Consider the following 56,303-nt stretch of genomic DNA (forward strand, 5'->3'; position numbering starts at 1 on the left):
GTATAGGTAATAAACTATATTTTTTATATAATAAGCTATGCAATTGGCTTTTCATTCTTCTTCCCCCATTTTATTTTTTCTAAATAAAATAAACAAATCGTAGTAAGGAAAGTTTCAAATAATAGAAGAATCGCTCCATATAATTGAGTTGTCTGACCGGCTTCGACCCTACCAAAAGCAAAAGACTTAGCTCCAATTAAAGGTAATAAATTATCTAAAATAGGAGAAATTGCCTTAAGTATGCCTGATAAAGAAAAAACTAACAATAAAACTATCACAATCAAAGAAGGAATTGATCTTTTTGTTATTTTTACAAGTAATAGAGAGAGTAAATTAAGTGTAATTGTAAAAGCTCCTAGTCTAGTGATAACATCAAGCATTAAACCTATAGACAGAATACTTTGTAACTTACTAACTAACATGAATTTTAGAAGTAATGCATTTAATAAAAACAACGTAAAGGTCGTCATTATTGAAATAACAATTATACTAAATATCTGTGAAAACAACCTTATTTTCCAGTTAGCACAAATTAGTGATGAAAACTCATCCTCACCAAATTGATAATCAGTTGCTAGAATTAATGCTGACAATATAGGCAAAAATAACACGGTTGCTTGATAAGGAGATGATAAAATAGCATCTCTCACCGTTCTATAAGGAGTCTCAATTACATTTTGATCAATATTTACTGAGTTGGCAGCACCAGTGTGTAGTGCATTAATGACTTGAATATTTTGATAGGTAAAAAACAAACTAACTACAACTAAGATAAAAAATCCCATTTTAAATAAAGTTAGATGGCTATATTTATATAAATACCCCTTTATAACTTGACTTAACATTTTATACTACTCCTCTCATGTACAGAGCTAAAATAGGCGTTTTCAAAACTATCATATTGCTTCAATACTTGCTCACGTTTGTCATTTAGAACAACATGACCATTTGAAATACCTACAACTCTATCTACGGTTAATTCAAGTTCGCTCATATAATGGCTAGTTAATAGTACTGTTTTTCCTTGTTTCACAAAGTCTTTGAGAAACTCTCTTAACCAACGGATTCCCTCTGGGTCCAACCCATTAATAGGTTCGTCTAAAATCAAAATATCTGGGTCTGCAAGTATTGCTGTTGCCAAGCCTAATCTTTGCTTCATTCCTAAAGAATAATCTTTGATTTTCTTCTTACCAACATCTTTTAATCCAACAATTTCTAAACATTCAGTACAACGTTGCTTACTTAGTCCACAAGAAAGTGCAATCCATCTTAATTGCTCATAACCAGTTCTACTTGGATAAGGTTGATAACTATCTAAAAAAGTTCCTACTATTGAGATTGGCTCAGCTCCTAACTCACTATATGTTGTTCCTAAAATAGTTGCCTTTCCACTATCAGCTGACTCCAACCCTAATAGTATTTTTATTAGGGTTGATTTCCCAGAACCATTAGGTCCGATCAAACCAGTAATTTCACCTTTATTAGCTTGAAAAGTTATATTTGATAATACAACTTTGTCATCGTATGTTTTATTTAAATTAGTAATATTAATCATTTTGTTTTCCTTTGACGAATAGAACCTTTTGAAATTTCATAAATTAATGCTTTCACCAATAGGCTTATTATCAAACTCCACCCATGCATATGCATTATAAGGGGAAGTTTTAAAATCTGAAACCCAATCTGGAGAATATCTTGTTATAGTGAAGGTACCTTTCACTATAATTGTAGTTTATCAATATCTTTTCGGAAAAAAATCAGAGTTAATAGTTTTACATATTTTTAATAAAAAAATGTTCTGAGATAGTCTTTAAACATCTTATTTTAGATAAGAAACAATCCACAAAAAAATCCCAAGTGCACAATGCAACTTGAGATTTTCTTTCTGTCTGGGCATGCCTGAGTCATTCAGGTCTTTATATTATTTGTCTTTTTGATCTTTGTGATCTTTCTTATTTTTCTTCTTACGTCCGTTGCGGCCAAGTCCTAGACCTGTTACCGATACGGTGAAGCCTGCGATATTGATGGTTTCTTCAATCTTACCTTTGCTTGCTTCTTCCTCATTTGAGAGATTAATTGGCATCTTGTGTTTAGAGCCTTTACCCTCAGCTTGACTTGAAACAGGTGCTTCAAAGTCATCGCCTGGTCCATAAGTGACTGGTCCCTCATGAGATTCCACTTGCTCTTCGACTTGGTCGAGAACTTCTAGATCTTGAACCTCTTCAACAACGATATCGTCTGCCTTGTTTTCTTTAGGTTTACCATTGATATCGCCTGTAAGCGGGATATAAACAACGGTTTCTTCAAGGTTACGTTGACCTACTGTCTTACCTTCAACCTTGTCCTTATCAGCGCTATAGCCTTCTACTTCTGGTGTGATAACTGTTTCAAACTGACCTTTATTTGAAGTCCAGTAGCTTGAACCAAGCTCTTCACCTGTAACCTTATCAATGGTCAAACTACGTGTCCATTGAGCGGTTTGGATGTTATTAGCAGGAAGTTCTGCTTGTCCATCGCTAGATGTGTAGAGAACTGTGAAGGTTACATCTTTAATATAGCTTTCACGTTCTGGCCATTTAGCTCCATCAGGATTTGCTGGGTTGATTGGTGTACCGGCTTCTTGGATGTTATCTGGACCTACTTGAACGGTACCATGACGAAGGGTAACCATGAAGTTTTGGTCAACATGTGAATCACCATCAAAGATAACACCGTTTGTGAAGCCATCTGCAAGGAGGGTATAACCACGGTCACTATAGTACTTGATACGCTCGATTGTTGAGTAATCGATAACTTCGCCTGATTTACCAAGCAAGTCAACCACTTCAAGTTTCTTACGAGTTGTGCCATCAACATAAGTAACTGTAGCTTTCTGAGCATCCTTAAGGTAAGTTACTACTTCCATGATTTCAGGTGTTTCTACAGAAACATCTGTCATTTCAGCTACTTCCATACGGTCTGGTGTAAATCCAACAACCTCTGGAGAAGGAACAGCTGAGAAGCCAGCTTGAGTACTTGACCATGCTTCATAATTGATAGCACCTGTAACAAGGTTAACGTTAGTCAAACGTTTGAAATCAAGAACTTCAACGTAGTCGTCGCTAGCCAAGCCGCCTTCTTCGAAGACATACTGGATTGTACGTGTCACATCGGCACGGTTTTCAAGCATCTCTACGCTATTTGGCCAAACTGGACTATTAACATCGTTTGGATCTACGACTTCACCTGCAACTGGTGCTGGCATATCTGGGTCAATAAGAACCAAACGTTCACGAAGAACAACTTCGAAGACTTGATCAAAGTCAGAATCACCATTGTAAGTGTGGTCAAAGGCTGCCGCATAACCATCGTTGACAAGTTCATAACCTTGTTTGAGCAAGTTTGCAATTTGTTCATCAGTAGAGTAGTCAATCTTCTCACCTGAGCTTCCGACGACGACATCACGAGTCAATTCGGACTTATCAAGCTCATTCATGTAAAGGATAATAGCTTTTTGCTCATCCTTAGCATAAACCACGTTGGTATCTTGACCTGGGTGTTCTGGAGTAATAAAGGCCTTTTCAGAAATGTAACCAAGAACATCTGGAACGACTGTTTCCATAGCCATGGTTGGATCTTCAGGATCGTTGTTGTAGCTTGGAGTAGGTGCATTTTCAATAGGTGTACCATACTCATCTACTGGAATAATCTTACCAAGCTCTGTATAAGTTACTGTATCTTCCACTTCTGGAAGGTCTGGGCGAACTTCAAGACCACCAGCTTGACGTTTATCCGCATAGAAGCCATCTACAACTGGAACTTCTACGACATCATAAGTGAAGCTGTCTTGATCCCAAGTGCTTGTTTGTTCCACTTGGTTAAATTTACCGTGGAAGCTGAAGCTATCTTGAATGTTGATAACTGGATCTTTGTAGCCTGCACCTTGGAAGGTAACCGTTTGTTTCGTATCTTGCGTGATATCATCCAAGATTGGCTCGTAAACCAAGGTTTGGTCCATGCTGAGGTCAATTGGCAATACCAATTCACTTTCAGCTTGGTAGCCAGCAACTTGTGGTGCTGGTGTCTCAATAACTTGCGTAGCATCTTGAGGATCATTAGCATAATGAACTGGCTCTGCATCCGCGATTGGATTACCAAAGGTATCAACAGGGATAATCTTACCAAGCTCTTTATAGGCAACACTATCTGTTGCTTCTGGTTTATCAGGTGTAACAACCTGCATACCAGCAACTGCCTTGTCCGCAAAGTAACCTTCGATAACTGGAACATTGACCTTAGCGAAAGTATAGCTGTCTTGATCCCAAGTGTAAGTATCTTCTGCTTGGTTGTACTTACCAGTGAAGCTGAAGTCAGACTGAATATTAACAGACGGTGTTGCTTCGCCAGCACCTTTGAAGAAGACAGTTTGCAAGGTTGGTTGCGTTACATCTTCAAGGATTGGAGCGTACTCAACAAGAATATCGTCTGTCAAGCTCTCAGGCATGACACTTTGTTGCATTGGACGGTAACCCGGAATGTGAGGAACAAGAGTCTCACTAACCTTGGTTGGGTTATTAGCATCGTTGTTGAAGGTTGGCGTAGGCACGTTTGGAATCAAGCGTCCATTCGCATCAATAGGAATGATCTTACCAAGTGGAACATAGGTAACGGTTTCTTCTATATTATCCTCAGTAACATCTCTACCCTTAACTTCTACTCTATCCGCAAAATAGCCTAAAACAACTGGTGCATAAATATCATAATACTTGGTTTTGTTTGGAGACCACTCTGTCTCATCAACAAGCTCACCTGTAACCTTGTCGAAGGTAAGAGTACGCACCCAATAAGCCTTTTGCACATCAGCATCTGGCAAATCAGCATTGCCATCTGTACTTCTGTAAAAGACTGTGAAGCTTACTTCTTTTTCGTAAGCATACTTAGATGGCCATTTAGGTCCATCTGGATTATTAGGATTGATTGGAGTATCTGGGACTTGCTCATTTTCAGGTCCCACCTTGGCAACATCGTGTTGCAAGAGGACGAACCACTCTTGATCATCAATATCTTTATCATCAAAAATGGCATCTTTAGGGAATTCGTCCTGAATCAAGTCATATCCCATGTTCTTGAAAGTCTTGATACGTGTTGCTGTCCCGTATTCAATCGCTTCACCCAATTCACCGGTCAACTGGTCACTAACCAAGTAAGCACCGGTAGTTTCATCAATATAAGTGATGCTGGCTTTCTTGAAAATTTTACGATACACAACCGGAGTGTCCGCTCCTGGTTTGTTCGGTACTACACTTTTAATATCTGTCATATAATCTTGAACAGCTGGTGTTGCTGTCTCACCCGCCTTTCGTGGATCTTTTTTGTTATTGTTATACTGCTTAGTCAAAGCACCTGGAATATATTCCCCATCTTCTGTCACAGGGATAATGCGTCCCAATTTCCTATAGGTCACATGTTCCGTTACCGTTGGCACATAGGGCGTGACAACGTTAAAACCCGCTTCCTTTTGGTCAGCGAAATAGCCCTGGACAACTGGTACCGATATCTTAGGATAGGTATAACTGTCCTTGTCCCATTCGATTAAACCAGTCTTCCTATCCCTAGTCCCTGTGAAGACATGGTTTTCCATGACTTCAGGATCTGGAGTTTGCGAATCCGCTCCTTGAAAAATAATCTCTTGCTTAGATGGAATCCTCACGGTTTCCGATTGAGCATGATTATCAAAGAGAACTTCGTCAGCTCTGGCAAAATCTAATGGAGAGGGGGCACCGTGGTCAGAGCGACTTTTTGGGTTAGTCAATAATTTAGAAAGATCTATAGTATCAACTAAATCAGAGTGCGCTGATTTATGTGCAATATGCTCTTCGGCAGTTCTTGCTGCTGCTTCAGTCGCATCTTCCCTATAGGCTCTCAAAAATACTCCCCCTTTCTTCTTTTTATGAGAAATAAAATCCTATACTTGCTAAGTTCTCATGGAAATCTTTTCTATTAAGATTTCATTTTCCCTCGGAGAAGCTAACAAGTTCTTATCAAAGATTAAAATTTTTGATATCTCTTATATATACTATAATACGAGAATCGAATTTTTACAAGTAAGGTGTAAGAACTTTAATCATTTTAACCCCTAAGTGAAAAAATAGTGCTTTAATGTGCAATATCTATCAAGTAGTTTATGAAAGTGACATCAAAATGAGATTACCCCGATAACTTAAATGATGAGTCTTTAATGGAGCTTTCTCTCCCTAAAGACACTCTCATAAGAAATAGACTATAAACTATCACAACTACTTCTCATCTTTGAAAGACTAGAACCTTACCTCAGTTGTAAGGGAACAACCTAAGAGAATGGCACAGAGAAGGTCTGTGCCTAGTCCTCGACTATGGAATGCCAATGAATAACTAGCATTACTTTTAGTATAGATTGACTTTTACGCTTCGTCAATAGATTGGAACCATTTAATGAAATTCCCCAGTTTCTCAAGTTTCTCGTATTAAGTTATAAATAACTAATAGCTTTTTTAGCATGATTACTTTTTCATGGAACTACAGATGTAATGATTACTATCAGACTATCATGACTAACTCAAGATGGTTTTAAAATCACTTGTTCAGCCATCATTAAATCCTTAACGAAATCCGAACATGCCATAAAAACCGAGACTACTGTCTCGGTTCATACAGTTTGGAAACGATTAGATTTGTCCTCGGCCTTGAGCGTCAAAGTAAACCCACCATCCTGGACTCACTTCAACCCAACGGTTAACAGCCATCTCACCTGAATTTGGATCATAGTAACGAACAACGCCGTTCACACGAACCAAATGACCTTTGATTTGCTTACCATTGTTATCAAAGAGGAGGTTTTGACCATTGATAGTAACCATGCCTTTGACAGCATTACCATTACCATCGAAGTAATACCAGCTACCATCGATTTCATGGAATTGATTACGGTAAAGCTCACCTGAATTTACATCATAGTAACGAAGGTTGCCATCAACATTAGCCAAAGCACCTTTCACTTGACGACCATTTTGATCAAAGTAGAGGTTTTGACCATTGATATTTTGTGAACCTTTTACGGCTGCACCATCATTATTGAAGTAAGCCCAAACACCTGGTTCGATTTCTGCGAATCGGTTGCGAGCCAATTCACCTGAGTTAGCATCATAGTAACGGATAGTACCATTCTCATTAACAGTACGCCCTTTAACTTGGACACCATTGTTATCGAAGAAGAGTTCTTGACCATTGATGTTTTGGTGACCTGTCACACGTTTACCATTACCATCGTAGTATGCCCAAACGTTATTACCAATTTGTACGAATTGGTTGCGGCCTGATGTATTGTTATTGTTGTTATCTGGTTTTGGATCTTGTTTACCGTTTGCATTCAAGACACCGTTTTGGTCGTAGTAGAATACTTGACCTCTACGGTTTTGACGGTAACCATCACGCAATTGCACCCCATTAGCGAGGAAGAAGTATTGTTTACCATCGATAGTCTTTTCACCGATTGCCATGCGACCTGAGTTATCAAAGTAGTAAACATTTCCGTCGTTATCTTTGATAAAGGCATTCTTAGCACGTTTGCCATCGTTATAACGATAGTAAACACTGCCCCAGCTCTTCTCAAACTTACCACTACCATCACCGTTTTGGTTGTCGTTGTTAGTAGATTGGTTGCTTCCGACTACTTTTGGAAGGCTAACTTTACCACCATTTGTACCGTAGTAACCACTTAGACCATTCTTAAGCACGTACTCTGAACCACGGTCAAGAATGTTAGTACCATTCATGTACTTCGCAGACCACTGTGTGATCTTCTCGTCAGTAGTCATACGTTTACCAGTAGAGATTTGAACACGATCAAAGATTTGTGGGTAAAGACGTTTCAATTCATCAAGGAAGGCACCACCATATTTACCTTGGTAGTCGTTACCAAAAGTACGTGTCTTAGCAGCGTAGAGGCTATGATTGATGATTGCTCCATCTTTAGTTTCACCATAGTTATTAACACGAGTTGCTGTAACCACTTCATCACCTGGAAGGTTATAGATTTGGTCTGGAACCCAGTCAGCAATCGCTGAGATACCTACAGCGTGGAGTGATTTAAGAGCTGCTTTCAAGTCAGCCAATGAACCGTACTTATTGTCCTTACTCATAGCAATATCATAACGGTCTGTAAAAGCATAACCATTTTGGATGACTGAGTCAAGGAAGCTACCATCATCACTTGAAACGTACTGTGGTGCAAATTCAAATGATGTGATACCCCATGATTTGAAGAGGTTTGCATTTTCAGCAATCTTCTTATTAGTGTATTGTGATGAATCTTGGACGAAGTCTTGGAAGTTAGAGAAACCTTCGTAGATAACTTGTGAATCAAGGGCAGCATTTGATTCATAAACCAAACCACTGCTGTTCTTTTCTTTACTTGGTGCTACACGCACGTCTTGACTTTCAGAAGCACCTACTGGTACCCAAACTGCAAGGTAACCATCAACTTGAGGGTTACGGATACCACGGATTTCGTTTGCATTAAATGTCAAATTACCGTTACCATCAGTGTATTTGACAATGCCGTTAGCATCGCTATCATTCAAGTAAGTAGCCACACCATCGTTTGTTGTCAAAAGCAATGGACGATAAGCTTGGTTACGGTGAGCCGCACCCATGTTAATTGTCAAGTTGCTTGTCAAACGAAGGGCAGGTTGGTTTGAAACGATAACTGCCATACCTTGGTTACGTGTTTCTGCTGTACCAGTATCAGAAGCACTATTAGCCCCTGTACCATAACGTACAGATGTCAAGACACCTGCAGCATCCCAACCATTAGTATTACCATAACCGATGTAGTTAACCTTCATATCTTGACCACCGGCTGCATAGCGGATACGGCCTTTCAAGAGGGTTTCAATAGCATCATAATATGGTGATTTTTGGGCCATATATTGACCATCATCTGTGTACATGTCACCATAGTAAACACGTGGCACAGTGTCCTTATGCGTAAGCATCAAGGCGTATGCTGATGGAATATTATATTGTGTGTATTGCTTGTTAGCACTACGCATGTCTCTGTTGTAGATTTCAAAGGCTTTCTTCATTTCATCAAGCGTGAAGGTATTCCCTGTTGATTGAGGGTTGATTTCATTTTTGATGATTTGACCAATGATTGATTGTACCTCTGAATCGTGAGCACGAACAAAGGCGTAGTTAGCCATGCGTTTAGAGTTTTTACCACTTTCAGAACGGTCATTGATACTATTTGAAATAAGTGGTTCAACTCCTGAGCGGTTACCAATTGGACGCAAGAGTGAATATACCAATGCTAAGTGCATAGGGTCATCCATTGGCAATTGGGCACCTTTAGTGTCTTCATTGTAGTATGGGTCATTGTGAGACCACGCTTCCAAGATAGACATGTGTTTAATGGCTTGATCTTGGCTTTGGTCAGAACCATACTTAGCTTTGAAGTAATCTGAAGCAATTTGAAGAAGGTCAGCATTGACATTATCCACGGCATCGACACGAACACCATCGAAGTTTTCATCTTCAGAACCACCAGTAATAGTACCGATGTTCATGATGTAGTGGAGCCAGTTCAACTGCTCAGCTTGAACCGCTGGGTTTGAGTTGTCGATATCATTAGCCAACAAGAACTCGAAACCACCGTTACTTGTATCCTTAGTATACTTAGGATTGTGTTTACCTGTTTGGCTAGTTGGTGTGCGGTTCAAGAGACGATAATCAGAATTAGCATGGCTTGTACGACTATCGTTGTTATAGAGAAGGGCACCACCTTGCAAGTGATCGCTGTTATCAAGATTTTCAGAAGTTGAATTCCAACCTGGTTGGGTCTTCACGAAATTTTTGATAGTTGTACGCAACCAGTCAGTGTTACCTTCACGCGCAATACGTTCTTCAATACGTTTTTGAACTTCAAGCGCTGCTTGGTCCATTTGAGTTTGTGAGCTGAATGACGTATAGGTCTGATTGGTACCGAGACCTTGCTCCTTCATGTAGTTGAGGTAGCTCGCTTGGATAGCCTTGCTTGGCCACCAAACCGTAAGCAATGGACGTTTGTCATTTTCAGTTGAGGCAGTCCACTCTTTACCATCTTTCAAGATTTCTTTTGGACGGTACCATGTGTTGGCAGTAAAGTAACCATCAACAAGTTCGATATCTTTATCAGTTGTACCATAAAAGGCATTCTTATCGCCATTTACAGTAACGTTTGTGTTTGTGCTATCAGCTGATGAACCTGTTCCACCGTTCTTATCGAAGCGGTATTCTTTTTGGTTAGACAATTCACCAGTTTCAGCATTAAAGTATTGGCTTCCGCCGTTACGTTCAAGGACATAGTTCTTACGAATAGTACCGTCATCTTCAACGTAGTATTGTTTACCATCAATTGTTTTGATGTGACTTGGACCATCAGTTACGACATTGTTAGTTGCTGGAAGGTCGTTGTTTACTACTGTGACAGTATTGTTGGCATTATTTGTATTGCCGTTAACTGGGGTAGCACGACGGCCTCCTGTAGGACCACGTCGAGCACCAGTCGCACGACGTTCACGTGTCGCTGCGCGATCAGTAACTGTTGTTGTGTCAGTTGTAGTGTTGTTATTTGTCGTATCAACAGCTGTATCATTGGTTGCTGTTGTATCTGTTGTAGTTGCCGCACGATCAGTACCGACAGTCGCTGCCGTATCAACAGCATTCGCTGCAACTGTATTTGTTGTATCAGTTGTCAAATCGAAAGTTGCTGTTGGAGCTGCTTGGTCAGTTGCGACATCATTTGTCGCTGCAACTGCTGTAGTTGGATCCTGAGCAGCCGTTGTATCGTTAGATACAGTACCCGTATCAACAGTAATATCGGGGATGGCTACAGTAGCATCCGTATGTTCGTCGGCCTGAACGACACCGTCGTTAGTTCCTAAAGAAACCGCTGAGACTGCACCGAGCGACATTCCTGTAACTGCGATGGTTACCCATTGTTTCTTAACTTTGTGCATTTTATAATGTACTTTTTTGTCCATAATAAAAAGACTCCTTTTTCCCATTTATAGCTTCATTCTAAATCATTGAAAGCTTTTTTTCAATAAGATTTGATAAATTTTCATAATTTTTAGAAAAGCCCTTTTGTTGTTTTAATGACATTAGCTTTAAATGAGTGTTTAAAAATATAAAAATGGTCATTTTAGTCATTGAGAAACAGAAAACTGACACTCTATGGCTATTTAGAATGATTATTGATAAGGTACTTCTTTTAATGGGATTACAAGGAAATCTAATGAAAATTCACAAAATCCTTAAGGCACTTCTCTAAAAGCGACAAAAAATACCATCCTTACCAAACCATTAGGTCTGTTAAAATAGGGTCTTTTTTAGACTATCTTCTCATACAAAATCTAAATTCTAACTATCTAAGCTATTCCCTTCTTACTGAGGTTTAAGAGTTTCAAGTTCGGTCACTATAGTGCCACAAAAACCAATCACAGAGCGATAAATCGTCTCAAAAAAATAGCTCAAAATCTTATCTATCCTGCTGAAACGAAGGAAAAAGGAGTATAATGAAGATGAAAAGAAATAATCTATTTAGACACAAATAGAGGGGAAGGTGAGAAAGATGTCAGAACAAAATACAAACTTCAACACGAAACAAGATAAGGTAACGACTGGTCAAGAGGTCACTAAGTCAGACCTCATTAAGAAGAATGCTCCTGACAACAGTCTTGCTTCTGTTCTCCTTGCAGCCGCATTTTATTCAGCTATTGTTTATCTTGCCATGTTTTGTTTAAATCCTTGGGGAATACTTTTGATGATTTTCCAAGCACCTAGCTTGATTTGTTACATAATAGCAACCATCTTAGTATGGAAAGGGCGTAAAAAAGGTAATAAAAACTTCTTAAGCACAAGTATTGGTTTTTATATTGTCTCAATCCTTTTGGCTAATGAGGCTTTTCGATATATACCAATTATGTTAACTATTCTCGTAATAGTGGGGACTGTGATGTATAAACAAGATAATGAGCAAGACAACAAATAAGAGACCATGTTCAAGTGGTCTCTTATTTTTATGTAGTCATTTGTATTTCAAAAGGTCAGTTCCATTTTGAAACTTTCACAACATCTCCAAATCAAAAAACACCTCTTAGCTAGAATGGTTATCTAACATGAAGGTGTTTTTTATTGTGCTTATCTGAGCATTGTAAAGACTTTTACAATCCTGAAATACGAATAATCTTCGTCCTATTCTTCATTTTTCTTACGTTTGGCAAGAAAGGCGAGACCTGTTACAGTTGCCAAAGCACCAAATGCCATTGACAATGATGAGTTTTCCTCACCAGTCTTAGGAAGCGCTTGGCTACCACGTTTGTGCTTAGGATTTTTCACTTCAGAAGTTGATTCTGAGGCACTCAATGAGGCAGACACCGAAGCTGATTCAGATGCGCTTACAGATTCTGAGACAGAGACTGAAGCAGATGTGCTTGCGCTTTGCAACTCGTTCAATGACACAGACTCGCTTGTAGAAATCGAAGTACTTACTGAGGCTGATTGTGATTCACTCAATGAGACACTCAATGATGTTGAAATACTTGTTGAAGTACTTGTGCTTTCAGAGGCACTCAAGAATGCTGATGTAGAAGCTGACTCTGATACTGAAACGCTTGATGAAGCTGATTCTGAATGATTTACAATGTTTGAAATTGATTCAGAGATTGAAGTTGAAACAGAGATAGATTCTGAAGTTGAAATTGATTCTGAGACTGAGATGCTAGCTGAAGTTGATTCAGATACGCTTACTGATTCTGACGCTGAGACTGAAGCGGATGCGCTCGTTAATTCTGACGCTGAGACTGAAGCAGATGTGCTTGCTGATACAGACGCACTTGTTGATGCAGAAACGGAATTAGAGATTGATTGTGACACTGAAACTGAAGCGCTCAATGATGCCGACTCTGATTCGCTGACTGATTCTGACACTGAGGCTGAGACTGAAGCGGATGTGCTTACGGATTCTGATGCAGACACTGAAGCGGATGTGCTCACTGACGCTGAGACAGAAACTGATGTGCTTGCTGACTCATATGCAGAGACTGATGCAGAAACGCTTGATGATTCTGACACAGACACACTTGCACTTTGTGATTCACTCAACGATACAGACTCACTTGCAGAAATCGAAGCACTTACTGAGGCTGATTGTGATTCACTCAATGATGCTGACTCTGATACAGAAACTGATGCACTCGCTGACGCTGACACTGAAGCAGATACGCTTGATGATTCTGACGCTGATACAGAAACTGATGCGCTCGCTGACGCTGACTCAGATGCAGAAACTGATGTGCTTGCTGATTCTGATGCAGATGCTGAAACTGACTCAGATGCACTTGCTGATTCTGATGCAGAGACTGAAGCGGATGCGCTCGCTGACGCTGACGCAGATGCAGATGCACTTGTTGATTCTGACTCTGATACAGAAACTGTTGTGCTCGCTGACTCTGATGCACTTGCTGATTCTGAGGCGCTCGCTGACGCTGAAGCAGATGCTGAAGCAGATTCAGATGCGCTTACTGATTCTGAGACAGAGACTGAAGCGGATGTACTTGCTGATTCTGACGCAGAGACTGATGCAGATACGCTTGATGATTCTGACTCTGATACAGAAACTGATGTGCTCGTTGATTCTGATACAGAGACTGAAGCGGATGCACTCGCTGATTCCGATGCAGATGCCGAAGCGGATGCGCTTGATGAAGCTAACTCAGATACTGAAACGGATGTGCTGACTGACGCTGACTCAGAGGCTGAAGCTGATTCAGATGCGCTTACTGATTCTGAGACAGAGACTGAAACTGATGTGCTTGCTGACGCTGACTCAGAGGCTGAAGCTGACTCAGATGCACTTGCTGATTCTGATGCAGATGCCGATTCAGATGCACTTGTTGATTCTGACGCAGAGACTGAAGCGGATGCTGAAGCAGATTCAGATGCGCTTACTGATTCTGAGACAGAGACTGAAGCGGATGTACTTGCTGATGCTGAAGCAGATACAGAAACTGATATGCTTGCTGATTCTGATGCAGATGCTGAAGCTGACTCAGATTCACTTGTTGATGCAGACTCAGAATTCGAAACTGATTGTGATTCACTGATTGAAGCACTTACAGATGTACTTTCAGAATTAGATACTGATTGTGAGCCTGAAACAGATGCACTCAATGACGCCGATTCACTCAATGATACTGAGTTAGATGTTGAAATTGATTCACTAGCTGAAATGAAGCTTGAAGCCGAGTTCGAAATAGATTCAACAGTTGAAATGATTGCAGAAATTGAAGCACTGAAGGCTTGAGACTGGCTTTCAAATACAGAAGCACTCAAAGAGCTTGATGTACTCAATGATTCTGATTCAGAAGCCGAAACTGACGCACTTGTACTTCGAGATTCACTCAATGATGCTGACTCACTAGCTGAAACTGAATTCGATTCTGATTGCGAAACTGAGTTTGACTCGGATTGTGATGTCGACGTTGACTCGCTCTCTGAAGTCGAAACTGAATTTGATTCCAGCTGTGATGTGCTTACTGATGCACTTTCTGACGCAGAAACTGAATTTGACTCGGATTGTGAAGCTGACGTTGATTCACTTACTGAGGCTGATTCTGAATTTGAGGCAGATTGTGATTCTGATACTGATTCACTTACTGAGGCTGATTCTGAATTTGAGGCAGATTGTGACGCTGATGTTGACTCACTTTCTGAAGTAGAAACTGAGTTCGACTCGGATTGTGACTCACTAATTGATTCTCTGACTGAAGCTGACTCTGAATTAGAAACAGACTGTGATTCTGAAATTGATTCACTTTCTGAAGCGGATTCGGAGTTAGACACTGATTGTGATTCTGAGATTGACTCACTTACCGAAGCTGACTCTGAGTTTGATTCAGACTGTGATGTTGACGTTGATTCACTTTCTGAAGTCGAAACTGAGTTTGACTCGGATTGTGAAGCTGATGTTGATTCACTTTCTGAAGTCGAAACTGAGTTTGATTCGGATTGTGTCATTGATGTTGATTCACTCTCTGACGCTGATTCAGAGTTTGATACAGACTGTGATTCTGAGATAGATTCACTTACTGACGCTGACTCTGAAGTTGAAGCAGACTGTGATTCTGAAATTGAAGCACTTACTGACGCTGAAGTTGAGTTTGACCCTGATTGCGACTCAGAGATTGATTCGCTTACAGACGCGGATTCTGAAGTAGACAATGATTGTGATTCTGAAATCGACTCACTTGCAGATGCAGACTCGGAATTAGACAATGATTGTGATTCGCTTACTGATGCACTTTCTGAAGCGGATTCGGAGTTTGAAACGGATTGTGACTCAGATACTGAAGCACTCTCTGAAGCGGATTCAGAATTTGAGACAGATTGCGATTCTGAAACAGACACACTTACTGAGGCTGAAACTGAATTTGATACAGACTGTGATTCAGAAACTGACGCACTCTCTGAGGCTGATTCAGAATTAGACACTGATTGTGATTCGCTTACTGATGCACTTTCTGAAGCGGATTCGGAGTTTGAAATTGATTGCGATTCGCTTACTGATTCACTCTCTGATACTGACTCTGAGTTTGATACTGATTGCGACTCAGACACAGATGCACTCTCTGAAGCGGATTCGGAATTTGATACAGACTGTGATTCAGAAACTGACTCACTTTCTGAAGCGGATTCGGAATTTGATACAGATTGTGACTCTGAAATTGATTCACTTATTGAGGCTGATTCTGAGTTTGAGACTGATTGTGATGTTGATGTCGACTCGCTCTCTGAAGCTGACTCGGAATTAGACACTAACTGTGATTCTGAGATAGATTCACTTAATGACGCTGAAACTGAGTTTGATTCTGATTGTGACACTGACGTTGATTCACTCTCTGAGGTAGAAACTGAATTCGATTCGGATTGTGAAGCTGATGTTGATTCACTCTCTGAAGTTGAAACTGAATTCGACTCGGATTGTGACATTGATGTTGATTCACTCTCTGAAGTTGAAACTGAGTTTGATTCTGATTGTGACGCTGACGTTGATTCACTTACTGAGGCTGACTCTGAATTAGAAACAGACTGTGATTCTGAAATTGATTCACTCTCTGAAGTTGAAACTGAGTTTGATTCTGATTGTGACGCTGACGTTGATTCACTTTCTGAAGCTGAAACTGAATTCGATTCGGATTGTGAAGCTGACGTTGATTCACTCTCTGAAGTCGAAACTGAGTTTGACTCAGATTGTGACGCTGACGTTGACTCACTCTCTGAGGTAGAAACTGAATTTGATTCCAGCTGTGATGTGCTTACTGATGCACTTTCTGAAGCTGACTCTGAGTTTGAAACTGATTGTGACTCAGATACTGAAGCACTCTCTGAAGCGGATTCAGAATTTGATACAGATTGTGATTCTGAAATTGATTCACTTACTGAGGCTGACTCTGAATTTGAAACCGATTGTGACTCAGATACTGAAGCACTTTCTGAAGCTGACTCTGAGTTGGAAACAGACTGTGATTCAGACACTGACGCACTTACATAGGATGACTCAGAAGTTGATACTGATTGTGATGTCGACGTTGAGGCACTTTCTGAAGCTGAGACTGAATTTGACTCCAACTGTGATGTTGATGTTGACGCACTTACTGAGGCTGAAGTTGAGTTCGACTCAGACTGAGATGTTGAAGTTGAGGCACTTTCTGAAGTAGAAACTGAGTTTGACTCGGATTGTGATGCTGATGTCGACTCACTCTCTGAAGTCGAAACTGAATTCGATTCCAGCTGTGATGTGCTTACTGATGCACTTTCTGAAGCTGAAACTGAATTTGACTCGGATTGTGATGTTGACGTTGAGGCACTTTCTGAAACTGAGACTGAGTTTGACTCGGATTGTGATGCTGATGTTGATTCACTCTCTGAAGTCGAAACTGAGTTTGACTCAGATTGCGATGTTGATGTTGATTCGCTCTCAGAGGTAGAAACTGAGTTTGACTCGGATTGTGATGTCGACATTGACTCGCTCTCTGAAGTCGAAACTGAATTCGACTCGGATTGTGACGCTGATGTTGACTCACTTTCTGACGATGACTCGGAAGTTGAGGCAGATTGTGATTCTGAAATTGATTCACTTTCTGACGATGACTCGGAAGTTGAAACAGACTGTGATTCCGAAACTGATTCACTTACTGACGCTGATTCTGAATTTGAAACAGACTGTGATTCTGAAATTGATTCACTTTCTGACGATGACTCGGAAGTTGAAACAGACTGTGATTCCGAAACTGACTCACTCTCTGAAGTTGAAACGGAATTCGACTCTGATTGTGATTCGCTTACTGAAGCACTTTCTGACGATGACTCTGAGTTTGAAACCAATTGTGATGCTGAAATTGAGGCACTTACTGAGGCTGATTCGGAATTAGACACTGACTGTGATTCTGACACAGATTCACTCTCTGAAGTTGACTCTGAGTTTGAAACTGATTGTGATTCTGAAACTGATTCACTCTCTGAAGCTGACTCGGAAGTCGAGACTGATTGCGATTCAGACACTGATGCACTCGCTGAGGCTGATTCGGAAGTTGAAACAGACTGTGACTCTGAAACAGACGCACTCGTTGAAGCTGACTCACTTTGTGAGACACTAGTCTTCAAAGACTCACTCAAGGAACTTGAAACACTTGCTGATTTCTCAACACTCAAAGATGCACTCGTTGAAGCTGACTCACTTTGTGAGACACTCATCTTCAAGGACTCACTCAAGGAACTTGAAACACTTGCTGATTTCTCAACACTCAAAGACGCACTCGTTGAAGCTGACTCACTTTGTGAGACACTCGTCTTCAAGGACTCACTTAATGAGCTTGAAACACTTGCTGATTTCACGGCACTCAAAGATGTGCTTGTTGAGGCTGATTGACTTTGTGAGACGCTTGTCTTCAAGGATTCACTCAAAGAACTTGAAACGCTCTCCGATTTCACGACACTCAAAGATGTACTTGTTGAGGCTGATTGACTTTGTGAGACGCTTGTCTTCAAGGATTCACTCAAAGAACCTGAAACGCTCTCCGATTTCACGGCACTCAAAGATGTACTTGTTGAGGCTGACTCACTTTGTGAGACACTAGTCTTCAAGGACTCACTTAATGAACTTGAAACTCTCTCCGATTTCACGGCACTCAAAGATGTGCTTGTTGAAGCTGACTCACTTTGCGAAACGCTTGTCTTCAAGGACTCACTTAATGAGCTTGAAACACTAGCTGATTTCACGGCACTCAAAGAAGCACTCGCTGAGGCTGATTGACTTTGTGATTTTGAAACACTCTGTTGTGCTGATAAACTCAAGGAACTTGAAACACTTGCTGATTTCTCAACACTCAAAGAAGCACTCGCTGAGGCTGACTGACTTTGTGATTTTGAAACACTCTGTTGTGCTGATAAACTCAAGGAACTTGAGACACTTTTTGAAGCAACCGTGCTCAATGAAAGGCTGGTCGATGCAGACTGCTTAGTGGACTCACTTCGACTTTGAGAAATCGATTCCTGCTTAGACTGACTGGCACTTTGCGACACTGACTGGCTGTGATCACTATCCGACAATTTCACCGTCACAACATTCGTCGTACTGTCTTTATAAGTAATCGTTACCGTACCATCACTATTAACCGTATAAGACTTAATACGGTTGGCAGCCTCTGGATTCAAGGCCGACACAGCCGCAATAATCTTGCTTTTATCTGCATCTGTTAAGGCAGTCAGGCTGGTCACCTGAATAGTGCTTGTCGGTGCCACACCCGGCGTACGATTTGCTAAGCGTCCCTGAGTAATACGAATCTCACCCAAGCCATTTGGACGGTTCATATTTGACGCATTGTCAATAGCAGCAACATTACGTTGCCATGTGTTTCGGAAAGAATGATAAAGGTCATCCTTCAAATGAATGGTCGTAGTAATGGTTGCAGGATTATCAGTCGTTGCTGTAATATCTCCCGTAATCGGTGCAATATTACCTGTTCCATACTGGCTACTACCAAAGAAATTGCCGTTCAAGGCATTGTCATTCAAATCGGCTCTTGCAACGACTTTCATTTCTTTAAGCTTGCCACTGTCATCTGTTGCCGTGAAAGTCACAACAGCATCATCACCAGCATAGAGGGTATAGTTTTTCCCACCGCCTTCGAGAGGCGTTGACTTAGGTTCCACACCATCTACAGTCAACTTGGCCGTCACTTCAGGACGCGTTCCGTCCGTTACAGCCACGGAATTGCTAGCATCTGAATACACCGCATAATCACCATACATGATGCGAGCTTTGGCTGTTACACCACCCGTTTGTAACTTAACTGTCGGCGTCACAATCGCTTGACCCGAAGCATCTGCCACAGCTGTTCCCACTTCGTCGTCATTATTGTATAGAACGACTGTAGAACCTGGCTCAGCTCCCGTTACCGTTACAGGCGTCTGTGTGTAAGCCTTGTCCAATAATCTCGTTTCAACGGTTGGTGCTGCTAGTCGTTTCACTGGAGCCGTCACATCATTTGTGGTGTTATCTTTATAAGTAATGGTTACCACACCAGATGATGAAACCGAATAAGATTTAAAGTCCTTTGAAGTGGCAATATTTGGGTTAGCAGTCTTAAACGCTTCCCAAACCTTATCTTTTTCAGCCTGAGCGAGACTACTTGTGTCATTGACAAAAGTACTCGTTGTCACTACCGTAATCGGATTACGAATACCATCATTTTGCGGCAAAACTTGGATACGCAAAGAGCGTGTCACTGTTTGATTTGCATTATTGGCAACCACAAAAGAAAGAGTATAAATTTTCCCAGGCGTCACGACTTCTGTCTGGCCCACAGTTCCCATGATATTAAAGGCCACTGAGCTATTTCTCAAGGCAGAGGTCTGGGGAACAAAGATACCATTGACTCGATCACTAGTAGAGGTGTAACCAATGCTTCGAAGACCAAATTGTGTAGGATTTGTTTCAACAACATTATAAGCCTGATTGATGTAGTCAGAGTTATAAGCAGAAATCAGGGCATTGTTAGGGCCTAAGTTATAATAAGGAACTCTCAGATTATTATTAGCATCAATGTTGGAACCATTACGAGGATCACGCTGGCCAGATGTCGCACGAAGAACCGCATTGGCAAGACTATTTCTCGCTTGACTAGCCTGAGCAATCGTAGGCGTCACATCACTGTCACGATCAGCCAGGCTGACACGAATGGCATCCAGGGCTTTATCTCCCTTGAGAATAGCAGCATCCGTATTTGGCAAATCGACAGCTTGAGCTTTATAGGTATAAATGTCTAAGGCTAAATCTTTGAGTCGCTTTTCTTGTTCTAAACGCTCAGCATCTGCCACAACTGAGGCAGCTAGCAGACCAGTCGCCGTATCTGACAATTGGCGATTCGTTTGAACTTCGGATGTCAAGGAAGCGTTTAACAAGGTTGACTCCGAGCTGACAAGAGTCATCCCCACTTTAGAGTCGCTACTGCTATCACTCTTGCTAACTGACTGAACAGAGGCACTTGCGCTATGCTCTGAAGTTTTTCCAAGCTCACTCTCAGACTGACTGTGAGCAGAAGAATCCGTCTGACTTACTGATTCCGATTTAGAAGCTAATGAAGCTGACAATGAAACTGAAAGCGAGGCACTCAATGACAAGGATGTCGATTTAGAAGCTAATTCAGAAGCAGACACCGATTGGCTGAGTGATAAAGACTCACTCAAAGAAGCCTCCGAAGTCTGTCTTGACACAGTTTCAGATGACGCTTGACTATTTACTTGGCTATCTTGAACACTGGACACAGACTCCGTGTTTCCAAGAATAACGGAATCAGATGCAGCTAAGAGATCAGTCTTAGCTCCTGCTTCACTTTCCAAAATCGGCTGATCAGTCATTTCATCCGCATGAGCCACATGAGTCGCAACAGAGCCACCAAGCAAGGCCCCAGTTGCAAGCACTCCCTTAAGCACTGTCTGACCTGAAAAAGCAGGTGCATCCACCTCTACCTGCTGGGAAGCAACAGACGGTGTATCCACACCCCCTCTAAGCACCTTGAAAAGACCAAAATTCGACGTCGCCGCACGAAGCCAGTGCTTCCCTGACTTAACCAATTTAAAGCGTGTCACACGATCGGTTTCACGATATTGACCTTCATTCCTTCTAAAAAACATATATACTCCATTTATATTTTGATTAAAACACTCCTTTCAATTTTATCATAAAATTAAGCAAAAAATCTCATTTCAAGATTGCTTTCTAGCGATTAATCCTTTCTTTCATTTCCCCAGAAATACGATAATAATGGTAACACTAAGACTTATTAAAACTATTTGTATTTTTAGAATATCAAACTAAAAAATCCCCTACCAATTAGGAAATCACTCTAATCGATAGGGGATATTTGATTGTCTAGCTAGAAGCTAATGATTAAACTTACTAAAGCTTAGAAGTCTTCACTTTCTTCTTCATCTTTCTTACGTTTGGCAAGAAATCCAAGACCAGTTGCAGTTGCCAAAGCACCCAAGGCCATACCTAATGATGAGTTTTCCTCACCAGTCTTAGGAAGCGCTTGACTACCACGTTTGTGCTTAGGATCCTTCACTTCAGAAGTTGATTCTGATGCACTCATTGAGGCTGACACTGAAGCACTTGTTGATGCAGAGGCTGAAAGACTTGCTGATGTACTCAATGACGTTGAGATACTTGTTGAAGCACTTGTGCTTTCAGAGGCACTCAAGAATGCTGATGTAGATGCTGACTCTGATTCTGAAACGCTTGATGAAGCGGATTCTGAATGATTTACAATGTTTGAAAGTGATTCAGAGATTGAAGTTGAAACAGAGATAGATTCTGAAGTTGAAACTGACTCAGATGCACTTACTGATTCTGATACAGATTCTGATACAGATTCTGACTCAGATGCGCTTGATGATTCTGACGCAGAGACTGAAGCGGATGTGCTTGCTGACGCTGAGGCACTTGCTGAAGCTGATTCTGACGCAGAGGCTGACTCAGATGCGCTTGATGATTCTGATGCAGATACTGAAGCGGATGTGCTTGCTGATTCTGATGCAGAGGCTGAAGCTGACACACTTGCTGACTCAGAGGTAGAGACTGAAGCCGATGTGCTTGCTGACTCTGATGCAGATGCTGAAGCGGATGCGCTTGATGATTCTGACGCAGAGGCTGACTCAGAGGCGCTTGCTGATTCTGATGCAGATACTGAAGCTGATGTGCTTGCTGATTCTGATGCAGATGCTGAAGCGCTTGCTGATTCTGACGCAGAGGCTGACGCAGAGGCACTTGATGATTCTGATGCAGATACTGAAGCTGAGGCGCTTGCTGATTCTGAGGCAGAGACTGAAGCCGATGTGCTTGCTGATTCTGACGCAGAGACTGAAGCGGATGCGCTTACTGACGCTGAAGCTGAGGCGCTTGCTGACTCAGATGCAGAGACTGATGCAGATGTGCTTGCTGATTCTGATGCAGAGGCTGACTCAGAGGCACTTGCTGATTCTGAGGCACTTGCTGAAGCTGAGGCGCTTGCTGATTCTGACGCAGAGACTGAAGCGGATGTGCTTGCTGATGCTGACTCAGAGGCACTTGCTGATTCTGACGCAGAGACTGATGCAGATGTGCTTGCTGATTCTGAGGCACTTGCTGAAGCTGAGGCGCTTGCTGACTCAGATGCAGAGACTGATGCAGATGTGCTTACTGAGACTGACGCAGATACTGAGTTTGAAACAGACTGTGATTCTGAGATTGAAGCACTTGTTGATGCAGACTCTGAATTTGAAACTGATTGTGATTCACTGATTGAAGCACTTACAGATGTACTTTCAGAATTAGATACTGATTGTGAGCCTGAAACAGATGCACTCAATGACGCCGATTCACTCAATGATACTGAGTTAGATGTTGAAATTGATTCACTAGCTGAAATGAAGCTTGAAGCCGAGTTCGAAATAGATTCAACAGTTGAAATGATTGCAGAAATTGAAGCACTGAAGGCTTGAGACTGGCTTTCAAATACAGAAGCACTCAAAGAGCTTGATGTACTCAATGATTCTGATTCAGAAGCCGAAACTGACGCACTTGTACTTCGAGATTCACTCAATGATGCTGACTCACTAGCTGAAACTGAATTCGATTCTGATTGCGAAACTGAGTTTGACTCGGATTGTGATGTCGACGTTGACTCGCTCTCTGAGGCTGACTCTGAGTTAGATACTGATTGTGATTCTGAAATTGATTCACTTACTGACGCTGACTCTGAGTTTGAAGCAGACTGTGATTCAGAAACTGATGCACTCTCTGACGCTGATTCTGAGTTTGATACAGACTGTGATTCTGAGACAGACGCACTTGTTGATGCTGACTCTGAGTTTGAAGCAGACTGTGATTCTGAAACTGATGCACTCTCTGACGCTGACTCGGAGTTTGAAGCAGACTGTGATTCTGAAACTGACGCACTTTCTGATGCTGACTCTGAATTAGATACAGATTGCGATTCTGATACAGAAGCACTTTCTGATGCTGATTCAGAATTAGACACTGATTGTGATTCGCTTACTGATGCACTTACTGATGCTGACTCTGAATTAGATACAGATTGCGATTCTGATACAGAAGCACTTTCTGAGGCTGATTCAGAATTAGACACTGATTGTGATTCGCTTACTGATGCACTTACTGATGCTGATTCTGAGTTTGAGACAGACTGTGATTCTGAAATAGATTCACTTACTGACGCTGATTCTGAATTTGATACAGACTGTGATTCTGAAACTGATGCACTTTCTGACGCTGACTCTGAATTAGACACTGATTGTGATTCACTTACTGACGCACTTTCTGAGGCTGATTCGGAGTTTGATACAGACTGTGATTCACTTACTGATGCACTCTCTGACGCTGATTCTGAGTTTGAGACAGACTGTGATTCTGAAACTGATGCACTTTCTGAGGCTGATTCGGAGTTTGACACTGATTGTGATTCTGAAACTGATGCACTCTCTGATGCTGACTCGGAATTAGACACTGATTGTGATTCTGAAACTGATGCACTTTCTGAAGCTGAAACTGAGTTTGATTCGGATTGTGAAGCTGACGTCGATTCACTTTCTGAAGTTGAAACTGAGTTTGACTCGGATTGTGATGCTGATGTTGATTCACTTTCTGAAGCTGAAACTGAATTCGATTCGGATTGTGAAGCTGACGTTGACTCACTCTCTGAGGTAGAAACTGAATTTGACTCGGATTGTGATGTCGACGTTGATTCACTCTCTGAAGTTGAAACTGAGTTTGACTCGGATTGCGATGCTGACGTTGATTCACTTTCTGAAGTTGAAACTGAGTTTGACTCGGATTGTGACGCTGATGTTGATTCACTTTCTGAAGTAGAAACTGAGTTTGACTCGGATTGTGATGTCGACGTTGATTCGCTCTCAGAGGTAGAAACTGAGTTTGATTCGGATTGTGACGCTGACGTTGACTCACTCTCTGAGGTTGAAACTGAATTTGATTCGGATTGTGATGCTGACGTTGATTCACTCACTAAAGTAGAAACTGAGTTTGACTCGGATTGTGATGTGCTTACTGATGCACTTTCTGAAGTAGAAACTGAGTTTGACTCGGATTGTGACGCTGACGTTGATTCACTCACTAAAGTAGAAACTGAGTTTGATTCGGATTGTGACGCTGATGTTGATTCACTTTCTGAAGTAGAAACTGAGTTTGACTCGGATTGTGATGCTGATGTTGATTCACTCACTAAAGTAGAAACTGAGTTTGATTCGGATTGTGAAGCTGATGTTGATTCACTCTCTGAAGCTGACTCGTAATTTGAGATTGATTGAGAAATCGATGTTGATGCACTTTCAGATGCTGAAGTTGAGTTCGATTCAGACTGTGATGTTGACGTTGACGCACTTTCTGAGGCTGAAGTTGAGTTCGATTCAGACTGAGATGTTGAAGTTGATGCACTTTCTGAGGCTGAAGTTGAGTTCGACTCAGACTGAGATGTTGAAGTTGATGCACTTTCTGAAGCTGAGACTGAATTTGACTCTAACTGTGATGCGCTCACTGATGCACTTGTTGAGGCACTTTCAAAAAGACTTTCTGAAACACTCTCTGAAAGGGATGCTGATGCTTCCTCTGATTGAGAAAGAGAAGATGAGACAACCTCTGACTCAGATGCTGAAACTGATGCAGATTCTACCTTACTTGTTGATACAGATTGAGACTCTACTGTTGAAGTACTTTCTACGATGCTTTGAGATGTACTTAAAGATGCACTCGTTGTATCAGCTTCAGATTCAGACTCGATAACCTGACTACCATTAAAGAAGTTAACGGCAATCGTATCTGTCTTACCTGCATAAGGTGAGAATGTGAAGGATGTATCATCACCAGTGATTTTAGCAGTCCAAGTTGTTGTCAGACCATAGCTTTGTTTAGCCTGATAACCATTCATTTGGAAACCATTTGACCAAGTGAGACCATTTCCTTGAGTTGTTACTGGTGTTGTATTAGCCTTAGGATTTGCAATTTGGTTACCATTTTTATCTGTAATATAAGACGTTACAGTTGTTGGAGGAGTAAGTCCCTTACCTAAAGTAAACATCGTTTGTGTTGATGTTCCTGTATTATAGATAGAATATCCAGGACTCATCTTCGAAATGTTTCCAAGGGTTGATGTTGCAGGATTTACATATGTAACAGTGTAGACAAAATTCAGATTTGTCCCGTCATTTGTCACTTTCAATGTATAGTAAATTGGAACATTATAGTTTGAGTCTGTTCCAGTTCCTGTATAAACCTTAGTCTCACCAGTCGCAAGGTTAAGGTTTGAAGTGATAGCTGGAGTGCCATTCACTGTAGAGTTGCCATTGAAACCAGCATTTGTAAGCTTGGTCATCATGTTATCGACGGCATTACCAAGACGCTCACGCTGTTCTGCGTAAGCTGCGTTTGTTGCTGATGCCGCGATCAATGTTGTTGACTTAGTGACTTCTTCTTGAACTGTTGTAATAGCAGTTTGGATTTCAGCCTTGGCCGCTGTGTCTGTTAATTTTGCTTGATAGTTTTTAGCAATATTAACGAGCAATTCCGCTTCTGAAACGTTTTGATCCAAGATAGTTTTTTCATCCTCTTGGCTTGCAGTTTCTGAAGCAACTGAACTTGTAGAAGTTGCTGAATCAGAAGCTGATTCTGAGTTTGAACCACTTGTGCTTTCAGTTTCTGACTGGCTATCAGAAGTTGAGTACTCCTTGCTGAGTGATGCAGATTCAGAGATAGCTTGTGACAATTCAGCAGAAATGGATTGAGAAACAGATTGTGATACTGAAACTGATGCTTCTGTGCTTGCTTGAGCATCTACTGATGAGCTTGTAGACTCTTGACTAGTTGATGCTACTGCTGAAGCTTCAGAAACTGGTGCCACACTCAATACAACTGACTCAGAGTTGACCGCCACATCCTGATTAGCAGTTACTTGGCTTTCCAAAGCTGGAGTTGTCGTTTCTTCCGCTTGGGCTGTATAAGTTGCCACTGCACCTCCAGCCACTGCACCCGCTGCTGCAATCCCTTTAAGGAGAGCTTGCCCTGATAGAAGCGGTGTTTTCTCTTCAACACTTTGTGCTGAAACTGATGGTGCGTCTGCCCCACCTTTAACGACCTTGAAAAGTCCAAAGTTAGATGTCGCAGCACGAAGCCATTGCTTACCTGATTTAATCAATTTAAAACGAGTCACGCGATCAGTTTCGCGATATTCCCCTTCGTTCCTTCTAAAAAACATATCTACTCCATTCTTGTTTTATGAATTAAAACTCACCGATAAATTTTATCATAAAATTCTTGTAAGTTCTAATATAAACTATTATTTCCCTCAAAAACGATTGCAAACGCTTTATGCTGTATAAATATTGAAAATGCTTGTTTCATAGCATTTTCACCCATCTTACATTTTACAAAACAAAACTTAAAGTTGTCTTAAAATTCAAAGTATACTTCTTCCACATCTAAGATTTTAGCTTACTAAACTAAGCCTTTACTCTCTAATACTAAGCCTAAATGAGACTTAGACTAACATTTAAGACACCCTCTCTCATTTTCAAACACGACAAAAAGACACATCCCATATCGGAATGTGTCTTTTTTAGAACGAAGCTAATCGGCTTATTCTTACTTAAGAGTAGTTAGTTTTTATTAGGACTAGTCACTCATAAGTTTTAGGGGTAAGTCGAAGGAATATTATTCCTCAGTTTTTTTGCGTTTTGCCGCAAGAGCCAATCCAGATGCAGTTGCAAGCAATCCAAGAGCTGCTGTAGCTGCTACATTAGACTCTTCACCAGTGTTTGGCAATTGTGCCATTTCTTGTGCAGGTTTAACTGGAGTAGCTTTAGCTGGAGCTTTAGGAGCTGGATCAACTGGTTTACCTGGAGTTGGTTGTTCAGGTTTACCTGGAGTTGGTGTTACTGGTTTTTCTGGAGTTGTATCAACAAGTTTGTAAACGTAAGTTACGTTCTTATCACCTTCGATAACTTTACCAGTTACTGGGTCAGTTGTAGTCAAGTGACCATCACCGTCTACAGAACCTACTGGGTAGTTACCTTGTGGTACCAATTCGTAAACTTTACCATCAGCAGTAACAATTGTCTTAGGACGGTTATCAATTACTGTATCGTAATCTTTACCTACTGGTTGACCAAATTCATCTGTTACAGATTGTTTGATAGTGTTACCATTTTCATCTACATAGTGAACGTAAACATTACCCTTAGGTTGTGCTGGTTGTTCTTTAAGTTTGTAGATGTAAGTAACATCTTTACGTCCTTCGATAACTTTACCTGTTGTAGCGTCTGATGACTCAAGGTGACCTTGTCCATCAACTTTACCTACAGTGTAGTTACCTGCTGGTACCAATTCGTAAACTTTACCATCAGTTGTTGTGATAGTCTTAGGACGATTGTCTACTACTGTATCGTAGTCTTTATCGACTGGTTGATCTTTTTCATCAACAACTGAAGTCTTGATTGTGTTACCTTCAGTATCTTTATAGTGAACGTAAACGTCACCCTTCACTTCTTTGTAGACGTAAGTGATGATTGAACGTGGTTTATCAACTTTACCTTTAATTGGGTCAGATGATTCAAGGTGTCCATCGCCATCAACTTTACCTACTGGGTAGTCACCTTTCGGTACGATCTTGTATGTCTTACCGTCTGGAGTCTTGATTGTCTTAGGTTTTTCACCTTCCTCAGTTGTGTTATATGGAGTATCATATGGTGAGTTTGGTGTGTCTTGACGAGGTTTCTTGATTTCTTTACCTTTTTCGTCTACGTAAGTGATGATTACGTCACCTTCTTTAGGTTTCGTTGGATCTTCTTTAAGTTTGTAGACGTAAGTTACGTTCTTGTCACCTTCGATAACTTTACCTGTTGTAGCGTCATCACCTGTCCAATGACCTTGTTCGTCGACTTGACCTACTTTGTAGTTACCTGCTGGTACCAATTCGTATGTCTTACCTTGGAATTCGATTTCTTTTGGACGGTTATCTACAACTGTATCGTAGTCTTTACCTACTGGTTGATCTTTTTCATCTGTTACAGATGCTTTGATTGTGTTACCTTCAGTGTCTACGTAGTGAACATATACATTACCCTTAGGTTGTACTGGTTGTTCTTTAAGTTGGTAAACGTAAGTTACATTCTTATCGCCTTCGATAACTTTACCTGTTGTAGCGTCATCACCTGTCCAGTGACCTTGTTCGTCGACTTGACCTACTTTGTAGTTACCTGCTGGTACCAATTCGTATGTCTTACCTTCGAATTCGATTTCTTTTGGACGGTTATCTACAACTGTATCGTAGTCTTTACCTACTGGTTGTGCCAATTCATCTGTTACAGATGCTTTAATTGTCTTACCTTCAGTGTCTACATAGTGAACATATACATTACCCTTAGGTTGTGCTGGTTGTTCTTTAAGTTTGTAGACGTAAGTTACGTTCTTGTCGCCTTCGATAACTTTACCTGTTGTAGCGTCATCACCTGTCCAGTGACCTTGTTCGTCGACTTGACCTACTTTGTAGTTACCTGCTGGTACCAATTCGTATGTCTTACCTTCGAATTCGATTTCTTGTGGACGGTTATCTACAACTGTATCGTAGTCTTTATCAACTGGTTGGTCTTTTTCATCTGTTACAGATGCTTTGATTGTCTTACCTTCAGTGTCTACATAGTGAACGTAAACATTACCTTTCACTTCTTTATAAACGTAAGTGATTGTTGATTTAGGTTTATCAACTTTACCTTTAATTGGATCAGATGATTCAAGGTGTCCATCGCCGTCAACTTTACCTACTGGGTAGTCACCTTTTGGTACGATCTTGTATGTCTTACCATCAGGAGTCTTGATTGTGTTAGGTTTTTCACCTTCCTCAGTTGTGTTATATGGAGTGTCATATGGTGAGTTTGGTGTGTCTTGACGTGGTTTTTGGATTTCTTTACCATCATTCTCACGGATGTAAGTAATGATTACTTCACCAACTTTAGGAGTTTCACTTTCAGACATTGATTCAGAAATTGAAGCTGATGTAGATTCTGAGCTTGAAAGTGATTCTGAAACTGAAGTTGAAGTTGATGTAGATTCTGAAAGGCTAGCAGATGCTGAGTAAGATTCAGAAGCTGATACTGATTCAGATACAGAAGTTGATTCTGAAGAGCTTGCTGATTCTGATGCAGATGCTGACTCAGATGCACTTGCTGATTCTGATGCAGATGCTGACTCAGATGCGCTTGCTGATTCTGATGCAGATGCTGAAGCTGATGTGCTTGCTGATTCTGATGCAGACGCTGACTCAGATGTGCTTGCTGATTCTGATGCAGATGCTGACTCAGATGCACTTGCTGATTCTGAATCACTCAATGAAGCTGACTCAGATGTAGATGCTGACTCAGAAGAAGATGTTGATTCAGATTCTGAGTTATTTGTAACAATTGAAGTTGACTCAGAGAGTGAAAGTGAAACTGAGATAGATTCTGAAGTTGAAACTGACTCAGATGCACTTGTTGATTCTGAAGCAGATGCTGACTCAGATGCACTTGCTGATTCTGATGCAGATGCTGACTCAGATGCACTTGCTGATTCTGATGCAGATACTGAAGCTGATGTGCTTGCTGATTCTGATGCAGATACTGAAGCTGATGCGCTTGCTGATTCTGATGCAGATGCTGAAGCTGACTCAGATGCACTTGCTGATTCTGATGCAGATGCAGATTCAGACGCACTTGCTGATTCTGATGCAGATGTTGATGCTGACTCAGATGCAGATTCAGACGCACTTGCTGATTCTGATGCAGATGTTGATGCTGATTCAGATGCTGACGCTGAAGCTGATTCTTGTGCAGATGTTGATGATGACTCAGATGCAGATGCTGAAGCTGAGTCTTGAGCTGATGTAGAAGCTGATTCTGATTGTGATTCAGATACACTTGCTGATGTAACTTCTGATTGGCTCAATGATGCAGATGCAGATTCAGAACGAGATTGCGATTCTGATGTAGTATCAGATACAGATTCTGATTGACTTGCAGAAGCTGATTGTGATACAGACTGTGATTTAGATACTACTTCAGACTCTGATTGTGACTTAGACACAGCCTGTGATTGTGATACAGATTGTGATTTAGACACTACTTCTGATTCTGATTGTGATACAGATTGTGACTTAGACACTACTTCTGATTCTGATACAGATTGTGACTTAGATGTTACTTCTGATTCAGATTGTGACACTGATTGTGACTTAGAAACAGCCTCTGATTGTGATACAGATTGTGACTTAGACACTACTTCTGATTCTGATGAAGATTGTGATTTAGACACTACTTCTGACTCGGATTGCGAGTTTGAAGCAGAGTTTGAGAATGATTGTGATTGAGATGCAGACTCAGAATCACCCATTTTCTCAAAGTAATAGTTCACATCAGTTGATGGTTTAATCGCAGTAGGAATTGAGTAGTTGTTTGAGAATGAAGAGTAACCTTTCAACTCTGTATAAGTAATGCTTCCATCTGGTTGAGTTACCTTAGATTTTGCAACAATATCAGCATTACGTCCAGCAATCAAGTTCCAAGCGTTATTTCCCTTACCAGATGGTGTCAATGAAGGATCTGGTGCATCCGTAAATGGTTTTGCAAATCCTTCAGCAACCTTGGTTTCATCGTGTACGAGGTATACTTTCTCTGTTGTAGACTGCCAACCAGTAATGACAAGTGATTTGCTTCCAGCAGTTTCGTTAACATCAATATAGTAGTCACCATTTTTGCTGTTTACTCTTGTAACTTTAGTCTCATCAGCTTTCCACTCTTCACCAGCTTTATTTACTTTACTAGTGTAGAGGAGTGTGTATTTAGATACGTCTTCTGTACCTACATCACTTGCGCTAAAGTTGCCTACTTGAGATGGATCAAGGGCATAGAATTTCGTTACAGTCGAACCATTTGTATCCACGATTTCAGAAATACGTTTCACATAATAGTGGTTGGCTCCACCTTGAAGTTCGACCAGTTTTTGACCGATAACACCCTTACCAAGGATACCAGATGTTTTTTGAGTAGAATCTGTTGTAGCAGCTACATGCTTGTAACCAGGGATATCACGGTTGTTTGAAGCTGTAAATTGTTGTCCTGCAAGACCCGTTTGTGTGTAGCTTGCAAGATCTGTTTCATTTCCAGTAGGCTTGTATAGTTGACCTGGAGTAGAGTTACCTTGGATAAGCTTATAGTGAGTTGTTTGATCAACTGTTGCATAAGGAACAGAAGTTTGAACGTTTGGCTTGTCTTCGTTTTCATTACCTGGGTAGTTTGTATCACGAATTTGAAGTGTTTCATACTCAAGGTTCGCATTTACCAATGAGAAGGTAACGTTTCCTGGATCAGTGCCGTTAGCACCTTTATAAGTCAAAGTGTTGGTTACATCAGAGTTGTTGTTGGTGATGTAGCTTGGAAGTGAGATATTGCTTTCTCCCGCTTTGATTGTACGAGTGTAAACTTCTGAACCATCAGACTTCTTAACGATACGCAAGTAAACATCTGGGTTAGCTGAAAGGCTACCAGTGATTGCTGAACGGTCTACTGAAAGAGTAGCATAGTAATCAAAGTTTGTTTTAGCCCCAGTAGTGTGGTTTGTCTTAAGGAATTGCCATACACCGAAAGTGAAACGATCAGCGTTTGGATCCAAAGCATAGCCAGACTTATTAAAGGCTGTATCTTCGATTGTTGCACCGTTCGCATCTGTAATAACTGGAATTGTCGTTCCATTAGTACTTGTTGAGATTGGTGACAACTGTGCAGTAACTGCTGCAACACCGTTAACTACTGAATTACCTGTGAAGCCGTTGTCAGTGATCTTAGTCATCATGTTGTCAACAGCGTTACCAAGGCGCTCACGTTGCTCTGCGTAAGCAGCGTTTGTTGCTGATGCAGCAAGCAATGTAGTTGATTTAGCAACTTCTTCTTGAACTGTTGCGATAGCAGTTTGGATTTCAGCTTTAGCAGCTGTATCAGTCAACTTAGCTTGGTAATCTTTAGCGATACCTACAAGCAATTCTGCTTCTGAAACGTTTTGATCCAAGATAGTTTTTTCATCTTCTTGAGTAGCTGTTTCTGATGCAGTTGCAGCTGTTGAAGTTGCTGATTCTGAAGCTGAAGATGATTCTGAGTTTGAACCACTGTTGCTTTCAGTGTGTGATTGGCTTTCAGATGTTGAGTTCACTTTGCTAAGTGATACAGATTCTGAGATAGCTTGTGACAATTCTGCTGATACAGATTGTGATACTGAAACTGAAGCATCTGTGCTTGCTTGAGCGTCAACTGAAGAGCTTGTAGACTCTTGGATTGTTGATGCTACTGCTGGAGCTTCTGAAGCTACTGTTTCAGATACTGGAGCAGCGCTCAATACAGCCGCCTCAGAGTTTGCCAATACGTCATGGTTTGTAGTTGCTTGGCTTTCCAAAGCTGGTGCAGTTGTTTCTTCGGCTTGAGCAGTGTAAGTTGCTACTGCTCCACCTGCCACAGCACCTGCTGCTGCAATCCCTTTAAGAAGAGCTGTACCTGAAAGAAGAGAAGATTTTTCTTCTACATTTTGAACTGTTACTGACGGAGCATCTGCGCCACCTTTAACAACTTTAAAAAGTCCAAAGTTAGATGTTGCAGCACGAAGCCAGTTTTTACCCGATTTGATAAGTTTGAAGCGAGTCACGCGATCAGTTTCGCGGAATTCACCTTCGTTACGTCTAAAAAACATATTTACCTCCTAAAAAATATGAGTTATTTCCTAATCTGGAAATTACAATTTATAATATAACACAAGTTAACTAAAAATTGTTCTTTTTTATCTCATTTTCTCTAAAAAATGTAAGGTTTTCGCAATTCTGAATTTTCTGATTACTATAAACAATTACCCTTATCTTTATGTGCAAACGGTTGAAACCCTCTATTTTATGCTATTTGTTTCTATTATTCTCATTTTTAAGCTGACTATCGTTCGGTTTAAAATTATCCAACAATTCCATTTTTGATAAATTGTCACACAATTACAATCAATTATTTTAGGAGAATTCTTTACATCTGTTAGGCTTTTATTGACTATTTTTTAACATTAACCCTAATTAGAGACAGATCTTCCTTAAATCCTTAAGTCTAAAGTGAAAATGATTTGAATAATTTATAAAAAGTCAAGATTTATGCTCAGATTTGTCACAAAAAAGGATTACCTTTCGATAATCCTTTATCTATTAGCTTAATGCCATGATAGCATCGATAAAAAGTTTCTTTGTGAAGTAACCGTTACTAATGAGATAGGCTGTGTGGCGAGCATTAGCCACCATCTGTGCATACTGCTCCTCGGTACATTCTTGAACGCAACGGTCAGCTTCTTCCAGACTTGAAACGACGAAGCCTAGACCATGTTCTTTGATATAGTCTGCATTTGAGAGGTAGTCAGGTACAACAACTGGGAGACCTGCGGCTAAGTAAGTAGAGAGTTTATAAGAGATGTTCATCTTATAGTAGTCAAGCTCGTCCTCTGGTTTTTCCGAATTTCCCCAGACCAGACCAAATCCTCCCTTAGATAGTTCTAGCAAAAGCTCATGTTTATTTCGCCAGCCTTCGAGGTGGACTTTGGAATAATCCTTATCCTCTTGTTTATCTGCGTAGACGTGGAGAGGGGTCGTTTGTTTCCAGTCTAAGATATGTGGGAAACGTGTTGGGTTTCCGGCAAAAATCATTTTCTTTTGGAAAGCAGGCTGGTGCAAGTCCAGACTATGAGGTAAGTCCCAAAGTTTTTGGATGATAATCTTCTCAACTGTTAGCCCTTCCTCAATTAGTCGATCACGCATCTTTTCAGATGGAACAACGACGACATCACAGAGATTGTACATGTCAATATAAGAAGACATGAGATAGTAGTTACTATCAAACATGAGAGGTGGGACGTCATGGATAAACATAACGGTCTTAGCATTAACAGCTTTGAATTTACGGAGCAATCTGCTGTCCCACTCACTACCATTCCATGATGGGGACTGGAAGAAAACAATGTCTCCAACACTTAGTCCTGCTACAATCCCATCAAAGCGGGAATTAAGCTCTCCATCTGGCTCTTGACTACTATCATAGAAATAAATTCCTAGTTCATTAGCACCAAGCTCTCTGGCAATCTTCATGGTATCATTTTGGGCAATCAAGGCCACACTGCGTGAGGACTGGCCAAATAAATTTGTAAAATGTACGCGCATGACATACTTCTTTCTATTATATGATAGGAAGTCCTCTACTTATAAGAAACAATCATAAAAATAAGTAAGAGGATAAAGAGGGCTATGCTGATAGCCAAGGTCAACATTTTTCGAATCGGTTGGCTAGCCCAATAACTTGGTTTACCGATATTACTAGTGGCATCCGTTGAGAAAATCTGTGTTTGACGCGGTTGGATGGTCACTAGGACGATAAGGGCAACCGAAAGAATCACTGCTAAAACCATAAATACTAACATCATAAGACTACCTCAACAAACCAATAAGGGTGAAGATCAAACCGATGATAATAACAAGTCCGAGCATGATTGAAAAACTCTTGTTGATCTTCTCTCCTCTGGTTTCTTTTTCTTTTGTGATAGGCTTTTGCTTGAGTTCTTCCATACGGCCTTCAACGTCACCGTAGAATAAATCTTTTTTAGACATGATTTCCTCCTAAAAGTGATTGTAAGCGGTCGGCCAACTCAGAAGCAGTCAGAGTATTGGCTTGAGCTTCTTGAGCTTGCATAGATTCTTGCATGGCTTGATTGTCGCTTAGGACCTGCTTAATCTTGGCAACCATAGCTGGATAGTTCTGACTGGCATAGATATGCTCTGGTGCTGTATAGACAGGTCCATGAGCTGTTTCTGAAAAGGCCATAATCAATAATTGGTGTTCAAAGGCAGTTCGCGTCGCCTTGTACAATTCATTATGGTGATTGATATCCAAGTAGAGGTCAGACTCTTGATAGAGCTTGTCCAACTGCTTGTGACTAGCGTTTGGATGGAGCACAACGTTTGAATAACGCATCATCGAGAGCAATCTTGGGGACATCTCAGTGACTGCCGCAATCTGGAAGGTCACATCAGGGAGTGACTCAACCAAGGCTTCTAAACGCTCAATTTGGTCTGAATTGGTTGCAATAAAGGCATTACGAGGTTTGCCATGATTTTCCTTGAAGTCATAGGCATAGCCAAGTGACAAGACCTTATGTTTTTTATCCTCAGGCACTAGCGTTAAGGCTTTTTCATAGGTCACCTTATCAGGAATGATGATGGCATTGGCTCTGGCTGAATTATCCTCTAAGATACCATTCATATTGCCTGGTAGGATATCACCCAGTGGCTCTTGCCAGACAAGGACATCAGTGGCACCCTTATTTTGCATAGTCCATGAGACGACGAAAGGTGTTGCCAAGCTATTAAAGATAATGTGATCGATATCACCAAAGACCTGAGCTAGGAAGGCTTTAACAAATTCGGTACGGTTGGCGAAACGACGAAGGGCTTGTCCTGGTAGAGTCAAGAGAATATCACTGGTGAGATGATTTTCCAAGATACGTTCGTCGCCTTCTTTGGTTTGGTAGCTGGTAAAGAGTGCCTGACCGTTCTCATCATGAGTGGTTTTGGCAAAGCAGAATCCGTATTTGTTATAGTGGTCCACTTGGCGAATCTTTCCTGACTTGTCTAACCATTCGACACTTTTAACGATACGAGCCTTGCTACCTTCTGGGTAGGTGATGCGGGCACGTTCTTCGGTAAGATTAGACACACGCGCCATCTGATTGTTCCCTGAAATTTCCCAAAAGGCTGGCACAGGAACTTGGTTGAAAAAGCGTGGTTTGCCAGTCTCCTCTTCTGCTTCTACATAGTAGGTGAAAGGAGAGAGAGCGCCTTGAGGGAGAAAACCATCTGGATTGATGACAACTGTTGTGGCATCATAGCCTGCTACCTGAAGTGAGTAAGCCAAATCCTTACTAGCTTGATTGTAGTAATCACATAAGAATATCATGAGCGTACCTCCTCAAGTAACTGTTTCCAAGCTGCCTTGACTTGACTGGTCAAGAAGCCTTTGGCAAGGTCATAAGATTTTTGACGCATGGCTTCGATAGTGCCTTTTTCATAGAGACGGATAATGGCATCCTTATAGGACTTGGTGATGACATCCACAACATGATTTTCAGCGACAGGGAGGAGATAACCGTTGCCCCCGTCTTCGATAAAGGTTTGATTTCCGTAAGGCACATCAAATCCAATCATCGGAAGACCTGAACCAACCGCCTCCATGAGAGTAAGGCCGAAACCTTCACTGGTTGAAGCTGTTAGATAGACCTCGTACTGGCTATAAATGTCAGTCAAGTCAGCGTGCCCCATGAGTCGGATATAGTCGCCAGCTTGTGCTTCGACAATAATCTCACGCAACTTGGCATCCATACTACCACTACCGTAGATATCAAAAGTGATATCTGGCAGAGTCTTATGAACCTCGATAACCGCACGAACCAACCAGTCAATGTGTTTTTCCTGAGCCAATCGTGAGGCCGTGATCATTGAGAATGGCTTACGTGGTTTGTCCTGCCCAACCAATTCAGGCAGACTTCCCACTGGAATAGTGTAAATCTTTGGATCATGGTTGGTGTAGCGACGGAACTGTTCCTGCAAAATTTCCTTCTGACGATCAGTTGCCACGATGAAGAAATCAACCTTGTCCGCATTGGTAAACTGGTACTCGTAATAGTTATTCCAGAGAATGTAGTTGTCATCAGTTTGATTGACACTAAAATGCTCAGCGTGAACCACTACACCTAGGCGAGCAGCTTGCGCTTCTTCAAAGACCAACTGGCCAATACCTGTTTCACGGTCCAAGATGACCACATCATCCTTGGTTAGGGCTAGACGTTTGAAGAAATAGCGAAGGAATTCTTGCTTACCATAAAGAACCTGATCAGGAAAACGATAGATATCCTGATTATTGTCTCCGACAATCATGTCATAGGCTGTAGACCCATCTTCGTTATAAAAACGACGTTGGTAAACCTTGGCTTGATTGTCCTTAGGCGCAGAATACTCACTGCAGTAACGGGTGTAAGAGTAAAAGTCCTTGCGCAAGAGCTTATCGTTGACAAAATAGCTGACTGTTTCCACCGCACCTTCATCAGTGGCACGAAGGTTACATGCTACTACCATATCATCCTGTGGATAATGGTAACGAATGAGGCGACCAGCAACTTCCTTGCGCTCAGGATTGGCAGGTAAGACGGTCTCTATTTCTGCTAGGCTAATGGTCGATGGCGCAATTTTGATATCTGTAAAATAGTTATGGAGCCAGATGATTTCATCGTCTGAAAAACCAATCTTGCTAGTCATATGCTCGATATTATCCCCAAGGATGAGGTCCATAAAAACAAATTTTGCTTCTTGCCCCATTTCCCTGAAAATCTTAGCACGATAGGCCTGAGCATATTCGACACCACTGCTGGCCCAACCTATGCCTAAATTAATGTTATATACTGTCATAATTTCCTTATTTTATGGGAAATGGCTGATGATATCTCCTTTTTTAGTGACTTGCACCTGACTAAGGAGAAGATTACGAACCATATCCTTTCTGATTTGACGTTTCATGGCTTCGAAGCCCTTGTATGCCTCTTGGTAATATTCGACAATAGGGTTCTTTTGACTGAGTTGCTGGCTACCGATAGCCATTTGGAGTTGTTGCAGATAGTCTACCTGCTCTACCCAGTTGTCATCCACAGCCTTAAGCATGGATAGGCGTTGGAAATACTCGTTAAGTTCCTTGGTTTTCAACTCCTGCTTTTTAGCATCAAGTTCACGATAGGCAAACTGGTAGATGAGTTCCAAGACTTGCTCACGATTGTTGAGGTCTAAATCCTTAGGAATTTCATTGATGCGGAAGCTGATATTACGCAAGATGAAATGGTAAAGATTTTCCGCTTTTGAGAAATCTTCCTCAGCCATAGCTTGGTCGATGAAATCGTCAAGAACCTCGTCAATAACAGTGTCCAAACCTTGATTGTGGTAGATGAGACGGTCACGTTGAGCATAAATCATCTCACGTTGGATGTTCATACTCTCTGCAAACTCAAGCGTCTGACGACGTGAGGTACGACCAGAACTCTCACTAGCTTCTTGGGCTTTTTCAACCAATTTACGATACTTGCGACCGGTCAGTTCCTTAGGCTCAATGTGATCATTAATGGCGTATTCTTTGTAGGTACGGTGAACCCATGATGGACCGTATTTCTTAATCACATCGTCTTCAAGTGAGACGAAGAATTTAGACATACCAGGATCTCCCTGACGTCCAGAACGGCCACGAATTTGCAAGTCAATACGTTGACTTTCCATACGTTCCGTACCGATTACGACCAATCCACCTAGTTCAGCTACGCCCTTGCCGAGCTTGATATCTGTTCCACGTCCTGCCATTGAAGTCGCAACTGTCACGGCACCCATTTGTCCTGACTCAGCAATCATCTCAGCCTCTCGAGGTGCGTTGTTGGCATTTAGGAGGTTATGAGCAATCCCCTCACGCAAAAGTAAAGAAGAGTAAAGCTCTGACATTTCCACCGAACCAACGAAAATCAAGATAGGATTGCCTTTTTCATGATAATGCTTAACATACTCTAAAGAAGCAAAGACCTTCTCTGGCAGAGTCGCATAAATCTTATCTGGATAGTCGATACGTTGTTTCTTACGGTTGGTTGGAATTTGAATGACCTTCATACCATAGGTATCGAGAAATTCTTTTTCCGCAACCTTACCAGTACCAGTCATCCCTGAAATTTTCTTGAATTTTTTAAAGAGACTTTGGTAGGTGATAGAAGCCATGGCTCTGGTTTCTTGTGACAAGGCTACTAATTCCTTGGCTTCGATGGCTTGGTGGAGGCCACCTTGGAGCTTGGTCAATTCCAAGAGACGACCTGTCGATTTATCAAGAAGGACCACTTCAGGCCCCTTCTTACCATCGCGAATGATGTAGTCCTTGTCCTTTTTATAGAGCAAGTGGGCACGAAGTGAAAAAAGCAAATGACGGGCAAAGGTACTATTTTCCTCATCATAAAGGTTGCCAATACCGAGGTAGTTTTCAGCAGCTTTGGCACCCTTAGTGGTCAACCAAACTTCACCTTTTTCCTCTTTGAAGATGTAGTCTTCACCCTCGACCAAGGTGGTCATAAGCGTATCCATCATTCCATAGTAGTTGGACTGAACACGGGGCGCACCAGAAATAATCAAGGGCGTCTGGGCACTATCAAGAAGGACAGAGTCTACCTCATCGACGATAGCATAGTTAAAAGGACGCATGTATTTCCCGTCTTGGTTAGAAGCAAGGTTATCAATCAAATAGTCAAAACCTAGACTGGCATTGGTCGTGTAAACGATATCTGATTGATAGATGGCACGCTTTTCAGTTGGTTCCATCTCATTACTGCCTTCCACACAAGGCACACCAATCGTCAAACCTAGGAACTCATAGACCTGACCCATTTCTTCGGCGTCACGGATAGCCAAGTATTCATTGGTCGTAACGAGGATAGCCCCTTCACCTGACAAGGCATTAAGGTAGACTGGCATGGTTGCCGTCAAAGTCTTACCCTCACCGGTATTCATCTCAGCGATATGGCCCTGGTGCATGACAATGCCCCCCATGACCTGAACGTCATAAGGAAACATACCTAGCACGCGCTTATCTGCTTCACGAACAACCGCAAAAGCTTCTGGCAGGAGGTCGTACAAGCTTTCTCCTTGGGCTAAACGCTCCTTAAATTCCTGCGTTTTATTTTTCAACTCAAGGTTGCTCAGACCAGCCATTTCATCGGCTAGGCCGTTGATTTCCTTGAGTATCTCCTTAACAGGGAGAATAGGATTCAGTTGTTTAAACATGTTCTTCTCCTGTTTCTTCCAGTTTTAAGCTGTAGAAATCCAGCTCTTTGACCCCAGCACTCAAGAGAGAAATACGATAGGTATAAGCCTCATGAGGGTAAATAAAGGTCATGTGGGTACTTTTTTCAATAAGCTGTTTGATTTCATTGCCATAACGGTCCAAAAAGCTGACTTTCAAAAAGACTGAGCCAGTTGGGACGGCTTCGAGATTGGCCGTCAAGTCGTAGCTATGCCCCTTTTTCAAAAGTGGGAGGGCAGGCTGGGTACGAGCAGCTTGATAGTTTTGGATGGCCACCCAAGACTGGATTTCCGTTCCAGATGGCACCAAAGGATTGTAAAATTGCACAGAACCATCTTGGCGTTTAACAATTTTTGAACCATACATGTAGGCTTTGTGGTTTAAGCCCCACAAGATTTCTGATTTCTTGTTTCTGAACATTCTTACTCCTTCCTTCCAAAATCATTTTCTAAAATCATACGGTAAAAATTGACAAACCAAGTTGTCGCCGTATATGAATCATCGTTGTGTCGACCTGACGTTCCCTTACTGAGAATCTTAGCCCCTGAATAATAGAGGGACTTGGTAATATCCTCATAGGCCGTCGGATCCATATCCTCGTCTTTCATGTAAGAAAGACCAAAGGTCGTGTTTGAAAAATCTGCTTTTTCAAACTTATTCCAGAACTTCTGATTAAGGGCCTCAACACCCTCATTATCCAAGCGTCCTGTCTGCAAATGCAAGACATCAATTCCTGTCGGGAAAACCTCTGGTGCCAAAAGTCTGGCACGATTACCGATAGTTCCAACATTGGCTAGGGGTTTAGACATGATGATGGCATGAGGTTCAAAGTCCGCACCATAGTACATAGATGGGAAGGTTCCCATGGACATTCCAGAGAGAATGAGTTGACTATTGTCAAAACCTAGATAGTCCAAGTAATGTTGGATGGTGTCCTTAATACTATTTTCAAGCTCTTCAGTTCCCATGTAGAAGGCCCCCCCTTGGAGACGAGGGTCTGAAAAGAGCAAGAATGGGGTTCCCATCCCTTTCATCATTCCGAAACCTTCGAAACCTTCGGCAGGACGGAAACCTGAGAAGTAAACAGACAAAGGTGGCTTGAAATCCCCAGGATAAAAGAAATAGTTGATTTCCTGACGCTTGCTGTCGTGGAGAATACCACCACCAAGTACAAATTTACCGAATTGGAAACGGGTCAAACGTTGGTGGAGACCACCAATTGTAATCTGACCTTTGCCCTTCATTTCAAGACTAGCAGCCAAGAGGAAGGTCATGTCCTCATCAAGGACAATGGCCCCCTTGCGCATTTCTTCTTCTGAAACGATATAGGTCTTAAAAATACCTGCGACCGAACCTTCTGGCAAAAGATTGAGAATCAAACGACACTCGCAAGTCTCCTCTTTTTCAAATTCCAACCAAAGCTCGATAGGATTTTCCTTGCTGGCTCTGACATTATAGGTCCAATCCAAAACAGGACTAAAATCTTGACCATAATCACCTTTTAAAATGACATTTTCATGACCGTGGTAGGTCACGTCACCAGTAAAATTTGGGTTAACCTGGGTAGTAAAAGGAGACATCTTATCCCCGTATTGGCCTGAAAAGAGTGCTTTTGAAAGGGTAAAGAGCAACTGTCCTTGATTTGAAAAATCAGTCGGCACAGCACAAACTTCCTTCAGAAACTGAAGGAGGCTCTCATCTGGCACTTCAATCGTTTGATCAAAGAAAATAGTGTGAGGAATCAAATACTCTTTAATAGCCATCAATTCCTCAAGACCTTCAAGACTGTCCACTATAACAGCTGTGAAAGTCTTGATTTCGTCTTCTTCGATGGTTTCTTGTAAGGTCTCAAGCTGACCAAGATTGCAATAATACCATTTCATATTTTCAGGAATTTCCTGATTTTCTGACCAGTTGGATGATCCAACTTGTAGTATCTTCAGACGATTATCCTTGGTCATTCTGCTCCTCCTTCAACCAATCTTCCCATTTTTGCACCAAACGGTCTCCTGTATTTTCCTTAATTTTCTCAATAGAGTAGATAAGGGAACGGTTCCAGTTGTTCAACTGTCCCAAATAGTAGTAAGCCCCTTTTTCAAAATCGGACAAGTGCTTCAAGATATAACCATTCTCTTGGTGGGTCACATACTCAGACGCCACACGGTTAATTTGTGGAATACCGGCACTAATTCCAGCAATCTGTGTATAACGATTAGGTTCCTTGCTCAAGTCGACAATGAGACGTGTAAACTGAAGGGCCTTGATAAGGGCAGTCTCGTCACGCAGGTCTTGGAAAGAAAATCGGCTGACGATTTCATTATTTTCTTCTAATTTATTTTCTGCACCACTACTTTCGACAACCTCTTCAAAGGCATCTGGACTCAATCGTTCTTCAATCATTTTTTCCACTTGATTTTGCAGACTACCAAGTTGCTCTGGATTGGCATTAAATGCCCCAAACTCAACCTGTGTCTTTGGATACTTAGCCACAAAAGCCAAAACCTGATAAATAGCCTCTAAATCCAACTGATCGAAGTCAACCTGATAAAAGATTTTAGACTCTTTGACACGTTGACTGGTTCCCAAAGCCAAACGGGTGTCGAAGGAAGCCATGTGTTTGAGTTTCTTAGCCTCTTCTGGATAGGCAACCTGAAGCTGCTCCAAGTAATCGTAACGGTCAGCAATCAACAAGTCCACTTTCGGCAGAAAGACTTCATAGGTGTCAATACTATCGTCCTGATTACGTTCTGCGAACCAAGTCAAAATCTTAGTGTTGTCTGCTGGCAAATGTTCAAAGAGGTGCTTGTTATGGCGTAAATCTGAGGCAATAACAAAACGGTCCTCTGCTTCTACCTTTTCGTCCAAGAATTTAGTCAAAAATTCCCAGATAACTTCTGAAAGTTCACCGTAGTAACTCTTATTAAAACGACCTTCCGTACGAGGGTTGGCTACAATTCCACGGCCATCAAAGAAATGACAGAGTTGCCAAACTCCCTTGGCATTGAGGTAGTTTCGATAGCTTGGTTGTCCATCTTCATAATAAAGACTACTTGAAATAAAGCCGCGGTCATCATAGATGTCTTCACGAATGATTTGCTCATCTTTATAATAGCGAATCATGCCAATAAAGCCTTCTGAACCGAACTCAATCTCGGCATAACGCTTGTGTTGGCATTGCACCACAATAGCAAATGGTGTGTGAACAAAGGTAGATCCTTCTGGCCATTCCAAATCTGTCACTTGAAGGTTTTTCATATCTTCATCAGTGATACCCTGAATCAAGTCAAAAATAGCCGTATAGCCAACTTCCAAGACATCATGACGATGCAGGAAATAACGCAAATGCGGTTGATAGGCCAAAAGCAAAAGCTGAGGTGCTAAATCCTCATCCTGAAAAATACGAACTTGGTGCAAGCTATCATCAAATTCGATTTTTTGGCGGATACGGTACCAAGGATCAATGGCCGTCTTCCAAAATTCATCCGTCTGTCCATACCAAGCTGGAATAAAATAATACATGAGTTCTCCTTCATTGTCTTTTCATCACAATACTTGAGATTGAGGGGCAGACCGATCACGCATCACCAGCCTGCCTCTCAACCCCACGAGGGGTGAGATATTATACATTTTCAAAAAGTGGGGTGTAGGAAGTGTTAAGCTTCAAGGCTTTCATTTCCTCGTTAACGTTGTAAATCATACCGCTAAAAATCAAGAAGGTACCAGGAATCATACTAAGCTGCAGGTAATCTGGATTGACCAAGATAATGAGCATCGGAGCACCTGCCATAAAGAGCATATAAAGGGCACCGATGAAACCAAGTCTAAGGACCAAATGGTTGATATAGGCACTGGTTTCTTGTCCTGGATAAACGCCGTAGATGTACTCACCTGACTTGCGCATACGCTCAGAGATTTGCTCACCAGAGACATTAACAAAGGCAAAGGCTAACCCTAGAACGAAGAGCATGACCAGATAAACAACCAACCAAAGAGGTTGACCGACTGTCAAAGCCTTGATGGCACCACTAGTCCACTTGCTTTCAGGATGGATAAATTGAATCAGCATAAAAACATACTGCGGAATACTAACCAGCGACATAGCATACATGAAAGGCATCCCTCCGGCTGGATTCAACATAATATCCAAGTAAGAATACTGTTTAAAGCGGTTATGAATATTGATTTTATTAATTGAGATACGGTATCTCGCCCTCTGCACAACCCCTGAAATATAGAGGAAGACCAAACTGAATAGAATCAGAGGAAGCAAGACATCCCAACCGATACCTAACTTTTCAATACTATCCATGATTTGATAGGGCAGATTGGCCATCATACTTGCCATCAAGATAACAATGGAGCCTCCAATCCCAAAGAGAGAGTTGAGGTCTGATAGCCAAACCAAGAAGAAGGTCCCGGCAATTAATAAAATGGTATTCATGAAAATAGCGAGACTAGCATTAACCCCTGAAACGATAGGTAAATTCAAGGATACTGCCAAAGATTGAACAATGGCAATCCCTAGGGCCAAATACATGCGTCTACGGTCCTGAATTTCAATGGGGAGATTTTTCAAGCCCATTTTCTTAGAGAAAGAAAACATCTGCCAGAGAATCATGGCCGACATCCAGGGCGACAAACCCACTGAAAATAGAGACATGGACCTGAGGTTTCCACCCATCATGGCACTAGAGAAAGCCAAGGAACCTATGGCTCCCCCAAAGATATTTGCATTTTTCAAATCCACAAACGGTAGAACCAATTGATTTCCCAAACAATAAATAAAGAGGAAAAAGAGGGTCCATAAGACACGTTTGGTGATTATCGATTGACTAATTTTTTTCACTATTACTCCTATTTCCTGCCCATAGACAGGCTGATGTTATTTCGATTGAAACGAGACAGAGACGCCATTTCAGCCTACTTATCCAAGCAAAGGATTACAGGCTCTTCTTACGCATTTGGCGAATGGTCTCAGCCATCTCTTTCCAACGATCTCTTGAGTAGGTTTGTTGGTTATGCTTGGTTGACTTAAGGTCCTCGAACCCTAAAATCGGTTTGTTTTCAAACCTAAAGGCATCAAGAATTTCCACTACTTTTCTTCCTGGATTGATATCTAGAAGCAAGTCACTGGTACGCAACAATTCCAAATCTAGCCCATTTAAGCCCGCAATGGCTGAGTAAACCGTCACATTTGGATAGGTAATCAATTGGGCTAGTTTATCTGTCACATGCTGTCGAGAGGCAATTTTAAACTGTACCTTAGGAAGAGCCGAGATAAGGTCCGTCAAATGAGGAATTTCTGAAATGTTGGTGTAAACCAAACAAGTAAATGGACGGCCCTTAGGATAAATCATGTCCTCTGAAAGTGGCAATAAAGCGGTATTTTCAGCAACCTCTGACCAATCCATTTGAGCATAGAACCACCAGACCTCGCGATAAGCTTGGCAAGCCAATGGTAACCAAGGCTTACGGTGTGAGGCATAATGCACAACCTTAGGATAGTCTTGACCATTTGGCAGATGGAAACCAGCTAAACTAGACTTGGTAACCGCATAGTTGTTGTCAAAAGACAAGGGCAACCAGTTGTTACGGAAGACCATGTTTAGAATGGACTGCTCTGCAAATGGTACCTTATCATGCCATTCACTAGTCATGTCAATAAAGTGACGCCTCATGTTGTACTGCTTCCAATAAGCCGTATCAATCACCATGAATCCTACATCAAACATCGCCTGACTATCCTGAACTTGAACGGCATAGTCACGTACGGCAGCCAAAGGTCGACCTTGCAAATCAAGGGTAAAGAGGTCCTCTAGAGAACCTGTAACCACCATGTCACTATCCAAATAAAGGGCCCGTTCCTCAGACACAAAGTCCGCCACAAAATAGCGAAGATAGCTTGCATAGTTGCTATTAGTCTTGTATTGCTTGATATGACTACTATCCACACGACAGTTAATCACTTCACTACCAAAGGCAGCCAGATGACGGTTTAGTCCTCTAAACCACTCTTGAGAGAAATCATCGTTAATCAAGTAAAAACGAATGTTGCGATGATGGAAAACGATGGATTTGATGGTCGTAAGCACTTGGTCAACATAAGTATAGTTAGCTGCAAGAACAATAGCACGCTTTTTAGTCTCATAACGTTGAGGAGCTAAACTCAAGACCTGGAATTTCTCCTGAATGGAGCGGTAGGCATCAGAATCCGTGAGACCTTGCTCCTCCACATTTTTCAAGCAAGCCTCTAGCATCTGACGGTAGGTGACCATGTATTTTTCCAGAGGGAAACCATGACTAGCAACAATAGCCAAGCGTTCTTCCATGGCATAAACCAAGGTCATCATCCAGTCTTGCATCCAAGTCGCTGATGGCATCTCTGGATTCTCACGATATACATAAAGTCCCTTGTTGAGATAAACCGTACGCTCACTCATGAGATAGGCTTTAAGGTTGAAAAAGCCATCCTCCCCTGCATGCTCTTTTGGAAAAAGCAAGTCATTAAACAAAGAACGTTTGTAGAGTTTGCCTGTCGCAGAAATCAGAGCGATGTTAATGTTATTGGTTTCTTCAAAGAGGCCATCAATAATCTGAGCCGGTGAATAAACCTGCTCATAATAATCTTCATCCTTGATATAAAAATAAAAGAGATCTTCCGATTCCTTATAGACACTGTAATTAGCCACTGCGATATCCGCCTTGTGGGCCTGAAGAGTCTTATAAAGTTCCTCCAGATAAGTAGACTCTACCCAATCCTCAGCATCCACGTAGGTGACGTAAGCTCCCTTAGCCTGACGAATACCAATATGGCGAGCATCTGAAAGCCCTCCATTATCCTTTTTAAAATAGAGGATGCGAGAATCCCTAGCAGCATAACTACGGCAAATGGCATCACTATTATCTATTGAGCCATAATTGATGAGAATAATTTCAAGATTTTGATAGGTCTGCCCCAGGACGCTGTCTAGACAGGTCTGGAGTTGATTTTCTACATTGTAAACGGGAATAATTACGGAAATTTTTTCTGTCATTTTTTATTTCTTATTTTTCTAGCTAATACATTTTTTTATTTTCCTGTCTCAAACTTTCATAAGATAGCAAGGAACAGTCTAAGAATCTGACAAGCATTTTACGGCCACAAGATATAAAGATCGTAAGCACATTCTATACACTTTTTCCTTGATTTTATCGAGACTTAACCATATTAAATTATAACATAATACCACTTAATTTTCTAATAGATTAACTTTTTTATGAGGGATTTTTTTCAAATAAATTTCCTTTTATTTTCAGAAAAAACTGATAGTTAGGAAGATTGAAATAAGTGGATAGAAAAAGAGATAGCTCCGATGAGAAACTATCTCTTAGAATAATTAAAACGTTTTGACGAGAGTTCTTAACCCCTTGACTTCTCTTACCCTTTATCCACAATTTTAATACGGCTACTGCCATCATGCGACTTGATGATAGCTAATTGTTGGGCGATGCCTTCTTTCATGTCGTCCACGTGACTGATGACACCGACCATACGGTTTTCACCGATTTGTTCCAGAACAGCGATGGCTTTGGTCAGGGCTTCCTTATCCAGTGAACCGAAACCTTCGTCGATGAAGAGGGCTTCAACAACAGCACCCTTGCTGGTATTTTGGACGACTTCTGAGAGGGATAGAGCAATAGCTAGTGCGGCGATAAAGGTTTCTCCTCCAGACAAGGATTTGACGGAACGCTCGCTACCTGTCAGCTGGTCATAGACGTTGATGTCTAAGCCGAAGTGATCACGCGCCCGACGCCCTTCTTCACTCAGAACAAAGGAATAGCGGTTATCCGTTAAGAGACCGATGTAGTTAGCATTGGCATAGTCCAAGATTTGTTGGAAATACTGACGGATAACATAGACTTCAAGATTGAGTCGCCCAGTGAGAGCCGTATTTTCTCCCTTAACCACCTTGACCAAATCACTGAGTTCTTGGTGAGCTTTAAAGGCCTCTTGATTACTGTCTTGAAGGGTTTTGGCCGCTTTGTAGGTAGCCGTCGCATCCTTAAGCCCCTGCTCCATGACAGAAACCTGAGCCAGTTGCTTATCATAGCTTTCCTGACAATCCTCTACTGCTTGTGTTAGATTGCCAAGGTCCGGCTTTTCTTGGTCTTTGATAAGCTCTTGACCCTTGACAATCTGCGCCTTCAACTCTTGTTTAAGAGTTTGGTAGCTTGTCAATTGAGCCTGGAGCTTAGGAATCGCTTGCTTGTTCACCTCAAGAAGCCAAAGCTGGATTTGCTCTAGGTCATTGGTGAGGGCCCCTTCAGCCATAAGACTTTGGTCTAGTTCAGCCGATAAACGCTTAGTTTCTTGGCTAGCATTTTCTTTAGACTTGGTTAAGCTCTCAAGTTGCCCCCTGATTCCTTGAATGTCGGCATGAAGTTGGTTGTAGGCTTCACTATTTTCCTTGACTTGCTTATTGTAGAGGTCCAACTCCTGCTTTGCTAGGGAAATACGTTCTTGATAAACCTCAACAGATTCAAGCTCTTGATGAGCTTCTTGTAACTCCTTAAGACGTTCCTTAGCTTGGTCAAGCGCCGCCTTAGCCTCTTGATAGGCTTTAGCCAAATCTATCGATTTTTCCTGAGCCTTGGCTAACTCATCTTTATAATGGAGACGATCTGCCTCTTCCTTATCAAAGCGTTTGTGTAGCTCTTGATAATACTGTTCAACCTTTCGGAGTAAGGTTTGTCCACAGTCTGCTTCATAGTCCTCAGCAAAATCAAAATCAAATTGTCCCTTAACTTGCTCTTTTAGTTCTTGATAGTGTTTTTCAAGAGTTAACTTGACTTTAGCTACTTGGTCAAGCAAATCTTGACGTTTAGATTCAACCTCGCTCAAGGTAGCCTGACGATTTGACAAGGTAGCCACTTGCCTTTCTTTTTGAGCTTGAAGTTCCTCCACCTGATTCATGAGATCCTTCAAGGCCGCTTCATTCGCCTTTGTCCCATCGACCTTAGGATGGGCAATGGAACCACAAACCATACATGGCTGTCCATCCTCTAATTCTGCCTGCAACTGGGCAATCATGAGTTGACGACGTGAAGCTAAAGTGGTTGCTAACTGGTCTTCCAATTCCTTGAGACTTTCTTGAGCTTGGTCAATATCCAAAGATAACCCTTGTTGACGTTTTTCCGTCTTGGCCAACTCCTGCTTCAAGTCCTCTATTTCTTTCAGGTCCTGAGCCAGTTGATTATCCACACTGTAACCCACAGACTGGAGGAGTTTTTCGGCTTCATGCAAGCTATCTAAACTTAGGCGATTGGCCTCCAAATCTGACAAGGACTGGTTGAGGAGCTCAATCTTTTTCGACGCCTGTTGATAGGTTTCTTCCAACTGCTTGTAGTTAGTACGTGAACGTTTGATTTTCTCCTGCTCTCGGACAAGACTCTGAGCATAGATAATATCCTCTTTCCAAGTTTCAAGCTCCTCTTCTTTTTGAAGAGAGTCCTTAGATTGAGCTGCGAGTGCCTCTTTTTGTGCCTTAACTCCCTCAAAAGCCTGCTGCTTTTCACTCAATTCTTCCTGAGCGATTTCAAAATCCTGCTCTAATTGCAACAACTGTTTCTGATATTGTTTGAGGCTACTAATAGTTTCTTGCAACCCTTGGGCAAACTGCAATTCCTCCAGATGCACTTTAGCCTCTGCCTGTTCTTGAGCACCTTCCTCAATTTCCAGACGGTAACGTTCCTTGGCTTGCTTCAATTCTTGGAAAATCATTGCCAAATCTTGGGCAGTTTGCAAGCTCTTCTGCAGCTTAGCCAAATCCTCATGGGCATCCTTCAAGATGCTTTTTTGCTCCGTAAGACTTTCTTGACGCTGAGACAAAAGCTCTTCAAGGCGTGCCAATTTTTCAGAGGCCGGTGTTTGCCCCAAGACTGCTAATTCCTCCTCAGACCAGACCTGACTAGCAAAATGGCCATCTAGCTGAGCTTGACGCTTATCCATATCCTTATTGCTCTGACGAAGACGCTCTTCCAAGCTCTTTTGAAAACGGTCAAAAATACCCGTTCCAAAGATTTTCTTTAAAATCTGAGTCTTGGTCTTGGAATCTTCTTTCAAGAAACGGCTGAAATCATTTTGCGGAAGGAGAATAATCTGTTTGAACTGCTCAGCATTGAGCCCCAAAATCTGCTCAATCTGGTCACTCACTTCCTTGATCTTATCCCCAAGCTTTTCAATCTCCTGACCACCAATTTTATCCACAATGACTAGAGAAGCCGTCGCTTTTTGCATGGTCGTACCCCCACCTCGCTTGGCTCTCTCCTGCTGGAGCACTCGCTCAATGCGATAAAGATGCTTGCCCTGTTGGAAGTAGAAAGTCACCTTAGTCAGATCGTCCTCTGGACCAGCGAAGGTTGACCGCATCTCCTCAACATTGCGATCGCCACTGGTTGTGGCAAACAAGGCAACCGTCATGGCATCAAAGAGTGTACTCTTACCAGCCCCCGTGTCCCCACCAATCAAAAAGAGGGGAGCGTGGTCAAACTGGGTGAAATTGATGACTTCCTTACGATAAGGTCCAAAATTGGTCAATTCTAACTGAACTGGTCTCATTGTCCACTCCTTCCAATCTCCTCAAAAATACTTTCCACAAGGGCAGTTTGTCTCTCCGACAAGACTTCGCCCCCAGTCACTGTCTGGTAAAAATCAGAGACAATTTCCTGAGGCGACTGCATTTCCAAATCTTTTAAGTGCTGATCTACAGTCAAGCTTTCTTCCCTGACATCACCCAAACGACTGAAAGTGATTTCTACAATGTCTGTCCCATAAATCTCTTCCAAACGGGCACGCACATTGATTCCCTCTAATTCCTTACGACTGAACAATTGAATATCAAAGGCAAACCAAGCCTTTTGACAAGGCTGCTCCTTATAAAATTCAGGTGACACCAAGGTTTCAAAAGACGCCTGCAAGGCCAAAATCGGTCGTTTGACCTCTAGAGGATGGAAGGTCTGAGACAAGTCTCCAGTTGCATCCAATTCAACAATATAGACACCCTTTTCTTCCTTACGCTTGGCTTCTTTGACATTAAAGGCGACCGGACTGCCTGAATATTGCACGCGCTGGTTCGGACTGGCAAAACGCGTATGGATATGCCCCAAGGCCACATAATCGAAAGCCTTGAAAAGGTCACTGGTCACATTAGAAAGACCACCTACCGTATTGCTGGTTTCAGACAACATCAATTCTCTTAGACTTTGACCATCGCTATCATCCTTCTTAGAAACCGCAAAATGCGTCACCAAAATATGGGCCTTGTCAGGATCAAAAGCTTTTTCCATATCCTCGAGAATGTAGGCCAAGGCATCACCAATTCCCTGAATTTCCTTATTCTCATCGTCTTTATAGTAAATACGAGCATCAATGGGGTCAATAAAGGGAAGCAGGAAAATCTGGCAAGCCTCCAACTCAATAGGCTCAAAAGCCTCCTCCAAACGTGTGCTCAAATGAAGGCCCTGAGGTTGAAAGAAGTCACGCCCAAAATGCAAACGTTCCGCACCATCGTGGTTGCCACTAATAGCATAGACAGGAATCTGCTCCTCCAAGACCAAGCGGGCCAAGGTCTTATTAAATAGCTTAATCGCATCCACAGGCGGCACCGCACGGTCATAGAGGTCTCCCGCAATGATAACCCCATCCACTTTTTCGCTAATAGCCAAATCCACAATCTGTTGAAAGGCCCACTCCTGCTCCTCCAACAAAGACCAGCCATTGAGGGTTCGCCCCACATGCCAATCTGACGTATGTAAAAACTTCATGACAGTCTCCTCATTCGTTTTGTCTTACTCTATTGTACCTTATCAAGCTAAATACTGCTTAAAAGATTCACAAACCTTGGGAGATTCCATAATTTTTATCCGCAGACCAAAAAATCTCTCCCGAGCAATCACGCTCGAGAGAGATTTTATTTTTGGATTTTATGAGAGATAAGGTGTGGAAATCTTAGTCTTGGTTTTTACGACGATTCATAGCTGCAAGTCCTGACATGAGTCCCATGACAACAACACCCATTGCTGCAAGGTTGTTATCTGACTCACCTGTTACTGGCAATTGTTCATCGCCTTCTTTAGCTTTATCAGAGCCATCTGCCTTCTTACCATCTTTGTTTCCAGATTTCTTCTTATCTGAACCTTTACCATCTGATGCTCCATCAGCAGCTGAACCAGATCCAGAACCTTTAGATCCTTTAGAACCGTTTGAAGTTGCTTTGACAGCCTTAGATGTTGAACTTCCAGATTGACCACCGTTACCGTTTGATGGTGTTGAGCCATCTTCGACTTTACGGTAGATGTAAGTTACGACTGTTTGACCTTCTGTCATCTTGTCTGTAGATTTACCTTCTTGACGGATCAATTCATATTTCACACCGTTACGGTAGATGTAACGGTCACCATGAACATTAACTTCTGAACCAACAGAGTTAGTGATCACAAGTGGCATCTTGATTTGGTTACCATACTCGTCACGGTAGATAACAACGATAGTACCAACTTCTTTGTTAACTGCCGGTTTAGCAGGTTCTGCATTAACCACCTTGTAAACAACCTTTGTATCTTCACCAGGGTTGCTTGGTGTCACACCAGTCTTATCAGCCTTGTAACCTTTCACTTCAGGAACAAGTGTCATAGCAGCCTTAGTTGGATCGTTAGGATCATTTGTGTAAGTAACTGCTTCAACACCTGGGATTGGATTCCCTTTTTCGTCAACGGCAATAATCTTACCAAATTTAGTGTAAGTTACAGTCTCAACCTTGCTGTCCATAGTGACATCTTGAGAAGCCACACGGCCTTTATCGGCGAAGTAACCGTTAACCATTGGTGTAATCACGAGATCAAACTTAGTCTTATCTGCCTTCCATTCACCAGTTGTAAGAATATCACCTGTTACAGAATCAAGCGTCAATGAACGTTTCCATTGTGCTTTCTGAACACTATCTGCTGGCAATTTAGCATTGCTATCTTTGCTTGCATAGTGAACAGTGTATGTCACATCTTTAAGGTAAGCATCCTTAGCTGGCCATTTTGGACCGTTTGGTTGGTTAGGATAGATTGGTGTTCCTGGTTCGTGAGCATTGTCTGGATTAAAGTCAAGTGCTACACGTTTGAAGCTTACTGTCCAAACTTGGTCAACTGTGCTATCCAAGTCAAAGCTTGCACCAGTTGGGTAACCATCTGTTACAAGGACATAGCCAAGGTCTTGATAGTGTTTGATACGTTCAGCTGTTGAATAGTTAACCGCTTCACCAGACTTACCAGCCAAAGCAACAGTTTCAAGGGTTGAACCACTTGTTTCATCACGGTAAACAACACTTGCTTTTTGATCGTTCTTAACGTAAACAACCTTAGTATCGCTAGACAAGTCACCTGGTGTTACAGGTACTACCTTAGCAGTGTAACCTGGGATAGTTGGCAAGTTCTTGTCAACTGCAATCATCTTAGTTGGATCGTTAGGATCATTGATGTAGGCAGTATCTGACACACCTGCAATTGGGTTCCCATTTTCATCGACAATGACAAATTTACCAAAGGCCTTATAAGTTACGGTATCAGTTGCTTCTGGAGCATCTGGAGTTACTGTCTTACCACCTGCTACCGCTTTATCGGCATAGTAACCATTAACAACAGGAACCTTAACTGTACCGTAAGTGTGGCTAGTTTCATTCCAAGTCACCTTGCCAGTCGCTTGGTTATCCTTACCTGCAAAGGTATAGTCAGATTTCACATCTGCAGCTGGAGTTTTATCGCCAGCACCTTGGAATGTAACTGTTTGTTTCGTCGCCTTAGTCACATCGTTAACGATTGCTACGTAAACGACACGAGTGTCTTCACCTGGATTTGATGGTGATGCAGGGACAACCTTAACAGTGTAACCAGGAATACTTGGAAGCGTCTTGTCGATGGCAATCATCTTAGTCGCATCATTAGGATCGTTAGTGTAGGCAGTTGTTGATACACCTGGAATTGGATTTCCATTTTCATCCACAGCGATAAATTTACCAAAGGCTTTGTATGTCACTGTGTCTGTCGCATTTGGTGCATCTGGAGTAACTGTCTTGCCACCTGCTACCGCTTTATCGGCGTAGTAACCAATAACAACTGGAGTCTTAACTGTTCCATAAGTGTGAGTCGTTTCAGTCCAAGTTGTTGTATTAGTTGTAGGATCTTCTTTACCGTTGAAGCTAAAGTCATTTTGAGTGTTGGCAGCTGGTGTCTTCGTATCAGCACCAGTGTATGTCACTGTTTGACTTGTTGCTTTAGTAACATCTTTAGTGTCTTTTTCCACGATAATGTGGTAACGGTAACCTGGAGCTAGGTATTGACCACCACCATTGGCATCAATTGAAGCGTCCAATCCTTGCGAACCGTTGGCAAATTGAACAAGGTCAACGACACGGCTTTGGTTACGGTCCCAAGTACGTTCTGAACGGATAGTTGCAATACCGTTGTTATAGTCGTATTGACGTTCTGACTTCAAGACATCTACGTAAGCATTAGCTTTAGATTTGTCAGCAGATGCATACTTGATGCGGTATCCTGCTGGTACTGGTGGAAGTTCTGTTACACCAGCATCGTAGATTTTATTGTAAGTCTTACCGTTTGCTGTGATTGTTTCAGTTGAGTTATTGATACGGTATGTTGAAGATCCAGGAATCTTGTTTCCTGCTTCATCGACATAGTCAATAATACCAAGGTTAGCGTAGTTAACAACAACCATGTAATTACCGTTTGTAACGTAGTCATAAGGTCTCATTACTCCTCGGTTATCACGACCGACTTTGAGGTGGTTGATGTAATCAATATTAACAAAGTATTGTTGACGCTCTGGCAAATAGGCAAGTTTGTAGCCAAGGTTTGTCAAGTCAGGGTTTGTTGAGCCTGCTCCAGCATTTGTCAAAACAGCAACCGCATCAGCTGTACGAAGGCTACGGTTTGATACCGCAAGTCCCATAGCATTGATGAGGTTTTCAGAGTTAAGGCTTGCTTCAGCAGCATTCAATTCACTGCTTGTCACAGCTAACTCGCTAGTCGCTACTTTAAGGACACTATTTACAGCGTTAGTTGTAGACTCTGCACTGGCAGTTTCTGCTGCAGTCGCAACTGAAGTAGCCGCACTTGTTTGTGCTGATACTTGACCAGCAACAGGAGTTTCTGCTACAGCTGTTGAGCTAAGAGCTTGAGCACTTGTAGCTACAGATGAAGCAGTCGCTGTTGCAGACTCAGAGCTCGCTTGCGATGCAGCCTGAGAAGCTACTTCTGAACTAGCTGCTGTTTGACTAGTTGTTGAAGCTGCTTGGCTTTGAGCTGCTGATTGTGGTTGTTCACTAGCCAAGGCCACAGTAGAGACTGAACTTGGTGCGTTTTCTGTTGTTGCTGGAGCTACTGATGTTGTTGGCGTTGATTGCTCCACGACGACATCTGGCTCAGCAGTTGTTTCCATACCTGCGGTAGTTGGTGCTACCGTTTCATCAGCTTGGGCACCCTGTGCATTTGAGAAGATTGAAACTCCCAAAAGTACAGAGGCTACACCAAAGCTGTATTTTCTTAATGAAAAACGTTGGCGTTTATTAAACATATCTCTCATAATAATAAATTTCCTCAATATCCAAATTACTTTATATACAATTTCCATTTTATACTATAATTATTAAATTGTCAAATATATACTAATAATTGTGTAAAAG

At 41.8% G+C, this 56,303-nt stretch carries 22 protein-coding genes; 1 reads left to right on the top strand and 21 read right to left on the bottom strand.

Going from position 1 to position 56,303, the window contains the following annotated elements:
* Positions 1 to 35 precede the first annotated feature (35 nt).
* From H7U04_RS07670 to H7U04_RS07685, 4 genes are all read right to left on the bottom strand, one after another.
* Positions 36 to 845, bottom strand: coding sequence for a hypothetical protein (locus tag H7U04_RS07670; protein WP_037600665.1), 810 nt, complete (start codon positions 843 to 845; stop codon positions 36 to 38).
* Positions 839 to 1,555 carry an ABC transporter ATP-binding protein gene (locus H7U04_RS07675; protein WP_037600663.1) on the bottom strand — a complete coding sequence of 239 codons (717 nt, stop codon included), beginning with the start codon at positions 1,553 to 1,555 and terminating at the stop codon, positions 839 to 841. Before H7U04_RS07675 ends, H7U04_RS07670 begins: the two co-directional genes overlap by 7 nt.
* 366 nt (positions 1,556 to 1,921) lie before the next feature.
* Positions 1,922 to 5,905, bottom strand: a complete 3,984-nt coding sequence (locus H7U04_RS07680) for a mucin-binding protein (protein ID WP_073689459.1) — start codon at positions 5,903 to 5,905, stop codon at positions 1,922 to 1,924.
* 778 nt (positions 5,906 to 6,683) lie between these two features.
* The gene (locus H7U04_RS07685) at positions 6,684 to 11,036 is read right to left on the bottom strand and encodes a glycoside hydrolase family 70 protein (RefSeq protein ID WP_110981529.1); all 4,353 of its coding nucleotides are present in this window, start codon (positions 11,034 to 11,036) and stop codon (positions 6,684 to 6,686) included.
* Between the two features lie 590 nt (positions 11,037 to 11,626).
* Here H7U04_RS07685 and H7U04_RS07690 point away from each other — a divergent pair.
* A complete protein-coding gene (locus tag H7U04_RS07690; protein ID WP_110981530.1) occupies positions 11,627 to 12,046 on the top strand; it encodes a hypothetical protein in 420 nt (139 codons plus the stop codon).
* Between the two features lie 203 nt (positions 12,047 to 12,249).
* Here the strand turns inward: H7U04_RS07690 and H7U04_RS07695 are convergent, their stop codons facing one another.
* From H7U04_RS07695 to H7U04_RS07775, 17 genes are all read right to left on the bottom strand, one after another.
* On the bottom strand, positions 12,250 to 21,249 hold the full coding sequence (locus H7U04_RS07695) for an accessory Sec-dependent serine-rich glycoprotein adhesin (protein ID WP_201059587.1): 9,000 nt from the start codon (positions 21,247 to 21,249) through the stop codon (positions 12,250 to 12,252).
* A 272-nt stretch (positions 21,250 to 21,521) separates the two neighbouring features.
* A complete protein-coding gene (locus H7U04_RS07700; RefSeq protein ID WP_201059589.1) occupies positions 21,522 to 26,876 on the bottom strand; it encodes an accessory Sec-dependent serine-rich glycoprotein adhesin in 5,355 nt (1,784 codons plus the stop codon).
* A gap of 455 nt (positions 26,877 to 27,331) precedes the next feature.
* Entirely contained in the window at positions 27,332 to 33,385 is a 6,054-nt protein-coding gene (locus H7U04_RS07705) for an accessory Sec-dependent serine-rich glycoprotein adhesin (protein ID WP_201059597.1), read from the bottom strand.
* Positions 33,386 to 33,875: 490 nt separating this feature from the next.
* Positions 33,876 to 34,877 (bottom strand): sugar transferase, encoded by a 1,002-nt coding sequence (locus tag H7U04_RS07710; RefSeq protein WP_048790129.1) that lies wholly within the window; start codon positions 34,875 to 34,877, stop codon positions 33,876 to 33,878.
* Between the two features lie 35 nt (positions 34,878 to 34,912).
* Entirely contained in the window at positions 34,913 to 35,137 is a 225-nt protein-coding gene (gene asp5, locus H7U04_RS07715; RefSeq protein WP_002883546.1) for an accessory Sec system protein Asp5, read from the bottom strand.
* A 4-nt stretch (positions 35,138 to 35,141) separates the two neighbouring features.
* On the bottom strand, positions 35,142 to 35,321 hold the full coding sequence (asp4, locus tag H7U04_RS07720) for an accessory Sec system protein Asp4 (RefSeq protein WP_002883547.1): 180 nt from the start codon (positions 35,319 to 35,321) through the stop codon (positions 35,142 to 35,144).
* Positions 35,314 to 36,666 carry an accessory Sec system glycosylation chaperone GtfB gene (gene gtfB / locus H7U04_RS07725; protein ID WP_110981090.1) on the bottom strand — a complete coding sequence of 451 codons (1,353 nt, stop codon included), beginning with the start codon at positions 36,664 to 36,666 and terminating at the stop codon, positions 35,314 to 35,316. The genes asp4 and gtfB overlap by 8 nt, the downstream gene beginning before the upstream one ends.
* Positions 36,663 to 38,171, bottom strand: coding sequence for an accessory Sec system glycosyltransferase GtfA (gene gtfA, locus H7U04_RS07730; RefSeq protein WP_110981091.1), 1,509 nt, complete (start codon positions 38,169 to 38,171; stop codon positions 36,663 to 36,665). Before gtfA ends, gtfB begins: the two co-directional genes overlap by 4 nt.
* A 12-nt stretch (positions 38,172 to 38,183) precedes the next feature.
* Positions 38,184 to 40,559, bottom strand: coding sequence for an accessory Sec system translocase SecA2 (gene secA2 / locus H7U04_RS07735; RefSeq protein WP_201059599.1), 2,376 nt, complete (start codon positions 40,557 to 40,559; stop codon positions 38,184 to 38,186).
* Entirely contained in the window at positions 40,552 to 40,998 is a 447-nt protein-coding gene (asp3, locus tag H7U04_RS07740; protein WP_201043252.1) for an accessory Sec system protein Asp3, read from the bottom strand. The genes secA2 and asp3 overlap by 8 nt, the downstream gene beginning before the upstream one ends.
* A gap of 2 nt (positions 40,999 to 41,000) precedes the next feature.
* On the bottom strand, positions 41,001 to 42,539 hold the full coding sequence (gene asp2 / locus H7U04_RS07745; protein WP_201043254.1) for an accessory Sec system protein Asp2: 1,539 nt from the start codon (positions 42,537 to 42,539) through the stop codon (positions 41,001 to 41,003).
* On the bottom strand, positions 42,526 to 44,097 hold the full coding sequence (asp1, locus tag H7U04_RS07750) for an accessory Sec system protein Asp1 (protein ID WP_110981094.1): 1,572 nt from the start codon (positions 44,095 to 44,097) through the stop codon (positions 42,526 to 42,528). The genes asp2 and asp1 overlap by 14 nt, the downstream gene beginning before the upstream one ends.
* A gap of 100 nt (positions 44,098 to 44,197) precedes the next feature.
* On the bottom strand, positions 44,198 to 45,424 hold the full coding sequence (gene secY2, locus H7U04_RS07755) for an accessory Sec system protein translocase subunit SecY2 (protein ID WP_073685251.1): 1,227 nt from the start codon (positions 45,422 to 45,424) through the stop codon (positions 44,198 to 44,200).
* A 94-nt stretch (positions 45,425 to 45,518) separates the two neighbouring features.
* Positions 45,519 to 47,612 (bottom strand): glycosyltransferase, encoded by a 2,094-nt coding sequence (locus tag H7U04_RS07760; RefSeq protein ID WP_110981095.1) that lies wholly within the window; start codon positions 47,610 to 47,612, stop codon positions 45,519 to 45,521.
* 383 nt (positions 47,613 to 47,995) lie between these two features.
* Positions 47,996 to 51,175, bottom strand: a complete 3,180-nt coding sequence (locus H7U04_RS07765; protein WP_156685296.1) for an AAA family ATPase — start codon at positions 51,173 to 51,175, stop codon at positions 47,996 to 47,998.
* On the bottom strand, positions 51,172 to 52,380 hold the full coding sequence (locus H7U04_RS07770) for an exonuclease SbcCD subunit D (RefSeq protein WP_110981097.1): 1,209 nt from the start codon (positions 52,378 to 52,380) through the stop codon (positions 51,172 to 51,174). The genes H7U04_RS07765 and H7U04_RS07770 overlap by 4 nt, the downstream gene beginning before the upstream one ends.
* A 184-nt stretch (positions 52,381 to 52,564) precedes the next feature.
* On the bottom strand, positions 52,565 to 56,203 hold the full coding sequence (locus H7U04_RS07775) for a mucin-binding protein (RefSeq protein WP_201043258.1): 3,639 nt from the start codon (positions 56,201 to 56,203) through the stop codon (positions 52,565 to 52,567).
* Positions 56,204 to 56,303 lie beyond the last annotated feature (100 nt).

The sequence above is a fragment of the Streptococcus sp. 22.1 genome (genome assembly GCF_016648645.1).
Classification (GTDB): Bacteria; Bacillota; Bacilli; order Lactobacillales; family Streptococcaceae; genus Streptococcus.

Bases quoted from the DNA above. Each gene is read 5' to 3' on its own strand.
- H7U04_RS07670 (WP_037600665.1), bottom strand. From the start codon at position 845: ATGTTAAGTCAAGTTATAAAGGGGTATTTATATAAATATAGCCATCTA.
- H7U04_RS07675 (WP_037600663.1), bottom strand. From the start codon at position 1,555: ATGATTAATATTACTAATTTAAATAAAACATACGATGACAAAGTTGTA.
- H7U04_RS07685 (WP_110981529.1), bottom strand. From the start codon at position 11,036: ATGGACAAAAAAGTACATTATAAAATGCACAAAGTTAAGAAACAATGG.
- H7U04_RS07690 (WP_110981530.1), top strand. From the start codon at position 11,627: ATGTCAGAACAAAATACAAACTTCAACACGAAACAAGATAAGGTAACG.
- H7U04_RS07695 (WP_201059587.1), bottom strand. From the start codon at position 21,249: ATGTTTTTTAGAAGGAATGAAGGTCAATATCGTGAAACCGATCGTGTG.
- H7U04_RS07700 (WP_201059589.1), bottom strand. From the start codon at position 26,876: ATGTTTTTTAGAAGGAACGAAGGGGAATATCGCGAAACTGATCGCGTG.
- H7U04_RS07705 (WP_201059597.1), bottom strand. From the start codon at position 33,385: ATGTTTTTTAGACGTAACGAAGGTGAATTCCGCGAAACTGATCGCGTG.
- H7U04_RS07710 (WP_048790129.1), bottom strand. From the start codon at position 34,877: ATGCGCGTACATTTTACAAATTTATTTGGCCAGTCCTCACGCAGTGTG.
- asp5 (WP_002883546.1), bottom strand. From the start codon at position 35,137: ATGATGTTAGTATTTATGGTTTTAGCAGTGATTCTTTCGGTTGCCCTT.
- asp4 (WP_002883547.1), bottom strand. From the start codon at position 35,321: ATGTCTAAAAAAGATTTATTCTACGGTGACGTTGAAGGCCGTATGGAA.
- gtfB (WP_110981090.1), bottom strand. From the start codon at position 36,666: ATGATATTCTTATGTGATTACTACAATCAAGCTAGTAAGGATTTGGCT.
- gtfA (WP_110981091.1), bottom strand. From the start codon at position 38,171: ATGACAGTATATAACATTAATTTAGGCATAGGTTGGGCCAGCAGTGGT.
- secA2 (WP_201059599.1), bottom strand. From the start codon at position 40,559: ATGTTTAAACAACTGAATCCTATTCTCCCTGTTAAGGAGATACTCAAG.
- asp3 (WP_201043252.1), bottom strand. From the start codon at position 40,998: ATGTTCAGAAACAAGAAATCAGAAATCTTGTGGGGCTTAAACCACAAA.
- asp2 (WP_201043254.1), bottom strand. From the start codon at position 42,539: ATGACCAAGGATAATCGTCTGAAGATACTACAAGTTGGATCATCCAAC.
- asp1 (WP_110981094.1), bottom strand. From the start codon at position 44,097: ATGTATTATTTTATTCCAGCTTGGTATGGACAGACGGATGAATTTTGG.
- H7U04_RS07760 (WP_110981095.1), bottom strand. From the start codon at position 47,612: ATGACAGAAAAAATTTCCGTAATTATTCCCGTTTACAATGTAGAAAAT.
- H7U04_RS07765 (WP_156685296.1), bottom strand. From the start codon at position 51,175: ATGAGACCAGTTCAGTTAGAATTGACCAATTTTGGACCTTATCGTAAG.
- H7U04_RS07770 (WP_110981097.1), bottom strand. From the start codon at position 52,380: ATGAAGTTTTTACATACGTCAGATTGGCATGTGGGGCGAACCCTCAAT.
- H7U04_RS07775 (WP_201043258.1), bottom strand. From the start codon at position 56,203: ATGAGAGATATGTTTAATAAACGCCAACGTTTTTCATTAAGAAAATAC.